The following is a 56,489-nucleotide window of genomic DNA, read 5'->3' on the forward strand; positions in this document are numbered from 1 at the left end:
GGCTGCGGAATCGCGGAACGCTGCATGCTGAACGCGAAGCGTGGAACACGGTGCGGGTGCGGGGCCCGGCTACGTCCGCAGTACTTGAAGGACGTGAAGGTCCGGCGCGCGGGGGAACGCTCCGGAGCGGGGTGCCCGGCCGGTGGGGCGCGGCGGTTCGAGGTACGGGTGCTGTACGGCGACGGCGGGCGCCGCGGCGGGCGGCGGCACGGTGAGTACGGCCGCGCCCAGGTGCGGGAGGAGCCCGCAGTCGCCGTTGCGGTAAGGGCAGATGTACTGGGATTCGCCGGCGTGCGGCGGTTGTGCCGTACCGACGGTGAAGCTGCCCACCACGGCGGTGGTGACGGCCGTGCCGTCCCGGTGGTGGCCGGACGCCGTCCCCGTGTCGGTGCCCAGACAGAGGAACAGTGCGGCCAGCAGCGTCGCCACGGCGCTGAACAAGGCCGTGGGACGCGTGGTGCGTATGTGGCCGATGCGGCCGCGCGGCTGTCCCCCCATGGGGCCAGATCGTAGTGCGTGGCGGGCCGGAGCAGCAGTGCGGGCGGCGGTGCCGCGTCGGCGCGGTCGGCCGTGGGACCCGTCGGCCGCCGTGTCCTGACCGTGTACCGCCGTCGATACGGTATGAAACGGTCGCTCGGAAACGGTCACCGGCGCGATACAAAGAGGCATGGCCGAACAAGAAGGCAGGGCCGGGCGTCCCCCTGCCGATGTCGACGCGGTGACCCACGCGGTGCTGACCGCGTCCCGGCTCCTGGTCGCCATCTCCGCCCGTTCCCTCGCCGCGATGGGGGAGCGGGTCACGCTGCCCCAGTTCCGTCTTCTGGTGGTTCTCTCCACCCACGGCGACGCCAAGCTCGTCTCGGTCGCCGAACGGCTCGGCGTGAACCCGTCCACCGCCATGCGCATGCTCGACCGGCTGATCGCGGCGGGACTGGCGACCCGCGAGAGCAACCCCGGCAACCGCAGGGAGACGGTGCTGGCGCTCACCCCCGAGGGCCACACCCTGGTCGAGCGGGTCACGGCCGTACGCCACCGCGAGATCTCGGCGATCGTCGAGCGGCTCACCCCCGGGCAGCGCGCGGACCTGGTCGGGGCGCTGACGGCGTTCACGGAGGCGGGCGGGGAGCCCGCCGTCCCGGGCGACGAGGGGGAGCCGTACCCGCTGGGCTGGTCCGACACGCACACCCGGTGACCTGGTGACCGGGCGACGGCGGACCCCGGGGCCGACCCGGGCCGACCGTGACGGATGAAGCCTCAACCAGTGGCTGACAGTCGCCAGGAGTGATCTTCGCCGGCGGGGATTGCGGTCACCTGTTTCATGGGCACCACCTGGGCAGGCACTATGGGCGTGAGCCCGTACACCCGCACGACGCGGAGCGTTGGACGGGCGTTCGCAACGCGCCGGAAATCGTGTGGTGGGATGCTCGTGTGCCCCAACGTGCCCCGCGACATGGGAGCAGGTGGCCTGACCAGCAAGGATGGGTAGGATATGGATAAGCAGCAGGAATTCGTGCTCCGTACGCTGGAGGAGCGCGACATCCGCTTCGTGCGGCTCTGGTTCACCGACGTGCTCGGCTTCCTGAAGTCGGTCGCCGTCGCCCCCGCGGAACTGGAGCAGGCCTTCGACGAAGGCATGGGCTTCGACGGATCCGCGATCGAGGGCTTCGCCCGTGTCTACGAGTCCGACATGATCGCCAAGCCCGATCCGAGCACCTTCCAGATCCTCCCCTGGCGCGCCGAGGCCCCGGGCACGGCCCGGATGTTCTGCGACATCCTGATGCCCGACGGCTCGCCGTCCTTCGCGGACCCGCGCTACGTCCTCAAGCGGATGCTCGCCAAGACCTCGGACCTGGGATTCACCTTCTACACCCACCCCGAGATCGAGTTCTTCCTCCTGAAGGACAAGCCGGTCGACGGCACCCGGCCGACCCCGGCCGACAGCTCCGGCTACTTCGACCACACCCCGCAGAACGTGGGGATGGACTTCCGGCGCCAGGCGATCACGATGCTGGAGTCCATGGGCATCTCGGTGGAGTTCAGCCACCACGAGGGCGCCCCCGGCCAGCAGGAGATCGACCTGCGGTACGCGGACGCGCTCTCCACGGCGGACAACATCATGACGTTCCGCCTGGTCATGAAGCAGGTCGCGCTGGAGCAGGGCGTACAGGCGACGTTCATGCCGAAGCCGTTCTCCGAGTACCCCGGCTCGGGCATGCACACCCACCTCTCCCTCTTCGAGGGCGACCGGAACGCGTTCTACGAGTCCGGCGCGGAGTACCAGCTCTCGAAGGTCGGCCGCTCCTTCATCGCCGGGCTGCTCAAGCACGCGGCGGAGATCTCGGCCGTCACCAACCAGTGGGTCAACTCCTACAAGCGCATCTGGGGCGGCTCCACCCGCACCGCGGGATCGGGCGGCGAGGCCCCCTCGTACATCTGCTGGGGCCACAACAACCGCTCCGCGCTGATCCGCGTCCCGATGTACAAGCCCGGCAAGACCGGCTCCGCCCGCGTCGAGGTCCGCTCCATCGACTCCGGCGCCAACCCGTACCTGACGTACGCGGTCCTGCTCGCCGCCGGCCTCAAGGGCATCGAGGAGGGCTACGAACTCCCGGCGGGCGCCGACGACGACGTGTGGGCGCTCTCCGACGCCGAACGCCGCGCGATGGGCATCGAGCCCCTGCCGCAGAACCTGGGCGAGGCGATCTCCCTGATGGAGCGCAGCGAACTGGTCGCGGAGACCCTGGGGGAGCACGTCTTCGACTTCTTCCTCCGCAACAAGAAGCAGGAGTGGGAGGAGTACCGCTCCGAGGTCACCGCCTTCGAGCTGAAGAAGAGCCTGCCGGTGCTGTAGCCGCGGTGTCCCGGCCGAGCCGCGCGTGTGCGGCTCGGCCGGGACGCGCGTCCGCGATCTGCGGCGGTCTTCCGCCGTCACCTGGCACTAGGCTCGATCCCTGGTGCTCGGCCGCGTGGATGCCGAGCTGACAGGAGACGGCGAGATGACGATGCCGGGACGCAGAAGCAGTACGTTCACCCGACTGCTGCGGCATGGTTTCACCGATCCGTCCGCCGCCGAGCGACTGCTCGACGTCCCGGAGATGGCGCTCGTACGGTCCGACCCCCTGCTGCTCGACGCGCTCGGCCAGACCGCCGACCCCGATCTCGCGCTGCGCGGGCTCGTCCGGCTCGCCGAGGCGGCCCATCCCGAGCGCCTGCGGATCCTGCTCGACACCCTCATCACCGCGAAGCCCCTGCGGGACCGGCTGCTCGGGGTGCTCGGCGCGTCCGAGGCGCTCGGGGACCATCTCGCCAGGCACCCGGAGGACTGGCACGTCCTCGTCACGTACGAGCTGGCGGACCTGCACCCCGGCGTCGAGGAGTTCGAGCACGCCCTCGCCGAGGTGAAGGACCCCGTCTCGCTGCGGATCGCCTACCGCCGGTGCCTGCTGGCCATAGCGGCCAGGGACGTCTGCGGCACGGCCGACGTCGCCCAGATCGCCGCCGAGCTCGCGGACCTGGCGACCGCCACCCTCCGCGCCGCCCTCGCGATCGCCAAGGCCGCCGCGCCCGAGGACGCCGCCGCGTGCCGGCTCGCGGTCATCGCCATGGGCAAGTGCGGCGGCCACGAACTGAACTACGTCTCCGACGTGGACGTCATCTTCGTCGGTGAACCCCCGCTGGGCACCGACGACGCCGACGGCACGAAGAGCGCCGTCCAGGCCGCCACCCGCCTCGCCTCCCACCTCATGCGGATCTGCTCCGAGTCGACCGCCGAGGGGACCATCTGGCCCGTCGACGCCAACCTGCGCCCCGAGGGGCGGAACGGACCGCTCGTACGGACCCTCAGCAGCCATCTCGCCTACTACCAGCGCTGGGCGAAGACCTGGGAGTTCCAGGCACTCCTCAAGGCCCGCCCCGTCGCCGGGGATCCGGCCCTCGGCGCCGAGTACGTCGACGCGGTCTCCCCGATGGTCTGGCAGGCCGCCGAGCGCGAACACTTCGTGACCGACGTGCAGAAGATGCGCCGCCGCGTCATCGACAACATCCCCGCGGGACAGGTCGAGCGCGAACTCAAACTCGGCCCCGGCGGGCTGCGGGACGTCGAGTTCGCCGTACAGCTCCTCCAGTTGGTGCACGGCCGCAGTGACGCCTCGCTGCACAGCGGCTCCACGCTCGAAGCCCTCGGCGCGCTCGCCGCCGGCGGGTACGTGGGCCGCGCCGACGCCCGGCAGCTCGACGAGGCGTACCGCTTCCTGCGCGCCATGGAACACCGCATCCAGCTCTACCGGCTGCGCCGCACCCACCTCGTCCCGGAGGACGAGGCCGACCTGCGTCGCCTCGGCCGCTCGCTGGGGCTGCGCGGCGATCCCGTCGCCGAACTGAACAGGGCCTGGCGGCGGCACGCCGCGGCCGTACGGCGGCTGCACGAGAAGCTCTTCTACCGGCCGCTGCTCGACGCGGTCGCCCAGCTCGCGCCCGGCGAGATCCGGCTCAGCCCCAAGGCGGCCGGGCAGCGCCTCGAAGCGCTCGGTTACGCGGACCCGGTGGCCGCGCTCCGTCACCTGGAGGCGCTGTCGTCGGGGGTGAGCCGCAAGGCGGCCATCCAGCGGACCCTGCTGCCCGTGCTGCTCGGCTGGTTCGCGGACTCCGCCGACCCCGACGCCGGTCTGCTCGGCTTCCGCAAGGTCTCCGACGCGCTCGGCAAGACCCCCTGGTACCTGCGACTGCTGCGGGACGAGGGCGCCGCCGCCGAGAACCTCGCGCGCGTCCTGTCGGCCGGGCGGCTCGCCCCCGACCTGCTGCTGCGCGCCCCCGAGGCGGTGGCCATCCTCGGCGACCCGGACGGGCTGACCCCGCGCGGCCGTGACCACCTCGAACAGGAGGTGCTCGCGGCGGTCGGCCGCGCCGACACCGCCGAGGGCGCGGTCGCCTTCGCGCGCGGGGTGCGCAGGCGGGAGCTGTTCCGTACGGCCGCGGCTGACCTGATCGGCTCGTACGGTACGGAGGAGTCCCCGGCCGAGGAGGACCCCGGCGCGCTGGTCGACCGGGTCGGGAACGCGGTCACCGACCTCAACGCGGCGACGCTCGCGGCGGCCCTGCGCGCCGTCGTGCGCGAGCAGTGGGGCGACACCCTGCCCACCCGGTTCGCGGTCATCGGGATGGGCCGCTTCGGCGGGCACGAGCTGGGGTACGGCTCCGACGCGGACGTCCTCTTCGTCCACGAACCGCGCGACGGCGTCAGCGAGCACGAGGCGGCCCGCGCCGCGAACGCCGTGGTCGCCGAGATGCGCAGACTGCTCCAAGTACCCACCTCCGACCCGCCGTTGCTGATCGACGCCGATCTGCGCCCGGAGGGCAAGAGCGGCCCGATGGTCCGTACGCTCGCCTCCTACGCCGCGTACTACCGGCGCTGGTCGCTGGCCTGGGAGAGCCAGGCGCTGCTGCGCGCCGAACCGATGGCGGGCGACGCCGAGCTGGGCCGCCGCTTCGTCGCGCTCGTCGACCCGCTGCGGTATCCGGAGCGCGGCCTCGGCGACGACGCGGTACGGGAGATCCGCCGGCTCAAGGCGCGCATGGAGACGGAGCGGCTGCCGCGCGGCGCCGACCCGACGCTCCACACCAAGCTGGGCCGGGGCGGGCTCTCCGACGTCGAGTGGACGGTGCAGCTCCTCCAGATGCGGCACGGCTGGGAGGTGCCGGGGCTGCGGACGACCCGTACGCGCCGGGCGCTGGCGGCGGCGCACGAGGCGGGACTCATCGCGGCGCAGGACGCGGCGATCCTGGACGAGGCGTGGGTCCTGGCGACGCGGGTGCGCAACGGGGTGATGCTGGTACGGGGCAGGTCCGGCGACACCTTCCCCTCGGACGGCCGCGAGATGGGCGCGATGGGCCGCTACCTCGGTTACGCGCCGGGACCGGCGGGACCGGCCGGACCCGCCGGACCGGAGCGGGGCGAGCCGCAGAACGGGGCCAACGGGCACGGCGGGCACAACGGCGGCCATGCCAACAACGGCTACGGAGGCGTCAGCGGCGGCATGCTGGACGACTACCGGCGGACGACACGCAGGGCGAGGGCGCTGGTGGAGGAGCTGTTCTACGGAGCGCCGTGAGGGGCAGGGGCCCCGCCGTCGATACCGGTGGTGGCGTACGGGCCGTTCAGAACACCGACCAGCCCGTCGCCGTGGTGAACGCGTCCAGCGCCGCCACCGCCGCCACCGAGTTCCCGACCGCGTCCAGCCGCGGCCCCCACGCGCAGAGCGTGGCGCGGCCCGGCAGGATCGCCACGATGCCGCCGCCGACCCCGCTCTTGCCCGGCAGCCCCACCCGGTAGGCGAACTCGCCCGCCGCGTCGTAGGCGCCACAGGTCAGCAGGACCGCGTTGACGCGCTTCGCCTCGCTGCCCGTCATCAGCCGGGAGCCGTCGGCGCGCAGCCCGTGCCGGGCCAGGAAGCGGCTCGCGAGCGCCAGGTCGCGGCAGCTCGCGGCGATCGAGCAGTGCGCGTAGTAGCGGTCGAGGACCGTCTCGACCGGATTCTCCAGATTGCCGTGGGCGGCGATGAAGTGGGCCAGCGCCGCGTTGCGGTGGCCGTGCGCGGCCTCCGAGGCGGCGACGGCCGGATCCGTGGCCAGCAGCGGATTGCCGGATTCCGTACGCAGGAAGTCACGGACCGCGCCCGCCGCGTCACCGGTCAGGCTCTGGAGCCGGTCGGTGACCACCAGCGCCCCGGCGTTTATGAAGGGGTTGCGCGGGATGCCGTGTTCCTTTTCGAGCTGCACCAGCGAGTTGAACGGGTTGCCGGACGGCTCGCGCCCCACACCCCGCCAGATCGCGTCGCCGCCGTGCGCCAGCACCAGCGCCAGGCTGAAGAGCTTGGACACGCTCTGTATCGAGAACGGCCGCTCCCAGTCACCGACCCCGTGGACCTCGCCGTCGACGGTCGCCAGCGCCATGCCGAACGCGTTCGGATCCGCCGTGGCGAGCGCCGGGATGTAGTCGGCGACGCGCCCCTGGCCCGCCGTCCTGTGGGCGGCGGCCATCGCGGTGTGCAGCAGGTGCGGGTAGTCGGGCGTGCGCATGCCCGGATCTTCTCAGAGTGACGCCGGACTCTCGTCCTCGGCCCGGCGGGGCGGACGGCGCCGCAGGAGGACGCGCGAGGGGCGGCGCTCCCCGGCCACCCGGCGCGGCAGGCGGTGCGGCAGCGCCCCGTACCAGAGGTACGAGAGGGTGAAGCCGAACGCCAGGCAGATCATGCCGCCCACCGCGTCCAGCCAGAAGTGGTTGGCCGTGGCGACGATGACGACCAGGGTGGCCGCGGGGTAGAGCAGGCCGAGGATCCTCGCCCAGGGCGCCGACGCCAGCGCGAAGATGGTCAGGCCGCACCACAGGGACCAGCCGATGTGCATCGACGGCATGGCCGCGTACTGGTTCGACATGTTCTTCAGGTTGCCCGAGGCCATCGAGCCCCAGGTCTCGTGGCGTACGACCGTGTCGATGAAGTGGCCGCCGTTCATCAGCCGCGGTGGCGCCAGCGGATACAGGTAGTAACCGAGCAGGGCCACGGCGGTGGTCGCGAAGAGCGTCAGCCGGGCGGCGGCGTACCGTCCCGGATGGCTGCGGAAGAGCCAGACGAGTACGCCGATCGTGACGATGAAGTGCAGGGTGGCGTAGTAGTAGTTCATGGCCACGATCAGCCACGTCACCGAATCCACGGCGTGGTTGACGCTCCGCTCGACGGCGATGCCGAGGGTCTGCTCGGTGCGCCAGATCCAGTCGGCGTTCTTCAGCGCCTGGGTGCGCTGCTCCGGCACCGCGTTGCGGATGAGGGAGTACGTCCAGTAACTGACCGCGATCAGCAGGATTTCGAACCAGATGCGCGGGCGGCGCGGGGAGCGCAGCCGCCGCAGCAGCCGGGGTCCCGCCGGTACGGCGGGTTCGGTGGCGCCGGGGGTACGGTCCGCCCGCACCGCGGTCTCCCGCTGTGCCGCCGGGTCCGTGTCCGCCCGCGTCTCCGTGTCCGTGACCGCCTCCGTCGCCTCCGGGGCTGTTTCCGCGGTGGGTGACGGCGTGGGGTACGGGGTGGCCGTACGGCCTGCCTCTGCCTTCACCGTTGATTCACCCATGGGGCGAGAGTCTGCCAGATTCCTCACCCCCGACCGATCATCCCCCGGACGGGTTCTGTTCGCACGCGGTCCGTCTCAAGGACTAGATCGCGACCCTGATATCCCCAGGGGTCCGGGGCCCGGCCCCGAAGCCGTTGAACCGCGTACGACCAGCTCGGGCATGAAGACGAACTCGCTGTGCGGGGCGGGCGTACCGCCGATCTCCTCCAGGAGCGTACGGACCGCCGCCTGGCCCATCGACGGCACCGGCTTGCGGATCGTCGTCAGCGGTGGGTCGGTGAAGGCTATGAGCGGGGAGTCGTCGAAGCCGACCACCGACAGGTCGCGGGGCACGTCGAGACCGAGCCGGCGCGCGGCCCTGATCGCGCCGAGCGCCATCATGTCGCTCGCGCACACCACCGCCGTGCAGCCGCGTTCGATCAGCGCGGCAGCCGCCGCCTGGCCGCCCTCCAGGGTGAACAGCGACTGCTGGATCAGCTCGTCGGTCTGGGCCCCGGTCAGCCCCAGCAACTCCTGGACCGTGGCCCGGAATCCCTCGATCTTGCGGAGTACGGGGACGAACCGCTTGGGCCCGACGGCCAGCCCGATGCGCTGGTGGCCGAGCGAGACGAGATGGGTCACCGCGAGCCGTACGGCCGCCCGGTCGTCAGGTGAGATGAACGGCGCCCTGACCTTCGGCGAGAAGCCGTCCACGAGGACGAACGGCACGCCCTGGGCGCCCAGCTTCTCGTAACGCCGCATGTCGGCGGAGGTGTCGGCGTGCAGCCCGGAGACGAAGATGATGCCGGAGACGTCGCGTTCCACCAGCATCTCCGTCAGCTCGTCCTCGGTCGAGCCGCCGGGTGTCTGGGTGGCCAGGACGGGGGTGTAGCCCTGCCGGGTCAGCGCCTGTCCGATGACCTGCGCGAGCGCCGGGAAGATCGGGTTCTCCAGCTCCGGCGTGATCAGGCCGACGAGCCCCGCGCTGCGGCGTCGCAGCCGTACGGGACGTTCGTATCCGAGGACGTCGAGCGCGGCGAGTACGGACTCACGGGTGGTCGCGGCAACACCGGGTTTGCCGTTCAGAACGCGGCTGACCGTCGCTTCGCTGACCCCCGCCTGAGTTGCGATATCGGCAAGCCGTGCGGTCATGTGAGTGGACTGTACCGGTCGTCTGTCGGATTGCCCACCGCGCGTCCGAGCCGATCGCGCGGCAAGTTCTTGCAAGATCTTGCGAAACCTTCCTGCGGCGCCGTTGACGACCTCCTGGAGGGGCGCGGACCCCGGTCGCCCCTGGGGGAGCGGGGGAGTGCCACGGGTCAAGGGCGAGCGGCGCAATCGGCAGGACACATGCCGGTAACGATCGGCGGACCTTGCAGAAATCTTCCGCAAGGTCTTTCGGCCTTCTTGCATCGCTGTTACGTTCACGTCCGACCGGGCGCCGCGACGGAGCGGTACGGCAGTTGAAGGAGTTCGGATGCGACGTGGCATAACGGCCACCGCCCTGGCCGCGATCCTGGCCCTCGCGGCGACCGCCTGCGGTGGTGACGGGGACGCGGGCGGCTCGAAGAGTTCCGGCGGCGAGCTCTCGGGGACGGTCACGTGGTGGGACACCTCGACCGTCGGCAGCGAGGACAAGGTCTTCAAGAAGCTCGCCGAGGGGTTCGAGGCGAAGCACCCGAAGGTCGACGTCAAGTACGTCAACGTGCCGTTCGGGGACGCCCAGAACAAGTTCAAGAACGCCGCGCAGTCCGGCTCAGGCGCCCCCGACGTGATCCGCTCCGAGGTCGCCTGGACACCCGAGTTCGCCGATCTCGGCTACCTCGCGCCGCTGGACGGCACGTCGGCGCTCAAGGACGAGAAGGACTTCCTGCCGCAGGCCGCCGCGTCCACCCGGTACAAGGACAAGACGTACGCGGTGCCGCAGGTCATCGACTCCATGGGCATCTTCTACAACAAGAAGATCTTCAAGGACGCCGGCGTCGAAGTGCCGAAGAACGTCGCCGAGTTGAAGACCGTATCGAAGACGATCAAGGCGAAGACCGGGAAGACCGGGCTCTACCTGCGCGGCGACGACGCGTACTGGTTCCTGTCGTTCCTGTACGGCGAGGGCGGCAACCTGGTCGACGCCGGGTCCAAGACGGTCACGGTCGACAACGCGGCCGGCGTCAAGGCCATGACCGTCGTCAAGGACCTGGTCGACTCCGGCGCCGCCAAGACCGACGCCACCGACGGCTGGGAGAACATGCAGGCGTCGTTCAAGGACGGCGACGTCGCGATGATCATCAACGGCCCCTGGGCCGTGGCCGACACCTACGGCGGCGCCCAGTTCAAGGACAAGGCCAACCTGGGCATCGCCCCCGTACCGGCGGGCTCCGCCGAGCAGGGCGCCCCGCAGGGCGGCCACAACCTCGCCGTGTACGCGGGCTCCGGCAACCTGGACGCCTCCTACGCGTTCGTCCAGTACATGACCGACGCGCAGAGCCAGGCGACCGTCGCCGAGCAGCTCAGCCTGCTCCCGACCCGTACCTCCGTCTACACGAAGCCGGGCGTCGCCGACAACGAGATCGTCGGCTTCTTCAAGCCCGTCGTCGACAAGGCCATCGAGCGCCCCTGGATCCCCGAGACCGGCAGCCTGTTCGCGCCGCTGGTCACCGAGTACACCAAGGTCCTCACCGGCCAGACCACCCCGGACAAGGGCGTCAGGACCACGGGTGACGCCTACCGCAAGCTGCTCAAGGGCTGGAAGTAGCAGGAAAGGAAGGCCGGCTGATGGCTGTCCACACCGGTCAGTCGGCGGCACGGGCCGCGGGCGACGAACTCGCCCGCGGCCGGGGCCGCGGCTCTGGCACACCCCCCGGCTCCCCGGCCGGGCCCCCGCCCGGCGGGCCGACCGGCCGACTCCGGCGGGCCCTGGCGACACACTGGTACGCCTGGACCATGGTCACCCCGGTGGTCGTCGTGATCGGCGTGATCATCGGCTATCCGCTGGTCCGCGGCGTCTACCTGTCGCTCACCGACGCCAACGAGCGCAACGTCGAACGCAACATCGGCGTCAACCACCTGCCGGCCACCTACGAGTTCGTCGGACTCGACAACTACACCGCCGCCCTGACGGGCAGTCAGTTCCTGTCCACGCTGGGCTGGACACTGGTGTGGACGGTCTCCTGCGTCAGTCTCACCTTCGCGCTCGGCCTGGCCCTCGCGAACATCCTCAACCGCCGTATCGCGGGCCGCTCCCTCTACCGGATGCTGCTGATCCTGCCCTGGGCCGTGCCCGGCTTCGTCTCCGTCTTCGCCTGGCGCTTCCTCTACAACGAGGACCGCGGCTTCCTCAACAAGCTGCTGGCCGGCGGCGGCATCGACGCCGTGCCGTGGCTCAACGACCCGACCTGGGCGAAGTTCTCCGTCATCGCCGTCAACATCTGGCTCGGCGTGCCCTTCATGATGGTGGCGCTCCTCGGCGGACTCCAGTCCATCCCGGGGGAGATGTACGAGGCCGCCGAGATGGACGGCGCGGGCCCCTGGCAGCGCTTCCGCCACATCACCATGCCGGGGCTGCGCTCCGTCAGCACGACGGTGATCCTGCTCTCCACCATCTGGACCTTCAACATGTTCCCGGTGATCTTCCTGCTGACCAGGGGAGGACCCGGCGACGCCACCCAGATCCTGGTCACCCAGGCGTACAAGTTCTCCTTCGAGATCAGCCCGCGCGACTTCGCGCAGTCCTCCACCTGGGGCGTGCTGATCCTCGTCCTCCTGATGGCCTTCGCCGCGGTCTACCGGCGAGTCCTCCGCAAGCAGGGAGATACGTGGTGACCACAGCTCCGGCCACGTCCACGTCCGACCGCCTCGCCGCCTCCGAGAGCGCCCCGTCGGCCAACACCCCGCTGCGCGGGCGCCGTTCACCCGCGGCCTCCGTCGCCCTGCACGCCACCCTCACCGTGGCGTCGGTGATCGCGGTCTTCCCCGTGCTGTGGGTCCTGCTCACCTCGCTCAAGCCCGCGAGCTACGCGACCACCACGGACTTCTTCAAGGACACCACGTTCGAGAACTACACCGGCCTGCTGCGGGACACCCCGTTCCTCACCTGGTTCGGCAACTCGCTGCTCATCGCGGGCCTCACCACCGTGCTCGGCGTCTTCGTCGCCGCCACCACCGGCTACGCCGTCAGCCGCTTCCGCTTCCCCGGCAAGCGCGGGCTGATGTGGACCCTGCTGATCACCCAGATGTTCCCGGTCGCCGTCCTCATCGTGCCGATCTACAACATCATGGCGGGCCTCGGACTCCTCAACAATCCGACCGGGCTCGTCCTCACGTACCTCACCATCGCCGTGCCGTTCTGCGCCTGGATGATGAAGGGCTTCTTCGACACCATCCCCCGGGAGATCGACGAGTCCGGCATGGTGGACGGGCTCACCCCCTTCGGCACCTTCTTCCGGCTGATCCTGCCGCTCGCGAAGCCGGGGCTCGCGGTCACCGCGTTCTACTCCTTCATCACCGCGTGGGGCGAGGTCGCGTACGCCTCCGCCTTCATGACCGGCGACGAGAGCCTGACCCTCGCCGGCGGCCTCCAGAAGTTCGTCAACCAGTACGGCGCCCAGTGGGGCCCGATGACCGCCGCGTCCGTGCTGATCGCCATCCCGGCCGCCCTCGTCTTCCTCTTCGCCCAGCGCCATCTCGTCACCGGGATGTCCGCGGGCGCCGTCAAGGGCTGACGGCGCCCGGCACAGGCGACAGGCACAGGCACAGGCACAGGCGACCGGCACAGGCACAGGAACAGGCACCGGCACCCGGCGACACGCGACAGGCACCGGCGACATGCGCGACAACCCGGCCAGGAAACCCTCCAGGCCACACCCAGATTTCCAGGCCACCCCCAGACACCCAGGGACGACATGACCCAGCACCTCGCTGCCCCTCTCTCCGGCACGTCCGACGACGCCCCGGGCCACCGCACCGGCTGGTGGCAGGACGCGGTGATCTACCAGGTCTATCCACGGAGCTTCGCCGACGGCAACGGCGACGGAATGGGCGATCTCGACGGGGTACGGCGCCGCCTCCCGTACCTCAGGGAACTGGGCGTCGACGCCGTCTGGCTCAGCCCCTTCTACGCGTCCCCGCAGGCCGACGCCGGTTACGACGTGGCCGACTACCGCGCCATCGACCCCATGTTCGGCACGCTGCTCGACGCCGACGCGCTGATCCACGACGCCCACGCGCTGGGGCTGCGCGTCATCGTCGACCTGGTGCCCAACCACTCCTCCGACGCGCACGACTGGTTCCGGCGGGCGCTGCGCGAGGGCCCCGGCTCCGCGCTGCGCGAGCGCTACCACTTCCGCCCCGGGAAGGGCGCGCACGGCGAACTCCCGCCCAACGACTGGGAGTCCGTCTTCGGCGGCGCCGCCTGGACCCGTACCACCGACCCCGACGGCACCCCCGGCGACTGGTACCTGCACCTCTTCGCCCCCGAGCAGCCCGACTTCAACTGGGACCACCCGGCCGTCGCCGACGAGTTCCGCTCCATCCTGCGCTTCTGGCTCGACATGGGCGTCGACGGCTTCCGCGTCGACGTCGCCCACGGCCTGGTCAAGGCGCCAGGACTGCCCGACCTCGGCGGCGCGGGCCGGCTCCGGCTTCTCGGCACCGCCGACGGCGGCACGCCCTTCTTCGACCAGGACGGCGTCCACGCGATCTACCGCCAGTGGCGCACCATCCTCGACGAGTACCCCGGCGACCGTATCGCCGTCGCCGAGGCGTGGACCCCGACCGTCGAGCGCACCGCCCACTACGTACGCCCCGACGAGCTGCACCAGGCCTTCAACTTCCAGTACCTGGCCACCTCGTGGGAGGGTGCGGCGCTGCGCGAGGTCATCGAGGTCTCCCTCGCCGCGATGCGCCCCGTCGGCGCCCCCGCCACCTGGGTGCTCTCCAACCACGACGTCACCCGGCACGCCACCCGCTTCGCCGGCCCGCCCGGCGTGGGCACCCAGACCAGGGAGCCCGGCGACCGGGCGCTCGGACTGCGCCGGGCCCGCGCGGCGACCCTGCTGATGCTCGCCCTGCCCGGCTCCGCCTATGTCTACCAGGGCGAGGAGCTGGGGCTCCCCGACGTCACCGACCTGCCCGACGAGGCCAGGCAGGACCCGTCGTACTTCCGCGCGGACGGCCAGGACGGCTTCCGCGACGGCTGCCGGGTGCCCATCCCCTGGGCGCGCGAGGGGAGTTCGTACGGCTTCGGCGCGGGCGGGAGCTGGCTGCCGCAGCCGGACCACTGGGGGGAGCTGTCCGTCGAGGCGCAGACCGGGGACCCCGGCTCCACGCTGGAGCTGTACCGGGCGGCGCTCTCCGTACGCAAGGAGCACCCGGGGCTCGGCGGCGGCTCCGCCGTGGAGTGGCGGGACGCGCCCGAGGGCGTGCTGATCTTCGCCAGGACCGGCTTCGTCTGCACCGTCAACACCACGGGGACGGCGGTACGTATCCCCGCGCCGGGCGCGCCGCTGCTCGCGAGCGGCCCGGTGGACTCGGGGAGCACCGCCCCGGGCGCGGAGTTCGAGCTGCCGGCCGACACCACGGTGTGGTGGTCGGTCTGAGCGCCTCCGGCCCCGCGTAGACGCACCGCCGGCCCCTCCTGGACGCACCACCAGCACCACCCGTACCACCCGCACCATCCGTACGTCCCCTCTCCCCCACCAGTGCTGTTGGAGGAACCATGGCTCGCAGACCCCTGGCAGCCGCGCTCGCCCTCGTGGCGGGCGCGGCAGCCGCCCTCACGGTCCCCGCCGGGACCGCGCAGGCGGCACCGCCCGGATCCAAGGACGTCACCGCCGTACTCTTCGAGTGGAAGTTCGACTCCATAGCCAAGGCGTGCACGGACAGCCTCGGCCCCGCCGGCTACGGCTACGTACAGGTGTCGCCGCCCCAGGAGCACATCCAGGGCGGCCAGTGGTGGACCTCGTACCAGCCCGTCAGCTACAAGATCGCGGGCCGGCTCGGGGACCGCGCCGCCTTCTCGGCCATGGTGAACACCTGCCACGCGGCGGGCGTCAAGGTCGTCGCCGACAGCGTCATCAACCACATGGCCGCCGGTGACGGCACCGGCACCGGCGGCACCTCGTACACCAAGTACTCCTACCCGGGCATCTATTCGGGCGCCGACATGGACGACTGCCGCTCCGCCATCAGCAACTACGGCGACCGTGCCAACGTCCAGAACTGCGAACTGGTCGGCCTCGCCGACCTGGACACCGGCGAGGAGTACGTACGCGGCCGGATCGCGGCGTACCTCAACGACCTGCTCTCGCTCGGCGTGGACGGTTTCCGCATCGACGCGGCCAAGCACATGCCCGCCGCCGACCTCGCCAACATCAAGAGCAGGCTGAGCAGTCCGGGCGCCTACTGGAAGCAGGAGGCGATCCACGGCGCGGGCGAGGCCGTCTCGCCCAGCGAGTATCTCGGCAGCGGGGACGTCCAGGAGTTCCGGTACGCCCGGGACCTCAAGCGGGTCTTCAACAACGAGAACCTCGCCTATCTGAAGAACTTCGGTGAGGGCTGGGGCTACATGGAGTCGGGGAAGTCCGCCGTCTTCGTGGACAACCACGACACCGAGCGCGGCGGCGACACCCTCAGCTACAAGGACGGCGCGAACTACACCCTGGCCAATGTGTTCATGCTGGCCTGGCCGTACGGCTCGCCCGATGTGCACTCGGGGTACGAGTACACCGACCGCGACGCGGGACCGCCCAACGGCGGTACGGTCAACGCCTGTTACAGCGACGGCTGGAAGTGCCAGCACGCCTGGCGCGAGATCTCGTCCATGGTCGGCTTCCGCAACACCACCCGGGGCCAGGCCGTCACGAACTGGTGGGACAACGGCGGCGACCAGATCGCCTTCGGCCGCGGCTCGGCCGGGTACGTGGCCATCAACCACGAGGGCTCCGCGCTGACCCGTACGTTCCAGACGTCCCTGCCGGGCGGCGCCTACTGCGATGTGCAGACCGGCAAGGCGGTGACGGTCAACGGCTCGGGACAGTTCACCGCGACGCTCGGCGCGAACACGGCGCTCGCCCTCCACACCGGCGCCCGGACGTGCTCGGGCAGCGCCAACGGCACGGCCACGGTGCCCGCCTCGGGCAAGGTCACGCTGAACGACACCTGGCGGAGCTGAGCGCTCCCGTCAGCGAGCGCCGGGCGGGGCCGCGCCCACGGCCCCGCCCGGCGCCCTTCGCGCGTACACCCGTCCCCCTCCGCACCCCCGTCATCCCGAGGAGCCCTCGCGTGCCACGCCCCTCCCTGCGCGCCGCGGTGACCACCGTCGTCGCCGCCGCCCTGTGCGCGGTGCTCGCGCCCGCGCCGGCCACCGCCGCGCCCGTCCCTAGCCCCGTCCCCGCGTCCGCGCGGGTCGCCGCCTCCGAGGCCCAGTGGATCGACGCGGGCACCGTCGTCTGGAAGGTGGCCGCCGTCCCCGGGGCCCGTCTGGAGCTGGGTTACGGTGACGGCGGTGACGGGCGGCTGCGGCTCGCGCCCGGCCGCCTCACCGGTGCGCAGGCGGCCAGGTTCCCGCACCTCAAGGAGTATCCGGCCTTCACCGTGGACGTACGGGACCGCGCCCGGGCCCGTACGGCGCTCCGCGGGCCGGTCACCGTCACCCAGCGCGCGGCCGACGGCACCGTCCTCGCCGCCACCGGCGTCCAGATCTCCGGCGTCCTGGACGACCTCTACAGCGCCCGCGCGACCGAGGCGTCGCTCGGCCCCGTCTTCGCCGGGGGCCGCCCCGCCCTCTCCGTCTGGGCACCGACCGCCCGTACCGTCTCCCTCGAACTGGGGGACGGCGCCGAGGCGCGTACGGTCGCGATGCGGCGCGACGACGCCTCCGGCGTCTGGTCGGTGCGCGGCCCCGCGTCCTGGGCGGGCGAGCCGTACCGGTACGCCGTGACCGTCTGGGCGCCCAGCGTCGGCAGGACCGTCACCAACAAGGTCACCGACCCCTACTCGACCGCGCTCACCACCGACTCGGCGCGCAGCCTCGTCGTGGACCTCGCCGACCCGCGGCTCGCGCCCGCCGGCTGGTCCACCCTGCGCAAGCCGGCGGCCGTACCGCTGCGCGACGCGCAGATCCAGGAGCTGCACATCCGCGACTTCTCGGTCGCGGACCGCACCTCGCGCCACCCGGGCGGATACCTGGCCTTCACGGACACCGGGTCTGCCGGTATGCGGCATCTGCGGACGCTGGCCGCCTCGGGCACCTCGTACGTCCATCTCCTCCCGGCCTTCGACATCGGCACCATCCCCGAGCGGAAGTCCGAACAGGCCGTACCCGCCTGCGACTTGGCCGTGTACGCGCCCGATTCGGAGGAGCAGCAGGCGTGTGTGGCGCGCACCGCGGCCCGGGACGCGTACAACTGGGGGTACGACCCGCTGCACTACACGGTGCCCGAGGGCTCGTACGCCTCCGACCCCGAAGGGACCCCGCGTACGGTCGAGTTCCGGCGGATGGTGCAGTCGCTGAACGCCACCGGGCTGCGCACGGTCATGGACGTCGTCTACAACCACACCGTGGCGAGCGGCCAGGACGAGAAGTCCGTACTCGACCGGATCGTGCCCGGCTACTACCAGCGGCTGCTGGCGGACGGCACCGTCGCCACCTCCACCTGCTGCGCCAACACCGCGCCCGAGAACGCCATGATGGGCAAGCTCGTCGTCGACTCGGTGGTCACCTGGGCCAAGCAGTACAAGGTCGACGGCTTCCGCTTCGACCTGATGGGCCACCACCCCAGGGCGAACATCCTCGCCGTACGGAAGGCGCTCGACGCGCTGACCCCCGCGAAGGACGGTGTCGACGGCCGGGCGATCGTCCTGTACGGCGAGGGCTGGAACTTCGGTGAGATCGCCGACGACGCCCGCTTCGTCCAGGCCACCCAGCACAACATGGCGGGCACCGGTATCGCGACCTTCTCCGACCGGGCCCGCGACGCGGTACGCGGCGGCAGTCCCTTCGACGCGGACCCGGGCGTCCAGGGCTTCGCCTCCGGCCTCTACACCGCCCCCAACTCCTCGCCCGCCAACGGCAGTCGGGAGGAGCAGCGGGCCCGGCTGCTGCACTACCAGGACCTGGTCAAGGTGGGGCTCTCCGGCAGCCTCGCCGGGTACCGGTTCACGGACACCTCCGGGCGTACGGTCCGGGGCGCGGAGGTCGACTACAACGGCGTCCCGGCCGGGTACGCGGCCACCCCCGAGGACGCCGTGGCCTACGCGGACGCCCACGACAACGAATCCCTCTACGACGCCCTCGCGTTCAAGCTGCCGCCGTCGACGTCCGCCGCCGACCGCTCCCGTATGCAGGTGGTGGCGCTGGCCACCGCCGCGCTCTCGCAGGGGCCCGCGCTCTCCCAGGCCGGTACGGACCTGCTGCGCTCCAAGTCCCTGGACCGCAACTCGTACGACAGCGGCGACTGGTTCAACGCGATCCACTGGGACTGCCGGGACGGTGGCGGTGGCGGTGGTGCTGGCAACGGCTTCGGCCGTGGGCTGCCGCCCGCCGCCGACAACGCGGACAAGTGGCCATATGCGCGGCCCCTGTTGGCCAACCCCGCCCTGAAGCCTGGCTGTTCGGAGATCAACGGCACCTCCGCCGCCTACCGGGACCTGCTCCGCATCCGCACCACGGAACCGGAGTTCGGCCTCGTCTCCACGGCCGCCGTCCAGCAGTCGCTGTCCTTCCCGCTCTCCGGTCGTGACGAGACCCCGGGCGTCATCACGATGCGCCTAGGCGATCTGGTCGTGGTCTTCAACGCCACGCCGTCGGCGCGGAGCCAGCGTGTGACGGAGCTGGCGGGTCGTCCGTACGCGCTGCACCGCGTCCAGGCCCAGGGGGCGGACCGTACGGTCAGGTCCGCCACGTACGAGCGGGCGTCCGGCACCTTCACCGTGCCGGCCCGTACGGTCGCCGTCTTCGACGCCCGCCGCCAGGGCATCGGACGGTAAGTGAATTGACTAATAGTCAACAGTAACTGACCGAAAAATGGCGTCTAGCGGTTGTTTCTGACCGTTTCCCACCACGGGTGTCGGTCCCGGGCCCGAACTGGTCCACACTGTCCCCGTGGTGGGGAACATGCCCGAAGAGACGACCAGCTTCGTAGGGCGCAGGACCGAACTGATCCGGGTGGAAAGCGCGCTCACGGAGCACCGGCTGACCACGCTGACCGGCAGCGGCGGCGTGGGCAAGAGCAGACTCGCGCTGCGCGCCGCCGAGCGCGCGCGGGAGGCGGACCGCTACCCCGACGGCGTCTGGTGGGCCGACCTGGCCCCCCTCCACGACGAGCGGATGCTGCTCATCACGGTCTCCGACGCCGTCGGACTCTCCGACCACTCCCTGCGCATGCCCATCGACGCCCTCTGCGAATGGCTCGCCCACCGCTGCCTCCTCCTCGTCCTCGACTCCTGCGAGCGGATGGCCGACGCCTGCGGCCGGCTCGTCGACGTACTCCTCGGCGCCGTTCCCGGCCTCACTCTCCTCACCACCAGCAGGCAGCCCCTCGGCATCCACGCCGAGCACCTGCTCGACGTACCCCCGCTGCCCCTCGACGGCGAACCCGGCGAACCCGGCGAACACGGCGAGGGCAGCCAGGACAGCCAGGACAGCAAGGACGACGTCCTCCAGCTCTTCCGCGACCGCGCCGCCCGCGCCGCGCCCGGACTCTCCTTCGACGACCCCGGCACCCTCGCGTCCGCCGCCCAGATCTGCCACCGCCTCGAAGGCATCCCGCTCGCCGTCGAACTCGCCTGCGCCCGCCTCGACGAGAACACCGTCGACCAGATCGCCGTCCTGCTCGACTCCCGGCTCGACACGCTCACCCACCAGAGCGTCTGGCCCCAGCGCCACCGCGCCCTGCGCACCGCCATCGGCTGGAGCCACGAGCTCTGCGCGCCCCTGGAACGGCTGCTCTGGGCCCGGCTCTCCGTCTTCCGCGGCGAGATCGACGGAGACGACGCGCGCGCCGTCTGCGCCGGAGGACCGCTCACCGCCGACGGCGTCACCACGGCCCTCGCCGGTCTGGTCCGGCAGTCCGTCCTGCGCCGGGAGACCGGCGCCGCGGACCGCCGCGACCGCTACCGGATGCTCGACACCATCCGGGAGTACGGCACGATGTGGCTCGCCGAACTCGGCGAGGAGAAACTCCTCGCCGACCGGCACGCCGCCCACTTCGCCGACGTGGCCCGCGCCGCCCACGCGGGCTGGCCCGGCGGCCGGCAGATCGCCTGGTACCGCCGGATCACCGACACCCACGCCGACCTGTGCGCCGCGCTCGACCACCTCCTCGCCGACGACCCCGCCACCGCCGTGGAGATGACCGGCCGCGTCGCCTTCTTCTGGACCTGCTGCGGCCACCTCCACGAGGCCAGGATCTACCTGGAGCGCGCCCTCGACGCCGCCCCCGCCCCCGGACCCGACCGCACCCGCGCCCTGTGGGCCCTCGGCGTCACCGTCATGCTCCAGGGCGACCACGAGGGCGCGTACCGGATCGGGGAACGGTGCACCACCGCCGCCTGGCGCGACCAGAACCCCGAATCCATGCTCTCCGCCGCCTACCTCCTCAGCCTCACCTGTCTGATGATGGGCCGCGCCCAGGCCTCGTACACCGTCGCCGACCGCGCCCTGCGCACCCACCCCGGAGACTTCTTCGACTCGCCGTCGCAGCTCCGCTGCCGGCTGGTCCGGGTCTTCGCGCTCACCGCGCTCGGCCGGTTCGAGGAGTCCCGGGACGAGGCCACGGAGCTGCGCCGCGTCTGCCTGGACCGCGGCGAGTGCTGGACCAGGTCGTACGCGGACTACCAACTCGCCCTGATCTTCCTGCTCCAGGGCAGACCGTACGAGGCGGAGGCCCACGCCCGCTCGATGGTCGCGGGCAAGGAGGAACTGGGCGACAGCTTCGGCATCGCCCTCGGCCTCGACCTGCTGGCCGCCGCGGTCGCCGCCCAGGGCGACGGCGAACGGGCCGCGCACGCCTACGGCACGGGACAGGCGTTCTGGCGCATGGTCGGCCATCCGCATCGCGGCACACCGGAGTTGGCGCAGGTCCGCGAGGAGTGCGAGCGCCAGGCCCGCGCGGCGGCCGGGAACCCGGCGTACGAGAACGCCTTCCACCGGGGCCTGGTCGACGACGGGCAGAGCGGCCTCACCCGCGCTCTCAGAGGCCATCTGCCGGAAAACTGACACGAGTTGACGGAGCCGAGCCCCGGCGGGGCTTATGGCAAAGCTTTTCTTGTGACCGTGTGAACGCCGTGCGGCGGGACATCCGACAGGTATGACGTCCACCGACGCGAAACCGGAAGAGAGCCCGGGAGAGAACCGGGAGGACCGGAAGGGCCGGGACGGGGCGCGCCCCGCGCGGCTCTCCCGCTGGGCCAAGGCGCCCCTCGCACTCGTCGTCGTGGCCGCGCTGCTCTTCCTCGGCAGCCGGCTCGACCTGCTGCCCGGAATCGGTGGCCTCTTCGGCGAGGAGACCCACGACCGTACGGGGCCGACCCTGCTCCAGTCGATCCAGGACCTCGACCGCTACGAGGCCGCGTCAGGCAACTTCCAGGTCGTCGTGGACCTGGAGAAGGACACCAAGTACCTGCCGGACGCCATCCGCGGCTCCAGGACCCTCTTCGTGGGGGCGGGCACGGTCAGCTCGTACGTCGACTTCGGCGCCGTCGGCGACGGCAACGTCACGGTCGACGAGGACCGCACCTCCGCGACGATCAGCCTGCCGCACGCGCGGCTCGGCAGCCCCGCCCTGGACGCGGAACGCTCCTACGCCGTGTCCAAGCAGCGCGGACTGCTCGACCGGCTCGGCGACCTCTTCTCCGACAACCCGGCCGACGAACGTGCCGTGAACCGCCTGGCGGCCCGGCACATCGGCGACGCCGCCAAGGACAGCGGACTCACCGCCCGCGCCGAGAAGAACACCACCGCCATGCTCCAGGGCCTGCTGCACTCCCTGGGCTTCACCGACGTGAAGGTCACCTACACCTGACCGCGCTGCCCCGGCACCCCGGTCCCCAACCGCATGAGCCGGCCGACGAGGTCACCGAAGGCACCGTCGGCCGGCTCATCCGCGAGGATCTTCAGCAGGATCCCGGCCATCTCGTCGTCGTACGCGGCGCTCACCGCGGACAGCGCCGCGAAGTCGTGGACGAGCTGCCACTCCAGTTCCTGGCGCGGAATCCGCCGCCCGTCCAGCCAGAGCAGCGCCTTCGACTCGGCGAGCGACACCCATGACCGTACGACCAACTCCAGCCGCGCGGGCGGCTCCTGGATCCCGAGGTGGGCCAGGATCTGCTCGTACGCGGCCTGCCGCACCTCGTCGATCAGCGCCGCCGTGGCCGTCCCGGAACCGGCGGCCGGGCCGCCCCGCATCAACGCGGAGAACCCGGTGCCGTGTTCGTCGACGAAGTCGAAGAAACGCTCCATGACCCGGTGCAGCCGCGCCCCGAGCGGCCCTTCGTGCGGCTCCAGGAACCGCGCCGCCAACTCGTCGGCCGCCCGCCGCAGCGCCGCCTCGTACAGGCTCTGCTTGCCAGGAAAGTAGTGGTAGACGAGAGGCCGCGAGATCCCGGCCGCCGCCGCGATCTCATCGATCGACACATCCTCGGGGGAGCGGTGGCTGAACAGCTCCAGCGCGACCCCGATAAGCTGCCGCTTCCGCTCCTCGACGCCCATTCTTCGGCGCACCCCGGTCGTCATGCGCACAGCCTAACCGGCTGCTTCCGCGAGATGTCCGATACGCTCCCGGCATATGAGCACATCCGACGAGGCCGCCCCCATCACCCCACTCCCGGACCCGGACCCGGCCCCGGACCGCTCCGACACTCAGGACGCCCCGCGCGCCGAACTGACGCCGCGTCAGGCCCGTCTGCTCCGTATCACCCTGGCCTCGGCCCTGCTGCTGACCCTGGCGGCCCTGCTCGCGATCCGCCTGGCGGAACGCACCTCGGTCCTCGTCGTGGGCGTCTACGGCCTGGCGATGATCCTCTGCGGTGTGGTGATCGAACTCAGCCGCCACGGCCGCACCCGCCTCTCCACCTGGCTCCTGGCGGCGGGCCTCCTCGCGGCCCTGGCGGCGGACTGGCTGCTGCTGCCGTGACCGGGGTGACGGCGCGGAGGTGCGGCTTGCGGTGGCTTCGGTCCCCCGGGGGCGGGTTGGTCACCGGGCCGCCCCGAGACGCAGGTCGGGCCGTCACCGAAAGCGGTGGCGCAGACCGCGGCGATCAGGTGCCGCCGTGGAGATCGTCGCCCTCGCCGTCGCGATCGAGCGCTGCTCGGATCCGGCCGAGCCACTCCGTGCCCAGCCGGAGCCCGTTCGGGAGTTGGTCGTCCCGATCCCAGCGCCACGTGGTGACCACCGCCAACACGAGGATCCGGCACGCGCGCAGCAGGTCCTGATCGGCACCCGGATAGTGCGCGCCGACCTCTTCGGGTGCGTGGGCGAGGTCGAATTCGACGGGCCCACGGCAGCACGTCTCAAGGTCTATGAACAGCAGCCCGTTCTTCGTGGCGAGCACGTTGCCCGGGTGCGGTTCGCCGTGCAGCAGCTGATCGGCGCCGCCGTGCTCGCCGATCACTCGGCGCAGCCTTCGTAGCGTGACGCCGAGCAACTCCCGGTCCGCGTCGGCGAGCGCCGGGGTACGGTCGCGGTCCGCCACGAGTCGCTGAGCCCGCTCGACCCGATCCGTGAAGTGCGGCGTCGGGATGTCGAGCCCGCGCATGCCGGCATGGAGCCGTTCGAGCGCATGGGCGTAGTCGGCCGGCGGGACCTCGTGAGGTGTCGCGGGTTCGTAGTAGGTCCACAGCGTGACCGCGAAGCCGTCCCGCTCGTGGACGCGTGGCTCCACGCGAGGTTCGAGAGCGGCCACGGGGCACCCGGATTCGGTGAGCCGCTGAGCCAGCTCGATCTCGAACGCTGCCGCTTGATGCGCCACAGGTGCCACCCGGGCCAGGACGTCACAAGGCAGCAGACGCAGCGTGAGTCTGTTCGAGTCCTGGAGAACGACCGCGTCGTCGACTGTCAGACCACATGATGAGGCGATCGACATGGCCGCTGCCACCGCACGTGGGACCTCTGCCGTGTGCATCGTCGCCTGGCTCCTTCTCTCGTGAGCGCTGCCATCACTCTCCCAGCGGTGCGATCCGGGCACCCTAGCAAGGTGTCGGCAGAGTCGCGGTGCCGGAACGCGTCCCGGGTCAGTGCAGCGCGTCCACCTCCGTGCCGTCCGCCGCCCGCCCGTGGAGTTCCGCGAGGGTGTTCTGCCGGGCGGGGAGCGCCAGGGTGCGGGACGTGGACGTGCCGGAGACTCCGCCCGTGGCGGTCAGGGTGCGCAGGTCCGGGGTGCCCGCGGCCAGGAGGTACCAGTGGCCCGCCCGGGACTTCCACAGGACGCCTGCCAGGACGCGGGGGTCGCGGGGGCCGCAGGCCGGGGAGTCCGCCGCTCTCGCCGCGAGTGCGGCGGGGGTCGAGGACGGGGCCTGGAAGTGGGCCAGTACGCGGCTGCCCGGGCCCCGCCAGGTCTCGGCGCGGGTGCAGAGCCAGGACGCCGTGCCGTTGGACTCGGGGAGGGGCTGGCGGGCGTACTCCCAGGAGTTCACGGACCGTACGCCGTGTCCCCGTACCGCGGGGAGCAGACAGGCCGTGCGGGCCCAGGCCGTCCGGTCCGCGGGGGTCGACGTGTCCTGGGGGGAGTGCGGCGGGCCCGAGGTCAGGCGCGCCGGGATGAGCTCGCCCAGGTCGGTGAGAATCCGGGCGGTCGGGGCGGCGGTGGCCACCTCCAGGGTGTCCCAGGAGCGGCAGGCCCCGGGAGTCGCCCCGGGGGCCGGCAGCGGGTCCGTCACGCCGTGCGCGTCCCGGTGCAGCGGGCGCGCCGGGGCGGTCGGGGCGAGCAGGTCGCGTACGGCCGTGCCGGTCACCCACGGCGCGGTCAGATAGCGGACGTTGCCGTCCGAGCGGCCGAGGACCAGCGCCCCCGACGCCGTCTCGTCCGCGCCGTCCGTGCGCGCGAAGTCCAGCGCCGCGAGACCGCCGGCATCGGTCTCCGCGTAGCGCACCACCCGCAGGCCGTCGTGGAAGAGCACCACCCGCACCCCGTCGACCTCCCCGGCGTAGAGCAGTTGCGGCGAACCCATCGGGGGCCCCGTCGGTGTCGCCGGGGTCGCCGAGAGGTGGACGGCGTCGCCCGGCCGGGCCCACACGGCGAGTGCCCGGCGCAGCAGGCCGGTGTCGTGGGCCAGCCGGCCGCGCGCGGGCCAGACCGAGAAGTCCGTACGGGGCGCGGTCCGCCACGCGGCCGGTGCGACGCGCCGTACCTGGGCCGGGTCGAGGGCCGACTCCGCCGCCGGGTTCCTGGCGTACGCGGGGGCCGCCGGGCCGTTCGGGCCCCAGCCGCCGCCGGGCAGCCCGAACAGCGCCCCGCAGACGAGCGCCGCGGTGGTGACGGCGAGGGCGGCCCTGCGGTACTGGCGGCGGCGCATCAGGTCGGTGGGCCTGGCCTGGAGCGAACAGGGGTCGAACTCGGTGGAGCGGAGGAGGGCGCCGGTGTCGGTGGCCGTCTGTGGATCTGGGGACGCCGGGCGCGGGGACGCCGCCGCTGTGGCCTCCGTCAGGGCGGTGTCGATGTCGTCCGCCCCGGCCGCGCCGAGCAGGTCCCGTACCTCCGGGTCCGTGAGACCTTCGAGCCCGCGCAGCACGAACACCGCCCGTGCCGGTCCCGAGAGGGCGGACAGCCGCTGGTCCAGGGCGAGTTCGTCGGCGCCGCCGGAGCGCGGGAAGAGCCGCAGCCCCCAGACGCGCGGGAGGAGCGGCGGAAGCTGGGCGCGGACGGGCCGGGCGAGGCGGAGCAACGGGCGCCCGGCGTCCAGTGCCTGGCGCAGCACCTCGCCCCGTACGTACGCGTAGCCGGCCTGCCGGGCCGCGAAGCCGTCGGTCTGTACCCGGCGCTGCCCCGGGATCACGGCCCCGCCCGGCGCCGGGCGTCCGCGCGGCAGCGACCGCTGCACCAGCGCGTGCGCGGTCAGCACGCGCCGGTTGCGGCCGAGGGAGGGCGGCAGCACGAGATAGGCGAGGCGGACCAGGTGGGGGTAGTGCTGTACGAGCGCCGCCTCGGCCTGGTTCAGCCCGACGGGGGCGGCCGTCGGGGGGACCGGGGGCGCGGGGGCGAGTGCGGCTTTGTCTGGGGGCACGTTCACCAGAACGATCGATGGGTCCGATGGTCACCCGCCCGCCCCGGCCGTGGAGTTCACGGTTCCCCCACACGACCCTCCGATCACAGGGGACCATGGACGTATGCGTAAGGATCGATTTCCCGTGCTATTCGCCGCCCCCGCTCTCGCCCTCTCCGTGGCGCTGACTGCGGGTTGCGGCGCGAACGACGAAAAGGCCCCCGAGGAGCCGAAGACGGTCACCGGGAGCCTGGAGGAGATCGCCTCGAAGGCGAAGTGCGACCCGGACATACAGCACCCCAACGAGGAGCTGCGGCAGGCCAATTGCAAGACGGAGGATGGGAAGTACGTGCTGGTCACGTTCGCGACCGACCGCGGACTGCGCGAGTGGCTCAACGAGGCCAAGCCGTACGGCGGTTCGTATCTCGTCGGCAGGAAGTGGGTCGCGGTCGGCGAGGCGAAGGTGACGGAAGCGCTGCGCGGCCGGCTCGGCGGGACCGTGGAGACCGGCTCGTCGCACCACTCTGGGGGAAGTGATGACAGTGGGGGGAACGAGGGTCACTCGGGTCACGACATGAGCTGACCGCGCAGCGCGGGTCTGGGAATGGGGGGCGGTGGTACGGGGAGGGTGGGTCCCTCCCCGTACCACCGGATCACCGGTGGCTCACGTGCTGACACGCGGCACGTGCGGCATGTGCTGTACGCGCAGCAACAGCAGCGCGTACAGCACCTGCTCGTGTGTCTACTTGCACTTCTGACCGGTGTTGATGCAGTCGACCATGGTGTTCATCAGGTTCTCGTCGAAGACGTTGATGAAGTCGCCGTGGTCGGTGACGGGCTTGTGGAGCTGCTCCGGGAAGGAGTCCACCGCGAAGCCCGGGCCCGGCGGAACGTCGTAGACGATCCGCTGCTGGAGCTGCGGGATGGCCTTGAAGCCGTTGCCGCAGTTGCCGTTGCCGTCGGCGAACGCCACGTGGGTGCGGTGGTTGGCGCTGTCCGCGTTCACACCGTCCCAGCAGCTCTGGAACTTGAACGTACGCACGACCTGGCTGCCCTCGGGGCAGATCGGGTACTTGTCCTTGAGCTGACGGTCCTCGAACCCGGTGCAGCTCCACGAGGCGTTGGCGTTGGCCGTGCCGTTCACGAACGCCTTGGCGTCACCGGTGATGATGCGCATCAGGCGAGGCATCGCCGTGACCTTGGCCTTCGGGTTGCCCACAAAGGTGTTGGTCACCTGCGACGGCGTCTGGATGATGCCGACGTTGCCTTCCTTGCCACCGCCGTCGGAGTTGGCGTCGGCCTCGTCCTGGCCGTTCTGGAGCCGGAGCACCGGCCAGAAGTACGAGGACTTGTCACCCTGGTTCGCACACGAGGTCTCGGCCGCGGCCAGGCTCTCGTCGGTCGCGAAGGCGTCGTTGGCCTGGTTGCCGATGTAGTCGTGGAAGTGGTGGGCGCCGTTGGTCACACCCGGGGCGACGATGACATTGTCCGAGTTGAACAGGCCGGCCTCGTTGCGACCGCAGTCGGTGGAGAAGGTGCCCTTCGATCCGCCGCGGCCGTTACGGGCCTGCTGGACGTTGGGCTGAACGGTCGTGATGTCGACGAAGTCGGAGGCTTCGGGGCCGTTACCAGCCTGGCCGCCGCCCGCACCGCCATTCTGGCCGCCGTCCTGACCTTGGTCCTGACCGCCGTCCTGGCCCTGGTCCTGACCGCCATCCTGACCGCCGTTCTGGCCCTGGTCCTGGCCGCCGGCGCCGTTCTGGCCACCGTCCTGACCGTCGCCCTGGCCGCCGTTCTGACCGTCGCCCTGGCCACCGTCCTGACCGTTGTTCTGGCCACCGTTCTGGCCGTTCTGCCCGTTGCCCTGGCCGCCGCCGGCGTTGTCGTCGGCGCGCAGCGTGCAGTTGGAGAGCGCTTCCAGCCCCTGCGGCTTGGTGCCCACCCGGCCCATCGCGATGGAGATCCGGTCGAGCGCCGCGAACCGCTTGGCCTTCAGCGGACCGAGGATGGCGTTGTTGGCGTATCCCGAGTCCTGCTCTATCGCCCTCTTCTCGCTGGCGAACCGTGCGTAGGCCTCGGTGATCTGGGTGTCCATCTTGGCCAGTTCGCGGTCGACCTCGGCCCGGGCTGCCTCAGGCACCTCCGTCAGCTTGGTCGACGGGTCAGGGCAACTGATGGTCGACAACGTCTGGGCCACGTTCTGGTTCGCTTGCGAGGACTTGCCCTCGCCCGCCGATGCGTAGACATTGACCGCTGCCAGACCACCCCCGCCCAGGAGCAGGGCAGCCCCGGCGACGATCGCCCGGTTCGCCACTGTGGAGCGTTTTCTCGATGTGCGTGACATGGAACTCCTCAAGCTTCGTTGCCGATTACAGGAAAATCGCGGCAGGGGGAGAAGCGAAGCGCTCCGTTCCATACGGGCCTCAAACGCGAGGTGTTCAGAGGCCCGTGGAATTCATAGAAAGCTCCATCAACAAACCGGGCGGATGCCCGTCATTCGGACCTGCGGCCCCGGTTGCCGGGCCCGTGCTCCCGGTCGGCGCCGGACTCGCGGCCGCCCTCCAGATAGGCGAGGACCGCGAGTACCCGCCGGTTGTCGTCGTCCGACACGTGAAGGCTCAGCTTCGCGAAGATGTTCGATGTGTGCTTGGCCACCGCCCGTTCGGTGACGACGAGTTGGGCGGCGATCGCGGCGTTCGAACGCCCCTGCGCCACCAGCTCCATGACCTCGCGCTCGCGCGGCGTCAGCCCGCCGATCGGCTCGTCCTGGGCGCGCCGGGAGAGCAGCCGCGAGATCACCTGCGGATCCATCGCCGTACCGCCCGCGGCGACCCGCCGCACCGCGTCGATGAACTGCTCCGCGTCGAAGACCCGGTCCTTCAGCAGATAGCCGACCCCGCCGGCGCCGTCGGCCAGCAGCTCGCGCGCGTACAACTGCTCGACGTGCTGGGAGAGTACGAGGACGGGCAGCCCGGGGCGGGCCCGCCGCGCGGCCAGCGCGCACTGCAGGCCCTCGTCCGTGTGGGACGGCGGGAGCCGGACGTCGACAATGGCGACGTCCGGCTCCAACTCAGCCAGCGCGGTGGTCAGTTCGGGTCCGCTCTCGACGGCCGCCACGATCTCGAACCCGAACGCCTCCAGCATGCGGACAAGACCGTCCCGCAGCAGGAAGAGATCTTCGGCTAGGACAACACGCAAGGAAGCTCCATGGTCACCATGGTGGGACCGCCCGCGGGACTGCTGACGGCCAGGATGCCGTCGAATGTACCGAGCCGCCGCTCCAGACCGCTCAGCCCCGACCCCCGGCCGATCTCCGCGCCGCCGCGGCCGTTGTCGGTGATCGCGATCCGCAGCATGCCCCCGGAGTGCGAGATGTCGATCCAGATCCGGTCGGCGCCCGCGTGCTTGACCACATTGGTCAGCGCCTCGCTCACCGCGAAGTACGCGGCCGACTCGACCGGCGCGTCGGGGCGGCCCGGCAGCTCCACATCGACCTCCGGCTCCAGCGGCAGCGGCAGCCGCAGTGCCAACTCCCTTACGGCGTCCCCGAGTCCGCGCTCGGCCAGTACTGGCGGATGGATCCCCCGCACGAGGTCGCGCAGCTCGGTGAGCGCGTCCGCCGAGGACTGCCGCGCCTTGCTGATCAGCTCCTTCGCCTTGGCGGGATCCCTCTCGATGAGCGCCTCCACGGTGCCCAGGTCCATGCCCACGGCGACCAGCCTGGCCTGCGCGCCGTCGTGCAGATCGCGTTCGATACGGCGCAACTCGGCGGCCGAGTTGTCCACGGCGTCGTGCCGGGTCTCGGTGAGCCGCTCGATCCGCTCGGCCAGCGCCTGACCGGGGGCGGGGGCCAGCAGGGCCGCGGTCAGCCGGAAGTGCAGACGCAGCAGATCGGGGCAGTAGCGCAGACCGGCGCCGAACAGCACCAGGCCGACCGCCGCGGCGGCGAGAGCGGTCGACTGGCTGTCGACGGGGACGAACGTGTACCAGTACGCGTCGTCGACGAAGACCCGCCACAACCCCACGGCCAGCACGAACCCCTCCACCGGGTAGATCAGCAGCGCGGCCGTGAACAGCGCGGTGACGAAGCCGCCCGTCACGTCGACCACCAGCCACCGCAGGTCGCGCCAGGTCGCCGGGTCCTTGAGCATCAGCGTGCAGCGCTCCACCTGCCCGGTGATCCCGGTCCGCAGATCCGGCGGGAAGGGGCGGTACGGCACCGGGATCCGTACGTCGGACCAGGTGGCCGCCAGCAGCCGGCGCTGGTTGGCGTAGGCGCGGAGCGCGGTGAGCACGGCGGGCGTGGTGAGGACGCCGACCCCCGCGACGATGAGGACGATCGACACCACCGTCACCACGAAGAGGATGATCGACCCCGGGAGGCCGACCACGGCCAGCGCCAGTCCGCGTACGGCCGCGAGCAGCGCCTCGCGCGGCCTCCACCTGCCGGCCGGCCCGGCCTTGCCGCCCGGATCGCTGACTGTGACGCTGTTCATGACTGTCCCGCCCCCTTCGTGGCCGGACAGCCCTGACGGCGTCCGACGTTCCGGTCTCCCCGGTACGACCACCAGTCTCGCCGGAGAGGAGCGGGAGCGGGTAGCCGGTCCGCACCCGGCCCGGGGTGTACCCAGCACCACCTCCGCGGGAGCCGCGGCTTTTGGGCTCTGCCGCCTTCCGCTTCGGGATGGCACCATGTGCGGACCATGACAGAGACCGGATCGGCGCTCCGCGCCGTGCGCGCCGCCGCCTTCGCGGCCGTGTGCGTGACGCTGGCAGCGGTGGGACACGCGCTCACCTCCGGTGCGTCCGGTGTATCCGGTATGTCCGGCAGGTCCGTCGGGTCCGGTTCCGGCGCTGCCGGGCACGAGATCCCGCTGACGGCGCTGCTCGCGGCGTTCGCGGTGACCGCGTGCGCCGCCTGGCTCGCGGGCGGACGGCGCCGGGGCGCCCTGTCGATCGGCGCCGGACTGCTCACCGTCCAGGGCCTGTTGCACCTCTTCTTCGCCGGAGCGCTCTCGTACGGACTGGCCACCTCCCGGCACGCACCGCACGTCGGTACGGGTACGGGCGGGGGTTCCGCTTCCGGCATGGACGCGGGCGGGGGCGCGGGCAGGGGCATGACCATGGGAACGGCGACGGCGACAGCGGCGGAACCGGGTTCCGGTCCGGCCCCGGCGCTGGGCGAGCTGTTCGGCGCTTCCCCCGCCATGCTCGCCGCCCACGTCGTCGCGGCGGCCGTCTGCGCCCTCTGGCTCGCCCAGGGCGAGGCCGCGCTCTTCCGGCTCGTACACGCCGTCGGGGCCCTCGCCTTCACCCCGCTCCGGCTGCTGCTCACCTCCGCGGCGCTGCCCGCCGCGCCCCGGCTGATCCGGCCCCGGCCCGGCGCGTCCCGCGCGCACCGCTTCCGGGGTGTCGTCCTCGCGCACACGGTGTCGCGGCGCGGGCCGCCCGCGCGCCGAGCACCTCGCGCCACGGCCCCGGGAGCCGCCGCCACCGCTGTCTGACGCGGAGGGGACGGCCGGGGGCCTTCAGGCCCTTTCGCGGCCTTCCCCATGCCCGAATCCAACGCCTAGGACAGTCATGGCCATTGACGACCCCGCACAGCGGGCGGACCCGTCCGACAGAACCCCGGACACCACCGCGCCCGCGTCTCCCGATCCCGCTCCGGACACCACCGCGCCGATGGCGAACGCCGTGCCCATGTCCCTGTGGGGCGCCCTGCGCCCCCTCGTGCTGCGGCTCCACTTCTACGCGGGCCTGCTGATAGCCCCGCTCCTGCTGGTCGCCGCCACCACCGGCTTCCTCTACTCCCTCTCCTACCAGGCGGAGAAGGTCATCTACCGCCATGAGCTGCGGGTCCCGGTCGGCGACCGTACGGTCCCGCTCTCCGACCAGCTCGACGCCGCCCGTACCGCCCATCCGGAGGGCACCGTCACCTCCGTACGCCTCCCGTCCGAGGAGGGGGCGACCACCCGGGTCCTGATGTCCACGCCCGACAGCGAGGAGTTCACGTCCCTCGCCGTCTTCGTCGACCCGTACACGGCGGAGGTACGGGGCGCCCTGACCAGTTACGGCAGCTCGGGCGCCCTGCCGGTGCGCACCTGGCTCTCCGAGACGCACCGCCATCTCCAGCTCGGCGAACCGGGCCGCCTCTACAGCGAGCTGGCCGCGAGCTGGCTCTGGGTGGTGGCGCTCGGCGGACTGCTGCTCTGGACCGCCCGCAAGCGCGCCTCGAAACGCGCCCTGGTGGTGCCCGAGCGCGGCGCCACCGGCCGGCGCAGGACGCTCTCGCTGCACGGCTCGCTCGGCATGGTGGCCGTGACCGGGCTCGTGCTGCTCTCCGCGACCGGGCTGACGTGGTCGGCGTACGCGGGCGAGAACATCACCGCGATCAAGGACCAGCTCGGCTCGGCCACCCCCGCCGTCTCCGCGACGCTCGACAGCGGCACCGGCACCGGCGGTACGGGGGCGGACACGGGCGGCGGCCACGAGGGTCACGAGTCCATGGAGGACATGCCCGGCATGGAGGGCACGCACGGCAAGGGCGGTACCGACATCGGTGTCGACCTCGCCGTGGTCGCAGCCCGCCAGGCCGGTCTCGACGGGCCGATCGCGGTGACCCTGCCGACCACGGGCAAGGGCTATGTCGTCGCGCAGACGGACAACCAGTTCCCGGCCCGGCTCGACTCGGTCTCCGTCGACCCCGCCAACGGCATGATCATGGACGAACTGCGCTTCGCCGACCACCCGGTGCTCGCGCAGCTCACCCGCGTCGGGATCGACGCGCACATGGGTCTCTTCCTCGGCCTCCCCAACCAGCTTCTGCTGGCGGCCCTCGCCCTCGCCCTGATCCTGCTCATCGTCTGGGGCTACCGCATGTGGTGGCTGCGCCGGCCCACCAAGGAGCGGCGGCTGAGCGCGGGCCGGCCCATGCCGCGCGGCGCCTGGCGGAAGGTACCGCTGCGCCTGCTGCTGCCGCTCGGCGCGGCCACCGCGCTGATCGGCTGGTTCCTGCCGCTGCTCGGCATCAGCCTGCTGGTGTTCCTGGCCCTGGACGGCGCACTGGGCCTGCGCGCCCGCGCGCGGGCGGCCCGTACCTGACCCGTACGTGGATCAGTACAGGGAGGAGCCCCGCAGTTCCGGTGATCGCCGGACCTGCGGGGCTCTCCCGCTCCTCCGCGGATCAGGGGATGTACTTGTAGCCGACGCGCCGCACGGTCTGGATCGAACGGCGGTGGTCCGCGCCCAGCTTGCGGCGCAGCCGCGCCACATGGACGTCGACGGTCCGCCCGTCGCCGACGTGTCCGTACCCCCAGACCGTGGTCACCAACTGGTCGCGGCTGTGCACCCGGTGGGGGTGCGCCACGAGATGGGCGAGCAGCTCGAATTCGAGATACGTGAGGTCGAGCGGCCGGCCGTCCACGACGGCGGTCCGCCGCACACTGTCGACCAGCACGGGACCGCCACCCACCGCGGCGGCGGCCGGGACGGCGGCCGGAGTGGGGCCGAGCGCGGGGGCGGGGGCGACGGCTCCGGCCGGGTGCTGGTCGGCCGGTACGAGCACGAGGTAGCCGATCATCGGCGGCTGTCCCGGCAGCGAGGGCAGGGTGTGCTGGGGCGCGGGCAGCCAGGTCGCGCCCGGCGGCAGGAAGTCCACCACCTGACCGGCGGGGGCGCCCACCAGGGCGCCGGGCGTCTCGTCGTCGTCGACGGCCCGGAGCCGGTGACGGCCGGGCGAGGAGAAGGAACCGGGAAGGGAGGAAAGGGAGTTCGCCATGAGAGGTCAGCTCTTTCGCGCGGAGGACTCGTCGGATCGTCGAGTCGACGGGACGGACGGGACGTACGTCTGCGCGGCGGCCGAAGGCCAGAAGAATGGCTTTAGAGGGCCGGCGCGTTCCTCACGCGGCGACACACCCGGTCGAAGTCGTGATGCTGCCGGGACGGCCAGAACGGCTCCAGGTCGAAGCGACCCCTCGCGGTGTACTGGAAGCTGGCCATGACCCCATTGAAGCAGATATCGGGGGAGCGCATCAGCCTGCGGACCCCGATCCTGACGACGGGACGACGAAGGGGGGCGGGTGCCCGTACGGCACCCGCCCCCCCTCGCGCGACGAGTCGGGATCAGACCTGGCCGGCCTTCTCCAGCGCGGTGCAGCAGGTGTCCACGATCAGCCGCGTGACCACGTACGGGTCGACGTTGGCGTTGGGGCGGCGGTCCTCGATGTAGCCCTTGCCGTCCTTCTCGACCTGCCACGGGATACGGACCGAGGCGCCGCGGTCCGAGACGCCGTAGCTGTACTCGTTCCACGGGGCGGTCTCGTGCAGACCGGTCAGCCGGTCGTCGATGCCCGCGCCGTAGTTCTTCACGTGGTCCAGCGGCTTCGAGCCCTCGCCCAGCGACTCGCACGCGGTGATGATCGCCTCGTACCCCTCGCGCATCGCCTTGGTCGAGAAGTTCGTGTGCGCGCCCGCGCCGTTCCAGTCGCCCTTCACCGGCTTCGGGTCGAGCGTCGCGGAGACGCCGAAGTCCTCGGCCGTGCGGTAGAGCAGCCAGCGCGCCACCCAGAGCTGGTCAGAGACCTCCAGCGGCGACAGCGGGCCGACCTGGAACTCCCACTGGCCCGGCATGACCTCGGCGTTGATGCCGGAGAGGCCGAGACCCGCCTTGAGGCAGTTGTCCAGGTGCGCCTCGACGACGTCACGGCCGAAGATCTCGTCCGAGCCGACGCCGCAGTAGTAGCCGCCCTGCGCGGCCGGGAAGCCGCCCTCGGGGAAGCCGAGCGGACGGGCGCCCTTGAAGAACGTGTACTCCTGCTCGATGCCGAAGATCGACTCCTGGGCCGCGAACTTCTCGGCGACCTCCGTCAGCGCCGCACGCGTGTTGGACTCGTGCGGCGTCATGTCGATGTTCAGGACCTCGCACAGGACGAGGATGTCGTCCCCGCCGCGGATCGGGTCGGGACAGGAGAAGACCGGCTTCAGCACACGGTCGGAGGCGTGACCCTCGGCCTGGTTGGTGCTCGACCCGTCGAAGCCCCAGATGGGCAGTTCGGCGCCGTCGCTGAGGATCTTCGTCTTCGAGCGCAGCTTCGCGGTCGGCTCGGTACCGTCGATCCAGATGTACTCAGCCTTGAACGTCACGGGGCCTCATCCTTTGCGGGTGCAGCAGGTTTGACCCGTAAGCCTCGCAATGTGCGGTTTCCCCGCCGTTGCCCTTCCGTGAACCACGTGTTACCCGGGTTTATTCTGTGGCGTTCCGGGACGAGGCCGCCCCGTCCGCCGCGGCTGCCGTACCGCCGACCGCGTGCGCCGTGAGCAGCGAACCGAACCCGGCCGCACGGATCCGCCGCAGCAACTCGACGTCCGTCGTCCCGAGCGCCTCGGCCGTACGCCCCGGATGCCAGTCGTGCGCCGCCAGCCGGCTCAGCAGATGGCCGCGCCTGATCTGCGCATCGGAGAGCCGGAACGTCTTGAGGTACGCCGTACGCCCCTTGTGGTCGCTGATCAGCTCCCCGATGTGCTGCTCGGGCTCCGCGCCGTACCCGCGCCGGAACGGCGGCAGGAAGCGCCGCAGTTCGAAGCCGTCCATCCGGTACACCCGCTCGAAGGAGTACGAGGTGGTGAGCAGGGCGCGCGCGAGTACCGTGTCGTGCGCCTCGCTCCACGCCCGCTCCTGCGCGCGCGCCGCCGCCCGCAGATCCGCGAGCGTGTTCAGATGCCGGCCGTCGGGGATGCGCGCCTCGAACTCCGGGACCGGGGCGCCGTACAGCGCGTGCTGGTGGATGAGTTCGCCGTACATGTCCTGCAACAGCGTCGGATGCAGGGCGCGGTAGTCGTCGGGATGCGGTACGACGAACGCCGCCGCGAGCGAGTCCGCCGCGTACACCATCACCCCGCACTGGCCGGGATGGATCTCGAAGACCCGCAGCGCGTCGGCGAGCCCGCGCACGCTCATGCCGAGGTACGCCGCCTCGGCACGAGGAGAGAGACCGCGCCGTATCGCCTGCTGGGACCATTCGTCCCAGGCCGTGGAAGGCCCCCCGAAGTGCAGCGCGAGATAGCCGTCCAGCGCGAGATGGAGCGGCAGGAAGCGGCAGCGCGCGACCGGTCCGCCTCCCCGGGCGGTTCGCGCGCGCTTCACCATCCGGTGATGCGGACGGAGGCGTACGGTCCGGGGGCGCTCGTCCCCGAGCTGGCTGCCGTACGCGGCGTGCTGCCCGCCGTCGCCGGACCAGTCCGCCACGAAGCCGTGCGGGATGTACGAGGCGTAACGGGCCCCGGACCCCAGCTCCACCTCGGAGACGTGGCCGTACGCGGACTCGCCGAGACCGGTGTAGATCTCACGGTGCAGCCGTAGCCCGGGCACCGGTGCCTCGCGCACCAGCGGGACGAGGCGGATGCCGCCCCAGACCTGGGCGGGGCGGGCGGTCAGCCCGGTGAGATCGAGCCCGGTCATGACGCGGACTCCGTACCAGCCCCGGCCCCTGGACCCGCACCGGTCCCTGGACCTTTGCCCGCACCCGGGAAATGACAGGTCCCGTCGTCCGCCAGGAAGTTCCGCACCCGCCGGTCCAGATACGCCCGCAGCTCCGCCGCCCCCGTACGCCCCTCCGCGAACTGCGCGATCTCCACCAGCGCCGGCAGATCCTCCGCGTCCCGTATCCCGGCCGTCGGCACGCTGGGCGCCAGCCGTCGTACGTCGAAACCGTCCGCGTCGTATACGGGGTTGAGGTGGACCACACTCGTACGCCTCTCCCGGTCGAGCCGCGTACGCCACACCCGCAGGACTTCGCCCGCCAGCCCCGGCGGGGCGTTGTCCCAGCCGTCCGAGACGATCACGAGGCGGTCCGGGCCATGGTCGAGCGCGTCGAGGATCCGGGTGCCGAGCGGCGTCGGCCCGTACGGACGGACGAGCAGCGGATCGTCGCGCCCCGAGGTCCACAGCGAGGCGTACGCCCCCGGCGCGGCCAGCGCTTCCAGCAGATAGTGACAGGCCAGCGCGGTGCCCAGGGGGCGGCGGCGCTTCTCGCCCGAACCGTAGGAGGAGTAGCTGTCGTCCAGTACGGCCGCCACCCGCCCCCAGGCACCAGCGTACGGGCCCGCCACGCGCCGGGCGCCCGTCCGCAGCGCACGCGTCAGCTCCGCCCGGCGCCGTACCCGCTCGTCCGGGGCCAGCGACAGGACGTACAGCGCGAGCCGGGTCAGCGGCATGACGCCCAGATCCGTTCCGCCGACGGCGCCCGGGGCGGTGGCACGCCGGGTCTGGGTACGCAGCCGCTCCAGCCGGGTCATCCGGGGCGCCATCCGCTCCAGGAACCCTTCGCTGGCGATACCGTGCCGGGCGGCGAACCCCTCGGCGACGGTGAGCGGCAGCTCGTACAGCGCGCCCTGCTCGTAGTGCGCCCGGCGGTAGGTGTCGAGGAGACGGTGCTCGTAACGCGTGCGGCGGCCGGGCGCGAAGAGGAAATCGCCGATCTCGCCGTCCGCCGCGCGCCCCGAGCCCGTCCCTGGAGCGGAGGGAGCGGAGGGCGTGGAGGGAGCGGAGAGGCGCATATGGAAGTGGCGCGCGGCGGACTTGAGCCCGCTGCGGTACTTCACGGCGTCGTGCGCCGGGTCGGGGCGTGCCGCGAGCCAGTCGCGGAAGATCGCGCGGGTACGGCGGTTGCCGACCCCGGCGGCGCGCAGCGCGCGGAACAGCCGGTAGACGCGCTGCGGCGGCAGCACTGCGAGCCGGCGCGCGATCAGCCTGCCCTCCACGCGCTTCTCGGCGGGGGTCGTGTCGTGCGGGGTCCGCAGGAGGTGTTCGATGATCAGGGCCGCGTTGTGGTCGTTGATGTCGAGGGCGAGCGTGGCGGCGTAGACGGGGCGGTAGTTGACGCGTACGTACTCGTGCAGAAAGCCCAGCGAGAGCCGCTGCTCGTGCGCGTCGGAGCGGAACTCGCGCTGCCCGGTCGCCGTCACGGCCGCGTTCACGAAGAGCAGGACGTCTTCGGCCGCGACCAGATCGGCGAGGTTCTCCGCCACGGTGTCGCCCCTTCCTCACGCGGTCGCCGGCCGGGGCATGGGGGCGCGAACAGCGAAATCACTGCTTTACAGGCACGTCCCGGAAGTCGCACCGGAGGCCCGCGGCCGGCCCGGGCAACGTAACACCCACGGCGGCCCGCCCGGCCACCGTTTTTCTTCCCTCGGTCCGGCTGCACGCGTCACACTGGCCCGCATGGACAAGCCACGTATCGGACTCCTCGGCACCGGCCCGTGGGCGGAGCGCACCCATGCCCCCGCGCTGGCCGCCCACGCCGGGGTCGCATTCAGCGGCGTCTGGGGGCGGCGCCCCGAGGCCGCCGCCGCGCTCGCCGCGGCCCATGGCACCACCGCCCACTCCGGCGAGGTCGGCCTCGACGCGCTCTTCGCCGAGAGCGACGCCGTCGCCTTCGCCCTGCCGCCGGACGTCCAGGCGCCGCTGGCGGCCCGCGCGGCGGCGGCCGGATGCCACCTCCTGCTGGACAAGCCGGTCGCGACGACCGTACGGGGCGCCCGCGAGGTCGCGGACGCGGTGGCGACCGCCGGGGTGGCGTCGGTCGTCTTCTGCACGCTACGGTTCGCGCCCGGTACCGCCGACTGGGTGGACGAACAGGCGGCGAAGGGCGGCTGGTTCACGGCCCACGCGCAGTGGCTCGGCGCGCTCTACGCGCCGGGGGAGACGAGCGCGTACGCCGAGTCGCCGTGGCGCCGCGAGAAGGGCGGGCTGTGGGACGTCGGCCCGCACGCGCTGTCCGCGCTGCTGCCGCCGCTGGGCGACGTGGCATCGGTGACGGCCGTACGGACGGAGCCGGACCTCACCCATCTCGTACTGCGCCACGTGTCCGGGGCGGCCAGCACCGTGACGCTCAGCCTGAGCGCACCGAAGGCGGGCGCGGGCACGGGGGTGGAGCTGCGCGGTGAGCACGGCGTCGCGGTGCTCCCGGAGAGCTGGGGCAACCCGGTGGACTCCTTCGGGGCGGCGATCGACGCGCTGCTGGAATCGGCCCGCACGGGAGCGCCGCACGCGTGCGACGTACGGTTCGGGCTCCGGCTGACGGAGATCCTCGCGGAGGCGGAAGCGCAGGCAGAGGCGTAGGGCGGGGCGTAGGCGGGGGAGTGGGGCGGGGGCGGGGCTCGCGCGGGCGGCTCGCTCAGCGGGACAGGGCGTCCCGTACCGCCTCGTCCGTGCGCGCGACCACGGCCGTACCGTCGTCCGCCGTGATGATCGGGCGCTGGATCAGCTTCGGGTGCGCGGCGAGCGCCGCGATCCAGCGCTCCCGCGAACCGGCGTCCCGCGCCCACTCCTTGACGCCCAGCTCCTTCGCCTCGGCCTCCTGGGTCCGGGTGATGTCCCACGGTTCGAGCCCGAGACGGCCGAGCACCGCCCGGATCTCGTCCTCGGACGGCACGTCCTCCAGATACCGGCGGACGGTGTACGAGGCGCCCTCCTCGTCGAGCAGGGTCAGTGCGCCGCGGCACTTGGAACAGGCGGGATTGATCCAGATCTCCATGGTTCCGAGCCTACCTCCGAGCGTGCCTCCGAGACTTCCTCCCACTCCCGTCAAACCCGGTCTGGCCAGGGGCGATTGTCAGTGGTGGGCAGTAAAATGGAGGGAGTTCGTGAGGGTCCCACCACCACGCCGGGAGGCTGACGATGGCTGTTGCCACCATCACGGAGAAGTCCGTCCAAACCGCGCCGACTCCACCCGCCCTCAAGCGCAAGCGGCTCCCCGCGGGCCGACCGCGGGAGTGGTACGAGAGCCACAACCGCCGCCTCAAGGCCATGCGCCTCGCCATCGCCCTGCTCGACTCGGGCGTGTACCAGTCGGCGAGCGCCCCCAACCGCCGGATACGGAGCACGGCGGCCCGGATCGGGATCCACCCGCCGTCCAACACCACCTGCCGCATGGTGCGCGAGCTGATCGGCTGACGGAGGGGCCTGCCCGCCGCGTCGCCCTGTCCCTCGCCGTCCCTCGCCGTCCCTCCGTCCTTTCCGGAGGGGCGGCGAAGGCGGGTCGACCCCCTCACTCCCCGAAGCGCCGCCGCCAGCGGACCTCGCCGTCGTGCCACTCATCGGTCGGGCTGAGCCCCACCGCCGCCGCGACCGCGCCCGACGCCCGGTGCTCGGGATGGATATGGGCGATCACCGTCCCCACCCCCTGCTCCTCCAGCCACCGGACCAGCCCCCGCGCCGCCTCCGTGGCGAACCCCCGCCCCTGCCGCGGCGTCCCCACCACCCAGGAGATCTCGGCGACCATCTCGTCCCGAAGGGTGCGGTGCGGGGTGACGGTGGCCTGGACCGTACCGAACAGCTCGCCCGGCCCCGCCCGTTCCGTCAGCACCCAGTTGCACCAGGAGAAGGCAGGATCGGGCGAGCCCGCGACCATCCTCGTGTACCGCCCGCGCAGCTCCTCCTCCGTCGACGGCCTGCCGCCGATGAACGTGTGCAGCGCGGGATCGGCGAGCACGCCCGCCATCTCCACCGCGTGCTCGACCCGCAGCGGCAGCAGGGTCAGCCGCTCCGTCTCGATCACCGCGGTCCGTACGGTCGTCACGACGGTTCCTGCCGCATGCCGTCCCCGTACGGCTCGCCTGTAACGGGAGGCCGGATCCACGGCCGGGTCACGACGGTGTGCAGCCGCCCGTGCCTGATCGCGAACTCCGGCAGCGAGATCCCGAACTCCTCGGAGAGCGCGTCGAGCGCCTCGTACTCGTCATCAGGATCCAGCCCCGCGCCCTCACCCCCCGAGCCGCGCCCGTCCCCCTCCTCGTACTCGTACTCGTACTCGGGGAACAACTCCTCCGGGTCGAGGGAGTCCGGGAGCTCCCCCCATTGCTCGATCTCCTCGCCGCGCACCGTGAACCCGTACACGCGCTCCCCGTCCTCGGCGTACGAGAGGTGGAACGCGCCCGGCGCCGCCGCGAGTTGGCCGCCGCGCTCGCACCACACCGTGACCGACTCGCCGCCCTTCGACGCCGATTCGCCCAGCCCGGTCAGCCGGTCCGGCAGGAACGGGTCGGTGAGATCGACGCGGCTCTCGTAGGCGAAGCTCCAGCCGTCCCCGCACCTGCCGATCCGGGCGACGGACCGCCGCTCCCCGCTCCCCGGGCCGAACCGTGCTTCCGCCACCTCGGCCTCGCCGGCCGGCGCCAGCAGCGGCCCCTGGCCGATCCGGCCGGCCAGCTCCTCCGGCGGGACGCCCCGTACGAAGACGAAGCGGTACGCGCCGTCCCGCTCGGCGTCCGGGGACGGCTCCTCCGCGAGCCAGGCGAGCCCGTCGTCCCACGACGTCCCCTCGTCCTCGGCCCCGGCCCCCGCATCCGCCCCGTGACCGGTCCCGGCCGCCTCCGGATCCCGCCCCTCCGCACCCCGGGGCGTCTCCAGCAGATACCGGCCGCGCTCCGGAGTGATCACCGGCCCGAGCAGGGGATCGGCGAGCAGTCCGACCGGGGCGATGTGCTCGTCCCCGTACGGCTCCCAGTCGGCCACGGCGGCGGCGAGGGTGTGCCAGGCCGCGTCGGTGTCCCCCCAGCGTGCCTGCTCCCGCGCCGCTTCCACCGCGTCACCGAAGGGCCCGGAGGCCTCCTGCCGGAACGTACGTCCCACGGACTCCAGCCCGTCCAGCGGATCGTCCAGCGGCCCCACCACACGGTCCCGTGTCCGCCCGCCGCTCAGCAGCGCCCCCATCTGGACGCGCAGGTCCCGCGCACGCGGCCGGCCGCACTCCTCCGCGTCCGTGAACACCTTCGACAAGCCCTCGACGGCCTCGCCGCGCAGACAGGCCAGCCGCGCCTCCTCGACCTCCGCGTCCAGCTCGCGCGTCGTGTCGTTCTCGAACCCCGGCGTGTTCCGGTTCCGGTGGTGGAAGCTCCGGAACAGGGCCTGCATGAGCTCCATGAAGGACTCGTAACGCTCCTCCGGGGCGTCGCCCGGCCGGCCCCGGTGGAGGTACGCGGCCCACTCCCCGTCGGCGTTCACCTCCCCCGGGTCGAGCAGGACCTCCGGCCCGTCCGACTCCACGGAGAGCCGCAGCGCCCTGCCCCACACCTCGGCACCGGCCTCCTCGGCCTCCTGAAGGCCGTGCGGATGTGGATCCCCGTACCAGCGCGACCCCTCCGTCGTCCCCAGCAGATGGACGCCCGTCCCCGCGGGCCGCCATCCGTCCGTGACGGCCAGGAACGACCGGTAGGTCGGCGGCAGCACCACATCCGGCCCGAGCCGCTCCTCCAGCGCGCCGATCCGCCCCGGATCGGCGCCCGCGAACCCGAGCCACCGCTCGTGGAGCGCATCCGCGGCCCCGCCCAGGCCCGGAACGGACTGGGTGGACTCCCGCGCCCGCGCACCGGGGGAGCCGGCCCAGTCCGCACTCCACCGCTCAAGGAAGGGACGCCAGTTGTAGGTCTTCATGTCGTTCATCGTGCCAGTGCCCACTGACAATCCCCCGCGCCCGTCCACAGCCGCGGATCCGCTCGGCTGGCCGAGCCGCGCCCCCTCCCGTTAACCTGGTCGGAAGTACGAAACGGCGGTGGGGCCCGCCGTACCCGAACCGCGGTGCGACCACCGCCAACGGTCCCTACTTGCGAGAGAGCGCGCCCCGACGCGGGCGCCCGGCGAGTAGGAGAGAGTGCCCCCGTGATGACCGAGCCCACAGACCCGGATGTCGAGACGGGCCTGACGCCGCCCGCGCGGCGGAGCCGAAAGTGGCCCACATCGCCGGTGACACCGGCGGTGGCCGTCGTGGCGCTGGGCGGCGCGATCGGAGCATCGGCCCGCTACGGCGCCGCCCTCCTCTGGCCCACCGCCCCCGGAGCGTTCCCGTGGACGACCCTCACCGTGAACGTGTTCGGGTGCGCGGTGATCGGCGTCCTCATGGTGGTGATCACCGACCTCCGGGCGGCGCACCCCCTCGTACGGCCCTTCTTCGGCACAGGCGTCCTCGGCGGGTTCACCACGTTCTCGACGTACGCGGTGGACATCCAGCGCCTGGTGGCGGACGGCCGGGCGGGCACCGGTGCGGCCTATCTGGGACTGACCCTGTTCGCCGCGCTCGCGGCGGTGTGGAGTGCGGTGTGGGCGACCCGCCGCGTACTGGCGTGGAGGCAGGCATGACCAGACCGACCGGTACGGCGCTCCGCCTGACCGTCTTCCTCGGCGAGAGCGACCTGTGGCACCACAGGCCCGTCTACACGGAGATCGTCCACCGCGCCCACCGGGCGGGACTCGCGGGCGCCGGCGTCTTCCACGGAGTGGAGGGTTTCGGCGCCTCCTCGATGATCCACACCCAGCGGCTGCTCTCCCTCAGCGAGGACCTGCCCGTGGCGGTCGTGATCGTCGACACCGAGGAACGGATCAGGGCCTTCCTGCCCCAACTCGACGAACTGGCCTGCGGCCTGGTGACCCTGGACCGCTGCGAGGTCGTCCGCCACACGGGCCCGGAGACCACCAGGTGAACTGGCTCCTGGTCGTCCTGGGCGCAGCGGTCGGAGCCCCCCTGCGCTATCTGACCGACCGTTCGATCCAGCGGCGGCACGACTCGCTCTTCCCCTGGGGCACCTTCACCGTCAACGTGACGGGCTGCCTCGTCCTCGGCGTGGTGACGGGCGCGCTCACCGCGGGCGCGGCCAACTCCTCCGTACAACTCCTCCTCGGCACAGGCTTCTGCGGCGCGCTCACGACCTACTCCACCTTCAGCTACGAAACCCTCCGCCTCACCGAGGACGGCGCCCACTTCTACGCCGCGGCCAACATCCTCGCGAGCGTGGCGGCAGGCCTGGGCGCGGTCTACCTGGGCCTCACGCTCGCAAAGGCACTCTGGTCCTAGCTGACCCACGTGCGCTAAAGGCCTCGCCAGACGTTGTCGAAGGCGGCGCCCTCGATGGAGCGCCGCTGCCGTACGGCCTCCAGCTCCATCACCGCGTCGTTGACGGCGGCGAGCACGGCCACGACCGAGTCGTCGGCGATCTCCGGCGAGTCCTCGCCCTGCGGCTCCCCGATCCCCAGCGCCCCGGCGAGCGAGACGAGCACCGGCTCACCCGCCGCCCAGCGCTGCGCCGCGTCACGCCGCGCGGGCGAATCGGCCAGGGCCGCCTGCCCGGTACGGACGGGAAGCCAGCGGTGACGCCGACGGGTGAGCTGCCCTTCCGCCTCCAGAGTGGAAAGGTACACATCGGACAACCCCTCGCCCCGGCGCCACAGCCAGTCCTCGACCGACTCGTACGGATCCTCCCGTACGAGCACCGACGCGGCCTCGTCCAACAGCCGATCGGGCAGCGTCCCCCGAGCGCCCGGCACGATGCGATCGTCCTCCAGCGTGAGGGCCTGGGCACCGAGGAGGTCGATCACCTCGGCCCCGGCGAGCACGAGCGACAGGTCACCCCGCTCCACGGGGCGGCCGGATGCCCCGTCCATGGAAACGATCAGCAGGTCACGCGGTGTGGTCATGAGCGGCTCCGTGTCCGAGGCACTGTGGCGATCCTGGCCGACTCCAGTGTCCCCCGAGAAGCCCCGGCAGACACGAAACAGCCCCTCCGAACGGCGGTTTCGCCTGTTCGGAGGGGCTGCCGGGAGCTCTTCGGGCGCCTTCGGCTTAGATGTCGAAGTACAGCTCGAAGGAAGCCCTGGCCTGCGGTGATTAGCTCTGGCTGCTGGGCCCGGTGCACATCAGGTGCACACCCTGTGGGGTTCAGTGTCCGGAGCGGGAAAGGCGTCGGGTTAGGCCGGCGATGATGGTGGTGGCCAGGAGCCAACCGGCTATCGCACTTGTCCAGGCAACCCATGCGGTGTTGCCGGAGGGCGCGAACGCCTTCTCCTGGCCGAGGTCCAGGATGGGCAAGATGAGGTCGAGGGCGAATGCGACCGGTTGGAAGGCCGGACCGTTGGCGCGGATGGGGTGTGGTGGTACTGCTGCGAAGACGATGGCGACGAATGTCGTGAGGGCGAAGAGCCATACGAGCGCGCGCCCTGGGCGGTAGCCGTAACCGACGGTCAGGTCTTCGAAGTACCCCCAGAGCCGGGCAGGCAGCTGTGCGGAGCTGCGTCGCCTTCGGTGGCGTGCCAGCTGCACGGTTCGGGCATCGTCGTCATGGCCGAGTTGTCGGTAGTAGGCGGCCAGGCGCTCGTACGCGTGAGGACTGTACTCATTGTTGCAATCGAGCCATGCCAGACGTTGAGTAGCCGGCAACAGGGGGCGAAGATCTTGATAGGTCAGCCCGTCCAGCTCGATCCGTGGTGGCCACGCGGTGGGGGAATCGTCGATACGCCCGATGGTTGCAGCGCGAAGATCGAACACGGGGGGCCGCGTGTTGGTCGACACCATGTCCAGGACGCCCACGGTTGCGCGCTGCAGATCGATCGTCGACGCTTCGGCGAATGTGGAGTCGGCCAAGCGCAGCGTGCCCTTGATTTCGGCACGTGGCAGGGTGATGCCGCCAGCGATGGACGCTCCGTCGTCCAAAATGAGGTTCGCTTCAACGCGCATTCCTGGGGCCCGGAGTGCGTGATCACCATGAGATGTGAGGGTGCAGCCGGAGAGTTCAATCGATTCGCCGACGGTGGCAGCGAAGAGATTGACTCCGCCATATGCTGACATGCCGTTGCCGTAGATGCCTCCATCAACTCTTACCGAGGGGGCACTGACAGCCCAGCCAGTGTGGTTGCGTACTGCAGCTCTGTTGAACCACCATTGACCGCCGATCGTCGCCCCGAACAGAGAGATTCCTCCCCCGTCAACGGACAGTTCCGCACAGCGAAGGTCCTGCGCGACGCGGAGGCCGTCACAGCGAAGGGCTGGATGGCCCGTGCTGTTCAGGCAGCCTTTGGTCACCTCAAGTGTGAAAGCCTGCGCGCCCCAGAGGTTTATCCCGCCCGTGGCCCTGATGGCCAGTGCATACAGCCCGCCACCGACGCGCAACTGGGGTGCGTTTAAGGCGTATCGGGAATCCTCGCTGACCAACTCGGCGCGGTTGAGCCACATGCTGCCAGCAATTTCAGAGCTGAACAGAGATATAGCTCCGCTAACCGTCTTGGAAAGCGTCAGATCGCCCTCTACTTTAAGCCTGTCGGCACTCAAGCCCGGAAGGCATGACCCAGTAAAGTCAACAGCGGGGAGTGAGGCGTCGCTTAGATCGACGGCATTGTCGAAACGGCAGTCGATGAAGGCCACAGGAATTTCGACCTTCGCATGCGACAGCTGAAGGTTTCCCGTGACGGTGGCGCCGACCAGGTGCAGTCGTGGAATTGCGCCAGGTTGTGGGGCTGGCGGTTGCAGCAGGAGTCGGGTGATGGCTTCTGCTGTTACTTGCCGATGCCGCCCGGTTGTGGTCTCAGACGTAGGAGCGGAGAGTTCCAAAGGGAGGCCCGCGCGTACCGCGTGCCATAATTGTTGAGCGTTCGGTGGCCACTCAGCCGGAGGTGTGGACATAGCTCATTCCATCACCAATTTCTCGCCCCGATGGTGGGTTGTGCGAGTTCCCGTACCTCTCAATTGGCGTACTCACAGAACGTCGCGCTCGGCCGCAGCCCTCTGCGCGGCCCGCCCGGCGTCGGCGAGATCTCTGTGGTTGGCAGGTCCGCGTAAGCCACTGCAGGCTCTTGACTCCGAGCGAACCCGCGAGGGCCGCCACCCCGTACGGGGTGGCGGCCCTCGCGGGTTCTGACGTCATGTCAGGGATTTGGTCCGGCGGCGTGCACTCGATGCACAAGAGGGCGGAAAGCAAGCGGTCGCCGTGAGAACTGGTGAGAAATCGGACTGACCCATCCGACCGTCCGAGGTGGCGCTTTGTAGGGCTTGACCAGTGGACTATCGCGCGTACGTACGAGCGATAAGTGGACGTCAGTGGCTGAATACGGCGTCCCTAACCGTCGCAAGGAGTAGTAGAGCGCCGTGCGCCGACCAGATCCAGCCGCTGTTCCCCATCTGCCGGTCGCCGGCGCAGCTCCTCTGTAACACTCCACCTGACGGAGCCAGGCACCGAATCGGGGGTAGGACAGTGGCACAACCGCGAAAGGGGTACTACCGGGCGGCGCACTACGTGCGGCCGACGAACGTATCCAGCAAGGTCAAGATGCCGGCGCTCTGGGTGGTTGCGGTCGGCGTTCTCTTGGTGATCGCTGCTTGGAACACTCTCTTCGGCGACGGCGGCGACAAGACGACGCCGGAGCCTCAGCGCACGGCTCAGTCAGCCACGGAATCGCCGTCCCGTTAGTTTTCGGAAGGCTTGTCCCCAAGGGAACGTGGTGCGGGTGTTCTGGCTCCGGCCATGTGGCTCCTCGGATTCAGATCCTCTTGCAACCGGGGGAGTAGATCGAAGCCGTTCCCAGCACAACTGCCAGTCATTCAGCTGCTCGTCAGGCACTCCGCAGGCGGCCAGATAGACGCCCGTTGTCCGCCATTTCCCGGGTAAATCCTTGCGGTTGAGGAGGTTGCCGACTGTTCCGGGAGCGATCTGCCCGCCGGAGCGGTGGCTGATCGCCGCATGCGTGAGGGCGCTGGCGATGCGCACCTGCCCCAGTGCGGTGAAGAACCCTTCGACGGTGCGGATGGCTGCAGGGTCTGGCCACGTTCGTTGGCCGACATGCACGTCACTAGGGCTGCTGGACACAGGAGGTCGGCTGAAGGCGGGATTCCAGCCCAGCGCGAGCCGGCCGTTGCTGTTGCGCTCCCGTCTCTGAGGAACGGGGCGCCCCTTTGCCGAAAGTGACTTCCGCAGCTCGCGAAAGACAGAGTCGAGCTCCAGCCGCTCGGGGCCTCCTGAGATACCGGCGGTGAGGATGGCGAGCAGCTCGCCGGTAAAAGCGGTGTGGGGTTCTCCGGGTGGGGCGAGCGCCTGACGGTTCTCCGAGGCTGCGGCCAGCAAGTAGCTCCCTTCGACATCGGCTTGGGCAGCCAACTCCGACGGCCCCATTGTTCCCAGAGCAAGTCCGCCGTAGCAGCAGTCGAGAATGACAACAGTTCGTTCCGCTCGCCCCTCCAGCAGAGCGCCACGGAGCCATCCGTACGGAATCCCTGTTTCGACCCTTTGCTGTTTGGATTGAGGCAGCCCTAGATAGAGCTCGCCTTCTGGCGTGACCAGACCATGCCCTGCGTAGTACACGAGCAGCGTGTCCCTGGCTGCGGCGCTGGCGTCGCGCAGGGAGTCCATGGCCACTGTCGTGCTGGGCGGGTTGGAAAGCACGATGCAGTCGTCTCTGCCAAGACTCCACGATGTGGACCCCGTGAGCACCTCTGCCATGGAGTTGAGGTTGTTGGAGACGGCCGGTAGATCTTCGAGGAAGTCGTACCTGCTCGTTCCGATCAACACCGCCCTCGAAGCGCCGGGATCTGGGAACACGCTCAACCTGCCGAGCCCTCCCCGCCGTTTCGCCGGCTCTCTTGGAGTAGCCGTGTGATTCGTTCGATCTCCTCGTCACTGCAGTCGGTCAAGGCGTCAACGAGATCCTCGTGGCGGACCGTCACGCGCGAGGCTCGTGGGCGTGTCTGCTTCCAAGCGGCAAGCGTGAGAGCAAAGTTCGCAGCGCTCCATCCGTTCTCCGTGACCAACTGCAGGATGTCGGAGACTGCCCCCATCTCGCCCTCGCGCGGCGGTTGCTCGCACATTTCGACGCTGGCAGTACGCCGGATGTCGGGGTCTCGGCGGAGCCAAGTGAGCAAAGAACGGAGTTCGTCGTCTGCTGGCTCGACACAAACCTCAACGCGCATGTGATCCCCCTACTGTCGCGTTCCGGACGGTGACGGTCTCAACCATGGTCGGGCACGGTCGGACGCGGAGGGGATGTCTTCGCTCAACCTCTCTGCGGAGAAGCGGGACGAGGCGCAGAAGGGTCTATGCGGCGGCTCGATATCGTCGGCCGATCGCCTTGCGGGCCTTCTCAACCGCTCCCGTTACGCGGTGGACGTACCGGCGGAGAGTAAATGCAGGGTCCTCGTGACCGAGGAGGTCGGCCAGGGTGTAGACGTCCACGCCTTCGTTGATCGCCTCGGAGGCGAAGAGGTGTCGCAGGGTGTGCGTCATCTTGTCGCGGCACTCTCCCCACTTGCGGCCCTTGCCAACAGGCTTGTCGTTGAGGGCCTTTATCGCGCCGATCGCCTCCAGGCCACCCTTCCAGAGGTAGTTGAAGTAGTTCTTGTTCAGTGGCTTGTGCTCCCGTGTGGTGAACACCAGGTGCACCGTCACCGGCTCACCGTCCTTGGCCATCCACGGGAGGGTGACCTCTACTGGTGGGTGCTCGCGCATGTGCTCGGTGAGCAGTGCGGCCAGAGCATCGCCGACCGGCACGAAGCAGTCCTTGGGGTCGTACTCCGTGCCGCCCTTCGGTGGGGCAAAAACCAGAGTGCCGCGGTCGTGGGCGATCTGGCGGCGGATGTGGACGACTTTGTCCTTCTGCAGCCAGTTGACGTCCTCGGGGCTGAACCCGAAGATCTCGCCCTGCCGCATGCCCAGACCTCGGCCGCAGTCGACCGTGGCCTGGTAGCGCTCGGGCAGATGCGGCCGAAGAGCATCCGTCTGCTCCCACGACAGGGGTACGTCCTTCGCCGCCTTCTTCGACCGCCGGGGCTTCACCCGTTTCACCGACCCCGTGTCGCAAGGATTCTTGGCGATCAGGTTGTCGTCCACGGCCATGGCCAGGATCGACGAGAGGTGCGTGAAAACCAGGCCGACCGTCGTCTCGTCGAGCACTTGCAGTCGGCGCTTGATCCAGTTCTGTACCGTGGACGCCTTGATCTGCGCAGCTTTAGCGGGCCCAGCGGCTCGATGATGTGGTTGCGGACGCGGGATTCTTACTGGGCGTAGGTCCGAGGGTTGTCGAAGGTCTGGTTCTCCGGCCACTGCACGGCCACTGCCTTGAGCTGGGCCTCGCCCTTTCTCGGGTCGACGTATGTTCCGTCGTCGACGCCTCCCAGCATCTTGGTGAGGTACTGGCGGGCGTCATCGAACCGGTCGAAGCTCTCGCTCTGCTGCTTTCCTTCCGGATCACGCCACCGGGACAACCAGCGTTTTCCGCGCTCGTGCTCGCTGGAAGGCACCTTGCCGTGGGTCTTGCACTTCTTCTCACCGGGCTGGGGACGCTTCTTGTGCCAGCGGTCGTACGGCTCAGCCAAGAAGGGCCACCTGTATACGGCTGCCAGCCCGGCTGGCGAAGCGGGAGGTGCCGCCGTGTTCCGTCCGCTTGGGGTGTCGAGCGCCTGGGAATGCGGCGGGGGAGGGGGAGTCGGCGACCGGGGTTTCCGAGCCGCATCGGCAATGACCGCATTGGGTCTGGCTCCGGACGACGTTCTTCATCACGAGAAACAGGGAAGCGCAACGCTCCGTGAACTGCCGCTGAGCGGAGCGCCATGCCGACGGAGTGGCCGCGATATCGCCGGCCGGGCCGGCGCCTGATGATCCGATTTCGATTGGGTAAGCAACCATGACGGGTAGTTGTAACTCAAAATTGGTGAGCGTGGCAAGATTTGGTTCATAAACTCTACAGAACTGGCTGGGGGGTTCTGGTCGGCGAGGAATGGCGCCTCAGGGAATTGGAAAGTTCGCGGTATCTTCCCCTGCCATTATGGCGGCTTTGGGTGATTTGCCGCAGTCGGATGCTCCTGGCCTGCCGGTTTCCCGCGAAGGATCACTGGATCCCGAAGGGATGTTCCGGGAGAGGGGCGAACAGTTGGTTGAGCTTTTTGGTCAACCGGCGATTCGCCCTTACGGTTATGCTCTCTCCGGCCAGCCCGCCTTTCAGGTCGGTCGAAGAATTCGAGCGACGCATGTGAACAGAGCCAGACTTAGTTGCTCACGATCGTCGATCCGCAACCGATATGGAGTGCCCATGTCCAACAGATTCCCTCGCCCCGCCACAACCGTTGATCGCGGGCCGCTCGCCACGACCGATGAGATCGCCGTGTACCTCGGGGTGCCGGTCAAGACCCTCTATCAGTGGAAGTACCGGGGCATCGGCCCGAGGGTCCACAAGGTCGGCCGGCACCTGCGATACCGCTGGCGTGAGGTCGACGCCTGGCTCGATCAGCAGACCGGATATGACCTCACGGTCTGACTCCAAGGGAAACAACGCGGCTCTCGGTGAGGGGCCACGAAGTTTCCGGACAGGGAGCCAATAGGGTTGTCCTGAAGAGGAAGCGAGGAAAAGTGGCGCCACTCGGCAGTCGCCGGAGTTCCGTGAGGAAGCCATCCGAAACGCGGCACGGAACAGGAAGCTCTCGGCCGGTGCGATATTCCACTCCGATCGCAGAAGCAACTACATGTCGGCCGAGTTCGGGAAGACACTCGACCGGTTCGGGATCCGCAGATCTTCCGGCCGCACCGGGATCTGCTTCGACAACGCCATGGCCGAATCATTCTTCGGAGCCCTGAAGAACGAGCGCGTATCAAGGGTGACTTACCTGACCCGCGAGGTCGCCCGACGTGACGTCACCCGCTATATCGAATTCTGGTACAATCGCAAACGCCTCCACTCGGCGGTGGGCTACCGCCCGCCACGCGAAGTCCATTCCGAGTACGAGAAGTTGCGAATCGCCGCGTAAAATAGACGGTCAGGCAACTGTCCGGAAAACGCGAGGTCCCTTACCGTCAGCCGCCCCCCGACTCGCCTCCGCCGAGGAAATAACGAGCCTCCGGCCCTGTGAGACCTGCCAGGATGTCTCCGCGAAGGAAGCTGCCCAAATATAGCGACCGTCGTCGGAACGGCCAGGGCCTGAGTGCACTTCTGGTTGCATTTACCTCCGTGCGGCACCGTTCAGGCAACCCTTCTTCACCTTCCCTATCACAGGTCAGAATGCTCCTGTATGCCCCAGACTTTGGATGACCATTTGGAAAGCGTGTGGGGGCATCCTTATGAGTTGGGGCCCTACCGTTCAAGGCGGGCCTTCCGCGTGCGTGCTTTGCAGTTGGGTCTGAAGGAATGGCCTCTGGATAGCTGCCGCCGCACACAGCGACCGAACCAACCAACGAGGGCCGCTACCCCGGCAGTGGGGTAGCGGCCCTCGCAGTGTTTCTGACGGCACGTCAGGGAATCGGTCCGGCGGTGCACACTCGGTGCACAAGGCGGTGGAAAGCGAGCGGTCACTGTGAGAACTGGTGAGAAGTGTTCTCGCAGGTCACAGCTCGTTTTTGAGTCTTCCGCCCAAGTGGCCGGACCCTGCGGTTTAGATGTCGAAGTACAGCTCGAACTCGTGCGGGTGCGGACGGAGCTGGATCGGCGCGATTTCCTTCGTGCGCTTGTAGTCGATCCACGTCTCGATCAGGTCGGACGTGAAGACGCCGCCCGCCTGGAGGTACTCGTTGTCCGCCTCCAGCGCTTCCAGGACGGCCGGGAGGGAGGTCGGGACCTGGGGGACGCCCGCGTGCTCCTCGGGGGCGAGCTCGTAGAGGTCCTTGTCGATCGGCTCGGCCGGCTCGATCTTGTTCTTGACGCCGTCCAGGCCCGCGAGGAGGAGCGCGGAGAAGGCCAGGTACGGGTTGGAGGACGGGTCCGGGGCGCGGAACTCGACGCGCTTGGCCTTCGGGTTCGAGCCCGTGATCGGGATGCGCATCGCGGCGGAGCGGTTGCGCTGCGAGTAGACCAGGTTGACCGGGGCCTCGAAGCCGGGGACCAGGCGGTGGTACGAGTTCACCGTCGGGTTGGTGAAGGCCAGCAGCGACGGGGCGTGCTTGAGGATGCCGCCGATGTAGTAGCGGGCGGTGTCCGAGAGGCCCGCGTAACCCTGCTCGTCGTAGAAGAGCGGCGTGCCGCCCTGCCACAGCGACTGGTGGACGTGCATGCCGGAGCCGTTGTCACCGAAGATCGGCTTGGGCATGAAGGTCGCGGTCTTGCCGTTGCGCCAGGCGACGTTCTTCACGATGTACTTGAAGAGCATCAGGTCGTCGGCCGCGGCCAGCAGCGTGTTGAACTTGTAGTTGATCTCGGCCTGGCCGGCGGTGCCCACCTCGTGGTGCTGGCGCTCGACCTGGAGGCCGGACGCCTCCAGCTCCAGGGAGATCTCGGCACGCAGGTCGGCGAAGTGGTCGACCGGCGGGGCCGGGAAGTAGCCGCCCTTGTAGCGGACCTTGTAGCCGCGGTTGTCCTCGACCGCACCGGTGTTCCAGGCGCCGGCCTCGGAGTCGATGTGGTAGAAGCCCTCGTTGGCGGTGGTGTTGAAACGCACGCTGTCGAAGACGTAGAACTCGGCCTCGGGGCCGAAGTACGCGGTGTCCGCGATGCCGGTGGAGGCGAGGTAGGCCTCGGCCTTCTTGGCGATGTTGCGCGGGTCGCGGCTGTACTGCTCGCCCGTGATCGGGTCGTGGATGAAGAAGTTGATGTTCAGCGTCTTGTCACGGCGGAACGGGTCCAGCCGAGCGGTCGACAGGTCCGCGCGCAGCGCCATGTCGGACTCGTGGATGGCCTGGAAACCACGGATCGAGGATCCGTCGAACGCCAGCTCCTCGGTCGGGTCGAACGCCTTCGCCGGGATCGTGAAGTGCTGCATCACGCCAGGCAGGTCGCAGAAGCGGACGTCGACGAACTTGACGTCCTCGTCCGCGATGAACTTCTTGGCCTCGTCGGCGTTCTGGAACATCCAGCTCCTCCTCCTCCCGACCCGGGGAGGGGCGGGGGTTATCGGTCGTGCGGCCAGTGCGGTGGCACACGCTGGACCCGACCTTAGGTTTCCGGGATTTCTCCAGCATGACCCATTTGTTTCGTTGAAGTTAACCAGCCCGGGTGAGCGCCGGGCGTACGACGGCTCCGCACGAGTACCCCCACGCCTCTGGTGCCAACCCCGTCCCTCGCGCGCGGACACCGCCGCAGTACCGTGGACGGGTGGACAACAGGCAAGCAATCGGATCGTGGCTCTCGGGGCCCCGCGCGGCGGCCGAGAACATGGGCGTCGACTTCGGCTACCGGGGTGAGCGGCTCGGTCTGCCGGAGCACGGGCCCGGCTCCGTCGCCCCGCTCGGGCGGCGCTTCGGCGCGCTCTTCGTCGACTGGGGGCTCTGCATGCTGATCGCATACGGGCTCCTCGCCGACGGTGACTGGCAGGCGTCGGGGAACTGGGCGCTCGGCGTGCTCCTCGTGCTCAGCGTTCTCACCGTCGGCACGGTCGGTTTCACGCCGGGCAAGCGCCTTTTCGGCCTGCGCGTCATCGCGGTGAACGGCGGACGGATCGGCTTCGGCCGGGTCCTCGTCCGTACGGTGCTGCTCTGCCTGGCCGTCCCGGCGCTGATCTGGGACCGCGACGGACGCGGGCTCCACGACCAGCTCGGGCGCGCCGTGCAGGTTCGTGGCTGATTATCCGAAGACAGACGAAAACAGGCAGGAAGACAGACAGAGGGTGTGAAGAGGAAGAGAGGGCGGCTCGGAGAGATCTCCGAGCCGCCCTCTTGTGTCTCTGGTGTGTTCCGTCAGCGCATCTTTCCGCCGCGCGGCATCCGCATGCCCTTGGGCATCGGGCCCTTCGGCAGTGGCATGTTGCTCATCAGGTCGCCCATCGCCCGCAGCCGGTCGTTGGCCGCCGTCACCTGCGGGCCCGCCAGTACGCGGGGCAGCTTCAGCATGGTCGTACGGACCTTCTTCAGCGGCACCTGGCCCTCGCCGTCACCGACGATGATGTCGTGCACCGGCACGTCCACCACGATGCGCGCCATCTTCTTCTTCTCGGCCGCCAGCAGGCTCTTCACCCGGTTCGGGTTGCCCTCGCCCACCAGGACGATGCCCGCTTTGCCGACCGCCCGGTGGACGACGTCCTGGCTGCGGTTCATGGCCACGGCCGGGGTCGTGGTCCAGCCACGGCCGACGTTCTCCAGGACCGCCGCCGCCGCGCCCGGCTGGCCTTCCATCTGACCGAAGGCGGCCCGTTCGGCGCGCCGGCCGAAGACGATCGCCATCGCGAGGAACGCCAGGATGAATCCCAGGATCCCCAGATAGATGGGGTGGTTGATCAGGAAGCCGATCGCGAGGAAGACACCGAAGGTGACGATTCCCACACCACCGACGACAAGCCCGACCTTCGAGTCGGCCCGCCGGGTCATCTTGTAGGTGAGGGCGATCTGCTTCAGTCGCCCCTGGTTCGCAGCAGTGTCTGCGTTGTCCTTCCTCGCCATGCCCAGAAGTTTACGTGGCGTGGGAGGTGGCGTCCGACACCGCCTCCAGTACGTGCTCCGTCTCGACCCGGTCCTTGGCCCTGCGGCGGTCCTCCAGGACGGCCGTCCAGGCGTTGCGGCGCGCCGTGCGCTGGCCGCCGCTGAGGAGCAGGGACTCCACGGCGCGCAGCGCGGTGGACACGGAGGGCAGTGTGTACGGCAGGGCCACGGAGGTACGGGCGGGTGTGGCTGCCGTCATCGCCTCGGTGACGGTGGTGGGTCGTGCCGGCTCGACCTGCATGATGGCGGTCCCCTCAGGAGCGATGAAGGCAGACAGGCGACCGAACGCGTAAGCGAACGGGTGAGCGAAGAGTGAGACGGCTGTTCGCGGAGTGTGCGTCCAGCGTCACTCATTGGTGTTACCAGGGCGTGACCGACCGGTCAAACGCGGATGAAACCCTGGCGAGAGGGGAGAGCGCGGGACCGAACAGCCGAGCGGCCCGTACCCCACCTCCGACCTGCGAGGAGCGTACGGACCGCGGCGTGCCGGGCGCTACCGGCGAGTAGTCACTTGTGCGCCGATTCACACAGCCTGGGCGGCGGCGACCGCCGCGTCGCGCCGCTCGGTCGCCTGCTGGTACAGCCGGCCCGCGCGGTACGAGGAACGCACCAGCGGCCCCGACATCACACCGGAGTAGCCGATCGCGTCGGCCTCGTCCTTCAGCTCCACGAACTCCTGCGGCTTCACCCAGCGTTCGACCGGATGGTGACGCGGGGACGGCCGCAGGTACTGCGTGATCGTGATCAATTCGCAGCCCGCGTCATGGAGCTCCCGCAGCGCCTCGCTGACCTCTTCACGGGTCTCGCCCATGCCCAGGATCAGGTTGGACTTGGTGATCAGCCCCGCCTCGCGGGCCCGCGTGATCACTTCGAGGGAGCGCTCGTAACGGAAGCCGGGGCGGATCCGCTTGAAGATCCGCGGCACCGTCTCGACGTTGTGCGCGAGCACCTCGGGCCGGGACGAGAAGACCTCGGCGAGCTGCTCCGGCACGGCGTTGAAGTCCGGGATGAGCAGCTCGACCTTGGTGTGGCCCGTCTCGCGCTCACCGGTGAGGGTGTGGAT

Annotated in this window: 48 protein-coding genes and 2 pseudogenes (1 of these 50 cut by a window edge); 23 read left to right on the forward strand and 27 right to left on the reverse strand. The window is 70.4% G+C overall.

What is annotated here, in order from left to right:
- Nucleotides 1-69: 69 nt before the first annotated feature.
- Nucleotides 70-498, reverse strand: coding sequence for a hypothetical protein (locus ACIBJC_RS23715; RefSeq protein WP_399295570.1), 429 nt, complete (start codon nt 496-498; stop codon nt 70-72).
- 169 nt (nt 499-667) lie between these two features.
- Between ACIBJC_RS23715 and ACIBJC_RS23720 the strand changes: the two genes are divergently transcribed.
- The 3 genes from ACIBJC_RS23720 (at nt 668) to ACIBJC_RS23730 (ending at nt 6,107) form a co-directional block, all read left to right on the forward strand.
- Nucleotides 668-1,192, forward strand: a complete 525-nt coding sequence (locus ACIBJC_RS23720; protein WP_399295572.1) for a MarR family winged helix-turn-helix transcriptional regulator — start codon at nt 668-670, stop codon at nt 1,190-1,192.
- A 297-nt stretch (nt 1,193-1,489) separates the two neighbouring features.
- A complete protein-coding gene (locus ACIBJC_RS23725) occupies nt 1,490-2,851 on the forward strand; it encodes a glutamine synthetase family protein (protein ID WP_399295574.1) in 1,362 nt (453 codons plus the stop codon).
- A gap of 145 nt (nt 2,852-2,996) precedes the next feature.
- Complete coding sequence (locus ACIBJC_RS23730) at nt 2,997-6,107, forward strand: bifunctional [glutamine synthetase] adenylyltransferase/[glutamine synthetase]-adenylyl-L-tyrosine phosphorylase (RefSeq protein WP_399295576.1); 3,111 nt, start codon at nt 2,997-2,999, stop codon at nt 6,105-6,107.
- A gap of 46 nt (nt 6,108-6,153) precedes the next feature.
- On the opposite strand, the gene ACIBJC_RS23735 is transcribed toward ACIBJC_RS23730, so the two are convergent.
- From ACIBJC_RS23735 to ACIBJC_RS23745, 3 genes are all read right to left on the reverse strand, one after another.
- Complete coding sequence (locus tag ACIBJC_RS23735) at nt 6,154-7,074, reverse strand: glutaminase (RefSeq protein ID WP_399295578.1); 921 nt, start codon at nt 7,072-7,074, stop codon at nt 6,154-6,156.
- A gap of 12 nt (nt 7,075-7,086) precedes the next feature.
- The gene (locus ACIBJC_RS23740; RefSeq protein ID WP_399295580.1) at nt 7,087-8,118 is read right to left on the reverse strand and encodes a phosphatase PAP2 family protein; all 1,032 of its coding nucleotides are present in this window, start codon (nt 8,116-8,118) and stop codon (nt 7,087-7,089) included.
- 75 nt (nt 8,119-8,193) lie between these two features.
- On the reverse strand, nt 8,194-9,249 hold the full coding sequence (locus ACIBJC_RS23745; RefSeq protein ID WP_399295582.1) for a LacI family DNA-binding transcriptional regulator: 1,056 nt from the start codon (nt 9,247-9,249) through the stop codon (nt 8,194-8,196).
- 325 nt (nt 9,250-9,574) lie between these two features.
- Between ACIBJC_RS23745 and ACIBJC_RS23750 the strand changes: the two genes are divergently transcribed.
- The 8 genes and pseudogenes from ACIBJC_RS23750 (at nt 9,575) to ACIBJC_RS23785 (ending at nt 22,115) form a co-directional block, all read left to right on the forward strand.
- Nucleotides 9,575-10,849 (forward strand): extracellular solute-binding protein, encoded by a 1,275-nt coding sequence (locus tag ACIBJC_RS23750; protein ID WP_399295584.1) that lies wholly within the window; start codon nt 9,575-9,577, stop codon nt 10,847-10,849.
- Between the two features lie 20 nt (nt 10,850-10,869).
- A complete protein-coding gene (locus tag ACIBJC_RS23755) occupies nt 10,870-11,916 on the forward strand; it encodes a carbohydrate ABC transporter permease (protein ID WP_399295586.1) in 1,047 nt (348 codons plus the stop codon).
- Nucleotides 11,913-12,815, forward strand: coding sequence for a sugar ABC transporter permease (locus ACIBJC_RS23760; RefSeq protein WP_399295588.1), 903 nt, complete (start codon nt 11,913-11,915; stop codon nt 12,813-12,815). Before ACIBJC_RS23755 ends, ACIBJC_RS23760 begins: the two co-directional genes overlap by 4 nt.
- A gap of 180 nt (nt 12,816-12,995) precedes the next feature.
- Nucleotides 12,996-14,690, forward strand: coding sequence for a glycoside hydrolase family 13 protein (locus tag ACIBJC_RS23765; protein ID WP_399295590.1), 1,695 nt, complete (start codon nt 12,996-12,998; stop codon nt 14,688-14,690).
- Between the two features lie 119 nt (nt 14,691-14,809).
- Nucleotides 14,810-16,231: pseudogene (locus tag ACIBJC_RS23770) on the forward strand (alpha-amylase family protein); the annotation flags it as partial.
- A 227-nt stretch (nt 16,232-16,458) separates the two neighbouring features.
- Nucleotides 16,459-19,080, forward strand: a pseudogene (pulA, locus tag ACIBJC_RS23775) (pullulanase-type alpha-1,6-glucosidase); the annotation flags it as partial.
- 127 nt (nt 19,081-19,207) lie between these two features.
- On the forward strand, nt 19,208-21,310 hold the full coding sequence (locus tag ACIBJC_RS23780) for an ATP-binding protein (RefSeq protein WP_399295592.1): 2,103 nt from the start codon (nt 19,208-19,210) through the stop codon (nt 21,308-21,310).
- Nucleotides 21,311-21,401: 91 nt separating this feature from the next.
- Nucleotides 21,402-22,115: a DUF4230 domain-containing protein gene (locus ACIBJC_RS23785; protein ID WP_399295594.1), complete on the forward strand. Its 714-nt coding sequence runs from the start codon at nt 21,402-21,404 to the stop codon at nt 22,113-22,115.
- Here ACIBJC_RS23785 and ACIBJC_RS23790 read toward each other — a convergent pair.
- Entirely contained in the window at nt 22,106-22,825 is a 720-nt protein-coding gene (locus ACIBJC_RS23790) for a TetR/AcrR family transcriptional regulator (protein WP_399295595.1), read from the reverse strand. The genes ACIBJC_RS23785 and ACIBJC_RS23790 overlap by 10 nt on opposite strands.
- Nucleotides 22,826-22,877: 52 nt before the next feature.
- On the opposite strand from ACIBJC_RS23790, the gene ACIBJC_RS23795 reads away from it, so the two are divergent.
- Nucleotides 22,878-23,225 carry a hypothetical protein gene (locus ACIBJC_RS23795; RefSeq protein ID WP_399295597.1) on the forward strand — a complete coding sequence of 116 codons (348 nt, stop codon included), beginning with the start codon at nt 22,878-22,880 and terminating at the stop codon, nt 23,223-23,225.
- 124 nt (nt 23,226-23,349) lie between these two features.
- On the opposite strand, the gene ACIBJC_RS23800 is transcribed toward ACIBJC_RS23795, so the two are convergent.
- Nucleotides 23,350-24,213: a phosphotransferase enzyme family protein gene (locus ACIBJC_RS23800; protein WP_399295599.1), complete on the reverse strand. Its 864-nt coding sequence runs from the start codon at nt 24,211-24,213 to the stop codon at nt 23,350-23,352.
- Between the two features lie 109 nt (nt 24,214-24,322).
- Nucleotides 24,323-26,311 carry a hypothetical protein gene (locus ACIBJC_RS23805; RefSeq protein ID WP_399296034.1) on the reverse strand — a complete coding sequence of 663 codons (1,989 nt, stop codon included), beginning with the start codon at nt 26,309-26,311 and terminating at the stop codon, nt 24,323-24,325.
- Nucleotides 26,312-26,414: 103 nt separating this feature from the next.
- Between ACIBJC_RS23805 and ACIBJC_RS23810 the strand changes: the two genes are divergently transcribed.
- Nucleotides 26,415-26,873: a hypothetical protein gene (locus tag ACIBJC_RS23810; protein ID WP_399295601.1), complete on the forward strand. Its 459-nt coding sequence runs from the start codon at nt 26,415-26,417 to the stop codon at nt 26,871-26,873.
- A 159-nt stretch (nt 26,874-27,032) separates the two neighbouring features.
- On the opposite strand, the gene ACIBJC_RS23815 is transcribed toward ACIBJC_RS23810, so the two are convergent.
- From ACIBJC_RS23815 to ACIBJC_RS23825, 3 genes are all read right to left on the reverse strand, one after another.
- Nucleotides 27,033-28,634, reverse strand: coding sequence for a DUF1996 domain-containing protein (locus ACIBJC_RS23815; RefSeq protein WP_399295603.1), 1,602 nt, complete (start codon nt 28,632-28,634; stop codon nt 27,033-27,035).
- 149 nt (nt 28,635-28,783) lie between these two features.
- The gene (locus ACIBJC_RS23820) at nt 28,784-29,488 is read right to left on the reverse strand and encodes a LuxR C-terminal-related transcriptional regulator (protein WP_399295605.1); all 705 of its coding nucleotides are present in this window, start codon (nt 29,486-29,488) and stop codon (nt 28,784-28,786) included.
- Nucleotides 29,473-30,786 (reverse strand): sensor histidine kinase, encoded by a 1,314-nt coding sequence (locus ACIBJC_RS23825; protein WP_399295607.1) that lies wholly within the window; start codon nt 30,784-30,786, stop codon nt 29,473-29,475. Before ACIBJC_RS23825 ends, ACIBJC_RS23820 begins: the two co-directional genes overlap by 16 nt.
- A 207-nt stretch (nt 30,787-30,993) precedes the next feature.
- On the opposite strand from ACIBJC_RS23825, the gene ACIBJC_RS23830 reads away from it, so the two are divergent.
- Nucleotides 30,994-31,794: a hypothetical protein gene (locus tag ACIBJC_RS23830; protein ID WP_399295609.1), complete on the forward strand. Its 801-nt coding sequence runs from the start codon at nt 30,994-30,996 to the stop codon at nt 31,792-31,794.
- 76 nt (nt 31,795-31,870) lie between these two features.
- Nucleotides 31,871-33,391 carry a PepSY-associated TM helix domain-containing protein gene (locus ACIBJC_RS23835; RefSeq protein WP_399295611.1) on the forward strand — a complete coding sequence of 507 codons (1,521 nt, stop codon included), beginning with the start codon at nt 31,871-31,873 and terminating at the stop codon, nt 33,389-33,391.
- Between the two features lie 82 nt (nt 33,392-33,473).
- On the opposite strand, the gene ACIBJC_RS23840 is transcribed toward ACIBJC_RS23835, so the two are convergent.
- The 4 genes from ACIBJC_RS23840 to ACIBJC_RS23855 form a co-directional block, all read right to left on the reverse strand.
- Entirely contained in the window at nt 33,474-34,067 is a 594-nt protein-coding gene (locus ACIBJC_RS23840; protein ID WP_399295613.1) for a winged helix-turn-helix domain-containing protein, read from the reverse strand.
- A gap of 344 nt (nt 34,068-34,411) precedes the next feature.
- The gene (gene glnII, locus ACIBJC_RS23845) at nt 34,412-35,431 is read right to left on the reverse strand and encodes a glutamine synthetase (protein WP_399295615.1); all 1,020 of its coding nucleotides are present in this window, start codon (nt 35,429-35,431) and stop codon (nt 34,412-34,414) included.
- Between the two features lie 100 nt (nt 35,432-35,531).
- Nucleotides 35,532-36,746, reverse strand: coding sequence for an ARPP-2 domain-containing protein (locus tag ACIBJC_RS23850; RefSeq protein WP_399295617.1), 1,215 nt, complete (start codon nt 36,744-36,746; stop codon nt 35,532-35,534).
- Nucleotides 36,743-38,314, reverse strand: coding sequence for a hypothetical protein (locus tag ACIBJC_RS23855; RefSeq protein WP_399295619.1), 1,572 nt, complete (start codon nt 38,312-38,314; stop codon nt 36,743-36,745). Before ACIBJC_RS23855 ends, ACIBJC_RS23850 begins: the two co-directional genes overlap by 4 nt.
- A 193-nt stretch (nt 38,315-38,507) precedes the next feature.
- On the opposite strand from ACIBJC_RS23855, the gene ACIBJC_RS23860 reads away from it, so the two are divergent.
- Nucleotides 38,508-39,407: a Gfo/Idh/MocA family protein gene (locus ACIBJC_RS23860; RefSeq protein ID WP_399295620.1), complete on the forward strand. Its 900-nt coding sequence runs from the start codon at nt 38,508-38,510 to the stop codon at nt 39,405-39,407.
- A gap of 55 nt (nt 39,408-39,462) precedes the next feature.
- Here the strand turns inward: ACIBJC_RS23860 and ACIBJC_RS23865 are convergent, their stop codons facing one another.
- Nucleotides 39,463-39,822, reverse strand: coding sequence for an arsenate reductase family protein (locus ACIBJC_RS23865; protein WP_399295622.1), 360 nt, complete (start codon nt 39,820-39,822; stop codon nt 39,463-39,465).
- Nucleotides 39,823-39,965: 143 nt separating this feature from the next.
- Here ACIBJC_RS23865 and ACIBJC_RS23870 point away from each other — a divergent pair, with 143 nt between their 5' ends.
- Nucleotides 39,966-40,241, forward strand: a complete 276-nt coding sequence (locus ACIBJC_RS23870) for a hypothetical protein (RefSeq protein WP_399295624.1) — start codon at nt 39,966-39,968, stop codon at nt 40,239-40,241.
- 94 nt (nt 40,242-40,335) lie between these two features.
- Here the strand turns inward: ACIBJC_RS23870 and ACIBJC_RS23875 are convergent, their stop codons facing one another.
- Both ACIBJC_RS23875 and ACIBJC_RS23880 read right to left on the reverse strand, forming a co-directional pair.
- Nucleotides 40,336-40,866, reverse strand: a complete 531-nt coding sequence (locus ACIBJC_RS23875; RefSeq protein ID WP_399295626.1) for a GNAT family N-acetyltransferase — start codon at nt 40,864-40,866, stop codon at nt 40,336-40,338.
- Nucleotides 40,863-42,719, reverse strand: coding sequence for an SMI1/KNR4 family protein (locus ACIBJC_RS23880; RefSeq protein ID WP_399295628.1), 1,857 nt, complete (start codon nt 42,717-42,719; stop codon nt 40,863-40,865). The genes ACIBJC_RS23875 and ACIBJC_RS23880 overlap by 4 nt, the downstream gene beginning before the upstream one ends.
- Before the next feature lie 228 nt (nt 42,720-42,947).
- Between ACIBJC_RS23880 and crcB (ACIBJC_RS23885) the strand changes: the two genes are divergently transcribed.
- From crcB (ACIBJC_RS23885) to crcB (ACIBJC_RS23895), 3 genes are read left to right on the forward strand one after another with little or no spacing between them, the layout of a single operon-like run.
- Nucleotides 42,948-43,421: a fluoride efflux transporter CrcB gene (gene crcB / locus ACIBJC_RS23885; RefSeq protein WP_399295630.1), complete on the forward strand. Its 474-nt coding sequence runs from the start codon at nt 42,948-42,950 to the stop codon at nt 43,419-43,421.
- Complete coding sequence (locus ACIBJC_RS23890; protein ID WP_399295632.1) at nt 43,418-43,762, forward strand: DUF190 domain-containing protein; 345 nt, start codon at nt 43,418-43,420, stop codon at nt 43,760-43,762. The genes crcB (ACIBJC_RS23885) and ACIBJC_RS23890 overlap by 4 nt, the downstream gene beginning before the upstream one ends.
- Nucleotides 43,759-44,133 carry a fluoride efflux transporter CrcB gene (gene crcB, locus ACIBJC_RS23895; protein ID WP_399295634.1) on the forward strand — a complete coding sequence of 125 codons (375 nt, stop codon included), beginning with the start codon at nt 43,759-43,761 and terminating at the stop codon, nt 44,131-44,133. The genes ACIBJC_RS23890 and crcB (ACIBJC_RS23895) overlap by 4 nt, the downstream gene beginning before the upstream one ends.
- Nucleotides 44,134-44,147: 14 nt before the next feature.
- Here the strand turns inward: crcB (ACIBJC_RS23895) and ACIBJC_RS23900 are convergent, their stop codons facing one another.
- The 6 genes from ACIBJC_RS23900 to ACIBJC_RS23925 form a co-directional block, all read right to left on the reverse strand.
- A complete protein-coding gene (locus ACIBJC_RS23900) occupies nt 44,148-44,753 on the reverse strand; it encodes a GPP34 family phosphoprotein (protein ID WP_399295636.1) in 606 nt (201 codons plus the stop codon).
- 241 nt (nt 44,754-44,994) lie between these two features.
- Nucleotides 44,995-46,473, reverse strand: coding sequence for a hypothetical protein (locus tag ACIBJC_RS23905; RefSeq protein ID WP_399295638.1), 1,479 nt, complete (start codon nt 46,471-46,473; stop codon nt 44,995-44,997).
- A gap of 1,015 nt (nt 46,474-47,488) precedes the next feature.
- Complete coding sequence (locus ACIBJC_RS23910; protein WP_399296036.1) at nt 47,489-48,640, reverse strand: caspase domain-containing protein; 1,152 nt, start codon at nt 48,638-48,640, stop codon at nt 47,489-47,491.
- A 2-nt stretch (nt 48,641-48,642) separates the two neighbouring features.
- Entirely contained in the window at nt 48,643-49,008 is a 366-nt protein-coding gene (locus ACIBJC_RS23915; protein ID WP_399295640.1) for a hypothetical protein, read from the reverse strand.
- Between the two features lie 124 nt (nt 49,009-49,132).
- Entirely contained in the window at nt 49,133-49,987 is an 855-nt protein-coding gene (locus ACIBJC_RS23920; RefSeq protein WP_399295642.1) for a tyrosine-type recombinase/integrase, read from the reverse strand.
- Nucleotides 49,988-50,088: 101 nt separating this feature from the next.
- Complete coding sequence (locus ACIBJC_RS23925) at nt 50,089-50,409, reverse strand: hypothetical protein (RefSeq protein ID WP_399295643.1); 321 nt, start codon at nt 50,407-50,409, stop codon at nt 50,089-50,091.
- A gap of 713 nt (nt 50,410-51,122) precedes the next feature.
- Here ACIBJC_RS23925 and ACIBJC_RS23930 point away from each other — a divergent pair.
- Both ACIBJC_RS23930 and ACIBJC_RS23935 read left to right on the forward strand, forming a co-directional pair.
- Nucleotides 51,123-51,347: a helix-turn-helix transcriptional regulator gene (locus ACIBJC_RS23930; protein ID WP_399295645.1), complete on the forward strand. Its 225-nt coding sequence runs from the start codon at nt 51,123-51,125 to the stop codon at nt 51,345-51,347.
- Between the two features lie 205 nt (nt 51,348-51,552).
- Nucleotides 51,553-51,834 (forward strand): integrase core domain-containing protein, encoded by a 282-nt coding sequence (locus tag ACIBJC_RS23935; protein WP_399295647.1) that lies wholly within the window; start codon nt 51,553-51,555, stop codon nt 51,832-51,834.
- 621 nt (nt 51,835-52,455) lie between these two features.
- Here ACIBJC_RS23935 and glnA read toward each other — a convergent pair.
- Entirely contained in the window at nt 52,456-53,865 is a 1,410-nt protein-coding gene (glnA, locus tag ACIBJC_RS23940) for a type I glutamate--ammonia ligase (RefSeq protein WP_399295649.1), read from the reverse strand.
- Nucleotides 53,866-54,107: 242 nt separating this feature from the next.
- Here glnA and ACIBJC_RS23945 point away from each other — a divergent pair, with 242 nt between their 5' ends.
- Nucleotides 54,108-54,575 carry an RDD family protein gene (locus ACIBJC_RS23945; RefSeq protein WP_399295651.1) on the forward strand — a complete coding sequence of 156 codons (468 nt, stop codon included), beginning with the start codon at nt 54,108-54,110 and terminating at the stop codon, nt 54,573-54,575.
- A 113-nt stretch (nt 54,576-54,688) separates the two neighbouring features.
- On the opposite strand, the gene ACIBJC_RS23950 is transcribed toward ACIBJC_RS23945, so the two are convergent.
- The 3 genes from ACIBJC_RS23950 to ACIBJC_RS23960 all read right to left on the reverse strand — a co-directional run.
- Nucleotides 54,689-55,387 (reverse strand): DUF4191 domain-containing protein, encoded by a 699-nt coding sequence (locus tag ACIBJC_RS23950; RefSeq protein ID WP_399295653.1) that lies wholly within the window; start codon nt 55,385-55,387, stop codon nt 54,689-54,691.
- A gap of 10 nt (nt 55,388-55,397) precedes the next feature.
- Nucleotides 55,398-55,625 carry a hypothetical protein gene (locus ACIBJC_RS23955; RefSeq protein ID WP_399296038.1) on the reverse strand — a complete coding sequence of 76 codons (228 nt, stop codon included), beginning with the start codon at nt 55,623-55,625 and terminating at the stop codon, nt 55,398-55,400.
- 324 nt (nt 55,626-55,949) lie between these two features.
- A protein-coding gene (locus ACIBJC_RS23960; protein ID WP_399295655.1) for a lipoyl synthase crosses the window boundary here: on the reverse strand, nt 55,950-56,489 show its 3' portion. Its footprint extends 429 nt past the window's final position; 540 of the gene's 969 nt are visible here — the last part of the coding sequence; the start codon falls outside the window, past its right edge — the gene reads right to left on this strand; its stop codon occupies nt 55,950-55,952.

Origin of the sequence: Streptomyces sp. NPDC050509 (assembly GCF_044457965.1) — a bacterium.
Classification (GTDB): domain Bacteria; phylum Actinomycetota; class Actinomycetes; order Streptomycetales; family Streptomycetaceae; genus Streptomyces.

Bases quoted from the DNA above. Each gene is read 5' to 3' on its own strand.
- ACIBJC_RS23870 (WP_399295624.1), top strand. From the start codon at position 39,966: ATGGCTGTTGCCACCATCACGGAGAAGTCCGTCCAAACCGCGCCGACT.
- ACIBJC_RS23825 (WP_399295607.1), bottom strand. From the start codon at position 30,786: ATGAACAGCGTCACAGTCAGCGATCCGGGCGGCAAGGCCGGGCCGGCC.
- ACIBJC_RS23790 (WP_399295595.1), bottom strand. From the start codon at position 22,825: ATGACGACCGGGGTGCGCCGAAGAATGGGCGTCGAGGAGCGGAAGCGG.
- ACIBJC_RS23730 (WP_399295576.1), top strand. From the start codon at position 2,997: ATGACGATGCCGGGACGCAGAAGCAGTACGTTCACCCGACTGCTGCGG.
- ACIBJC_RS23780 (WP_399295592.1), top strand. From the start codon at position 19,208: ATGCCCGAAGAGACGACCAGCTTCGTAGGGCGCAGGACCGAACTGATC.
- ACIBJC_RS23830 (WP_399295609.1), top strand. From the start codon at position 30,994: ATGACAGAGACCGGATCGGCGCTCCGCGCCGTGCGCGCCGCCGCCTTC.
- ACIBJC_RS23935 (WP_399295647.1), top strand. From the start codon at position 51,553: ATGTCGGCCGAGTTCGGGAAGACACTCGACCGGTTCGGGATCCGCAGA.
- ACIBJC_RS23800 (WP_399295599.1), bottom strand. From the start codon at position 24,213: ATGCACACGGCAGAGGTCCCACGTGCGGTGGCAGCGGCCATGTCGATC.
- ACIBJC_RS23950 (WP_399295653.1), bottom strand. From the start codon at position 55,387: ATGGCGAGGAAGGACAACGCAGACACTGCTGCGAACCAGGGGCGACTG.
- ACIBJC_RS23765 (WP_399295590.1), top strand. From the start codon at position 12,996: ATGACCCAGCACCTCGCTGCCCCTCTCTCCGGCACGTCCGACGACGCC.
- ACIBJC_RS23815 (WP_399295603.1), bottom strand. From the start codon at position 28,634: ATGTCACGCACATCGAGAAAACGCTCCACAGTGGCGAACCGGGCGATC.
- ACIBJC_RS23865 (WP_399295622.1), bottom strand. From the start codon at position 39,822: ATGGAGATCTGGATCAATCCCGCCTGTTCCAAGTGCCGCGGCGCACTG.
- ACIBJC_RS23880 (WP_399295628.1), bottom strand. From the start codon at position 42,719: ATGAAGACCTACAACTGGCGTCCCTTCCTTGAGCGGTGGAGTGCGGAC.
- ACIBJC_RS23795 (WP_399295597.1), top strand. From the start codon at position 22,878: ATGAGCACATCCGACGAGGCCGCCCCCATCACCCCACTCCCGGACCCG.
- ACIBJC_RS23890 (WP_399295632.1), top strand. From the start codon at position 43,418: ATGACCAGACCGACCGGTACGGCGCTCCGCCTGACCGTCTTCCTCGGC.
- ACIBJC_RS23785 (WP_399295594.1), top strand. From the start codon at position 21,402: ATGACGTCCACCGACGCGAAACCGGAAGAGAGCCCGGGAGAGAACCGG.
- ACIBJC_RS23750 (WP_399295584.1), top strand. From the start codon at position 9,575: ATGCGACGTGGCATAACGGCCACCGCCCTGGCCGCGATCCTGGCCCTC.
- crcB (WP_399295630.1), top strand. From the start codon at position 42,948: ATGACCGAGCCCACAGACCCGGATGTCGAGACGGGCCTGACGCCGCCC.
- ACIBJC_RS23840 (WP_399295613.1), bottom strand. From the start codon at position 34,067: ATGGCGAACTCCCTTTCCTCCCTTCCCGGTTCCTTCTCCTCGCCCGGC.
- ACIBJC_RS23850 (WP_399295617.1), bottom strand. From the start codon at position 36,746: ATGACCGGGCTCGATCTCACCGGGCTGACCGCCCGCCCCGCCCAGGTC.
- ACIBJC_RS23860 (WP_399295620.1), top strand. From the start codon at position 38,508: ATGGACAAGCCACGTATCGGACTCCTCGGCACCGGCCCGTGGGCGGAG.
- ACIBJC_RS23715 (WP_399295570.1), bottom strand. From the start codon at position 498: ATGGGGGGACAGCCGCGCGGCCGCATCGGCCACATACGCACCACGCGT.
- ACIBJC_RS23810 (WP_399295601.1), top strand. From the start codon at position 26,415: ATGCGTAAGGATCGATTTCCCGTGCTATTCGCCGCCCCCGCTCTCGCC.
- ACIBJC_RS23725 (WP_399295574.1), top strand. From the start codon at position 1,490: ATGGATAAGCAGCAGGAATTCGTGCTCCGTACGCTGGAGGAGCGCGAC.
- ACIBJC_RS23740 (WP_399295580.1), bottom strand. From the start codon at position 8,118: ATGGGTGAATCAACGGTGAAGGCAGAGGCAGGCCGTACGGCCACCCCG.
- ACIBJC_RS23755 (WP_399295586.1), top strand. From the start codon at position 10,870: ATGGCTGTCCACACCGGTCAGTCGGCGGCACGGGCCGCGGGCGACGAA.
- ACIBJC_RS23735 (WP_399295578.1), bottom strand. From the start codon at position 7,074: ATGCGCACGCCCGACTACCCGCACCTGCTGCACACCGCGATGGCCGCC.
- ACIBJC_RS23900 (WP_399295636.1), bottom strand. From the start codon at position 44,753: ATGACCACACCGCGTGACCTGCTGATCGTTTCCATGGACGGGGCATCC.
- ACIBJC_RS23915 (WP_399295640.1), bottom strand. From the start codon at position 49,008: ATGCGCGTTGAGGTTTGTGTCGAGCCAGCAGACGACGAACTCCGTTCT.
- ACIBJC_RS23930 (WP_399295645.1), top strand. From the start codon at position 51,123: ATGTCCAACAGATTCCCTCGCCCCGCCACAACCGTTGATCGCGGGCCG.
- ACIBJC_RS23720 (WP_399295572.1), top strand. From the start codon at position 668: ATGGCCGAACAAGAAGGCAGGGCCGGGCGTCCCCCTGCCGATGTCGAC.
- ACIBJC_RS23745 (WP_399295582.1), bottom strand. From the start codon at position 9,249: ATGACCGCACGGCTTGCCGATATCGCAACTCAGGCGGGGGTCAGCGAA.
- ACIBJC_RS23955 (WP_399296038.1), bottom strand. From the start codon at position 55,625: ATGACGGCAGCCACACCCGCCCGTACCTCCGTGGCCCTGCCGTACACA.
- glnA (WP_399295649.1), bottom strand. From the start codon at position 53,865: ATGTTCCAGAACGCCGACGAGGCCAAGAAGTTCATCGCGGACGAGGAC.
- ACIBJC_RS23835 (WP_399295611.1), top strand. From the start codon at position 31,871: ATGGCCATTGACGACCCCGCACAGCGGGCGGACCCGTCCGACAGAACC.